58 protein-coding genes, 1 tRNA gene and 1 other RNA gene (2 of these 60 cut by a window edge) are annotated in these 56,450 nt (G+C 65.8%); 27 read left to right on the top strand and 33 right to left on the bottom strand.

The window, feature by feature from the left end; translation table 11 throughout:
- The 4 genes in view from QMF22_RS13860 to QMF22_RS13845 are tightly spaced (at most 25 nt apart) and all read left to right on the top strand, a layout consistent with a single transcriptional unit that may run on beyond the window.
- Positions 1 to 1,034 carry the 3' portion of a vWA domain-containing protein gene (locus QMF22_RS13860; protein ID WP_283454551.1) on the top strand. Its footprint begins 241 nt before the window's first position, so 1,034 of the gene's 1,275 nt are visible here — the last part of the coding sequence; its start codon lies off the left edge, out of view; the stop codon is at positions 1,032 to 1,034.
- Entirely contained in the window at positions 1,034 to 1,873 is an 840-nt protein-coding gene (locus tag QMF22_RS13855; protein WP_283454550.1) for an SRPBCC family protein, read from the top strand. The genes QMF22_RS13860 and QMF22_RS13855 overlap by 1 nt, the downstream gene beginning before the upstream one ends.
- 25 nt (positions 1,874 to 1,898) lie before the next feature.
- Positions 1,899 to 3,065, top strand: a complete 1,167-nt coding sequence (locus QMF22_RS13850; RefSeq protein ID WP_283454549.1) for an XdhC family protein — start codon at positions 1,899 to 1,901, stop codon at positions 3,063 to 3,065.
- Positions 3,062 to 3,793 carry a PIG-L family deacetylase gene (locus tag QMF22_RS13845; RefSeq protein WP_283454548.1) on the top strand — a complete coding sequence of 244 codons (732 nt, stop codon included), beginning with the start codon at positions 3,062 to 3,064 and terminating at the stop codon, positions 3,791 to 3,793. Before QMF22_RS13850 ends, QMF22_RS13845 begins: the two co-directional genes overlap by 4 nt.
- A gap of 74 nt (positions 3,794 to 3,867) precedes the next feature.
- On the opposite strand, the gene ssrA is transcribed toward QMF22_RS13845, so the two are convergent.
- The 5 genes from ssrA to prfB all read right to left on the bottom strand — a co-directional run bounded on the left by ssrA (position 3,868) and on the right by prfB (position 8,089).
- Positions 3,868 to 4,241: a transfer-messenger RNA gene (gene ssrA, locus QMF22_RS13840) on the bottom strand.
- A 117-nt stretch (positions 4,242 to 4,358) separates the two neighbouring features.
- Positions 4,359 to 4,835, bottom strand: a complete 477-nt coding sequence (gene smpB / locus QMF22_RS13835; RefSeq protein WP_092108491.1) for an SsrA-binding protein SmpB — start codon at positions 4,833 to 4,835, stop codon at positions 4,359 to 4,361.
- 77 nt (positions 4,836 to 4,912) lie between these two features.
- Positions 4,913 to 5,827 (bottom strand): permease-like cell division protein FtsX, encoded by a 915-nt coding sequence (ftsX, locus tag QMF22_RS13830; protein WP_283454547.1) that lies wholly within the window; start codon positions 5,825 to 5,827, stop codon positions 4,913 to 4,915.
- A complete protein-coding gene (ftsE, locus tag QMF22_RS13825; protein ID WP_283454546.1) occupies positions 5,824 to 6,900 on the bottom strand; it encodes a cell division ATP-binding protein FtsE in 1,077 nt (358 codons plus the stop codon). The genes ftsX and ftsE overlap by 4 nt, the downstream gene beginning before the upstream one ends.
- A 76-nt stretch (positions 6,901 to 6,976) precedes the next feature.
- Positions 6,977 to 8,089, bottom strand: a complete 1,113-nt coding sequence (gene prfB, locus QMF22_RS13820) for a peptide chain release factor 2 (protein ID WP_283454545.1) — start codon at positions 8,087 to 8,089, stop codon at positions 6,977 to 6,979.
- 66 nt (positions 8,090 to 8,155) lie between these two features.
- Here prfB and QMF22_RS13815 point away from each other — a divergent pair, with 66 nt between their 5' ends.
- The 3 genes from QMF22_RS13815 (at position 8,156) to QMF22_RS13805 (ending at position 10,714) form a co-directional block, all read left to right on the top strand.
- Entirely contained in the window at positions 8,156 to 9,445 is a 1,290-nt protein-coding gene (locus QMF22_RS13815) for an MFS transporter (RefSeq protein ID WP_283454544.1), read from the top strand.
- Between the two features lie 154 nt (positions 9,446 to 9,599).
- The gene (locus QMF22_RS13810) at positions 9,600 to 10,037 is read left to right on the top strand and encodes a nitroreductase family deazaflavin-dependent oxidoreductase (protein ID WP_283454543.1); all 438 of its coding nucleotides are present in this window, start codon (positions 9,600 to 9,602) and stop codon (positions 10,035 to 10,037) included.
- Positions 10,038 to 10,039: 2 nt separating this feature from the next.
- Positions 10,040 to 10,714 (top strand): pentapeptide repeat-containing protein, encoded by a 675-nt coding sequence (locus QMF22_RS13805; RefSeq protein ID WP_283454542.1) that lies wholly within the window; start codon positions 10,040 to 10,042, stop codon positions 10,712 to 10,714.
- A 9-nt stretch (positions 10,715 to 10,723) separates the two neighbouring features.
- Here the strand turns inward: QMF22_RS13805 and QMF22_RS13800 are convergent, their stop codons facing one another.
- From QMF22_RS13800 to QMF22_RS13750, 11 genes are all read right to left on the bottom strand, one after another.
- Complete coding sequence (locus QMF22_RS13800) at positions 10,724 to 11,608, bottom strand: EamA family transporter (protein ID WP_283454541.1); 885 nt, start codon at positions 11,606 to 11,608, stop codon at positions 10,724 to 10,726.
- 84 nt (positions 11,609 to 11,692) lie between these two features.
- On the bottom strand, positions 11,693 to 11,962 hold the full coding sequence (locus QMF22_RS13795; protein WP_283454540.1) for a hypothetical protein: 270 nt from the start codon (positions 11,960 to 11,962) through the stop codon (positions 11,693 to 11,695).
- Positions 11,963 to 12,215: 253 nt separating this feature from the next.
- Positions 12,216 to 12,662, bottom strand: a complete 447-nt coding sequence (locus QMF22_RS13790) for a pilus assembly protein TadG-related protein (protein WP_283454539.1) — start codon at positions 12,660 to 12,662, stop codon at positions 12,216 to 12,218.
- Positions 12,659 to 13,117 (bottom strand): hypothetical protein, encoded by a 459-nt coding sequence (locus QMF22_RS13785; RefSeq protein WP_283454538.1) that lies wholly within the window; start codon positions 13,115 to 13,117, stop codon positions 12,659 to 12,661. The genes QMF22_RS13790 and QMF22_RS13785 overlap by 4 nt, the downstream gene beginning before the upstream one ends.
- A complete protein-coding gene (locus QMF22_RS13780; RefSeq protein ID WP_349357096.1) occupies positions 13,092 to 13,523 on the bottom strand; it encodes a TadE/TadG family type IV pilus assembly protein in 432 nt (143 codons plus the stop codon). Before QMF22_RS13780 ends, QMF22_RS13785 begins: the two co-directional genes overlap by 26 nt.
- A 9-nt stretch (positions 13,524 to 13,532) precedes the next feature.
- Positions 13,533 to 13,709 carry a hypothetical protein gene (locus QMF22_RS13775; protein ID WP_283454537.1) on the bottom strand — a complete coding sequence of 59 codons (177 nt, stop codon included), beginning with the start codon at positions 13,707 to 13,709 and terminating at the stop codon, positions 13,533 to 13,535.
- A 42-nt stretch (positions 13,710 to 13,751) separates the two neighbouring features.
- Positions 13,752 to 14,729, bottom strand: coding sequence for a type II secretion system F family protein (locus QMF22_RS13770; protein WP_283454536.1), 978 nt, complete (start codon positions 14,727 to 14,729; stop codon positions 13,752 to 13,754).
- Between the two features lie 13 nt (positions 14,730 to 14,742).
- Positions 14,743 to 15,600, bottom strand: coding sequence for a type II secretion system F family protein (locus QMF22_RS13765; RefSeq protein WP_283454535.1), 858 nt, complete (start codon positions 15,598 to 15,600; stop codon positions 14,743 to 14,745).
- On the bottom strand, positions 15,597 to 16,829 hold the full coding sequence (locus tag QMF22_RS13760) for a TadA family conjugal transfer-associated ATPase (RefSeq protein ID WP_283454534.1): 1,233 nt from the start codon (positions 16,827 to 16,829) through the stop codon (positions 15,597 to 15,599). The genes QMF22_RS13765 and QMF22_RS13760 overlap by 4 nt, the downstream gene beginning before the upstream one ends.
- Before the next feature lie 158 nt (positions 16,830 to 16,987).
- Positions 16,988 to 17,797 (bottom strand): 3-hydroxybutyrate dehydrogenase, encoded by an 810-nt coding sequence (locus QMF22_RS13755; RefSeq protein ID WP_283454533.1) that lies wholly within the window; start codon positions 17,795 to 17,797, stop codon positions 16,988 to 16,990.
- 98 nt (positions 17,798 to 17,895) lie between these two features.
- Positions 17,896 to 19,302, bottom strand: coding sequence for an MFS transporter (locus tag QMF22_RS13750; RefSeq protein WP_283454532.1), 1,407 nt, complete (start codon positions 19,300 to 19,302; stop codon positions 17,896 to 17,898).
- Between the two features lie 160 nt (positions 19,303 to 19,462).
- On the opposite strand from QMF22_RS13750, the gene QMF22_RS13745 reads away from it, so the two are divergent.
- The 4 genes from QMF22_RS13745 to QMF22_RS13730 all read left to right on the top strand — a co-directional run bounded on the left by QMF22_RS13745 (position 19,463) and on the right by QMF22_RS13730 (position 22,026).
- Positions 19,463 to 20,395: a LysR family transcriptional regulator gene (locus QMF22_RS13745; RefSeq protein WP_283454531.1), complete on the top strand. Its 933-nt coding sequence runs from the start codon at positions 19,463 to 19,465 to the stop codon at positions 20,393 to 20,395.
- A 10-nt stretch (positions 20,396 to 20,405) separates the two neighbouring features.
- Positions 20,406 to 20,487, top strand: a tRNA-Leu gene (locus QMF22_RS13740).
- A gap of 1 nt (position 20,488) precedes the next feature.
- Positions 20,489 to 21,166 carry a DedA family protein gene (locus QMF22_RS13735; RefSeq protein WP_283454529.1) on the top strand — a complete coding sequence of 226 codons (678 nt, stop codon included), beginning with the start codon at positions 20,489 to 20,491 and terminating at the stop codon, positions 21,164 to 21,166.
- 125 nt (positions 21,167 to 21,291) lie between these two features.
- Positions 21,292 to 22,026: a DedA family protein gene (locus tag QMF22_RS13730; RefSeq protein ID WP_283454705.1), complete on the top strand. Its 735-nt coding sequence runs from the start codon at positions 21,292 to 21,294 to the stop codon at positions 22,024 to 22,026.
- Positions 22,027 to 22,048: 22 nt separating this feature from the next.
- Here the strand turns inward: QMF22_RS13730 and QMF22_RS13725 are convergent, their stop codons facing one another.
- The 4 genes from QMF22_RS13725 to murI form a co-directional block, all read right to left on the bottom strand.
- Complete coding sequence (locus tag QMF22_RS13725; RefSeq protein WP_283454527.1) at positions 22,049 to 22,957, bottom strand: cation diffusion facilitator family transporter; 909 nt, start codon at positions 22,955 to 22,957, stop codon at positions 22,049 to 22,051.
- Between the two features lie 75 nt (positions 22,958 to 23,032).
- Entirely contained in the window at positions 23,033 to 23,632 is a 600-nt protein-coding gene (rdgB, locus tag QMF22_RS13720) for an RdgB/HAM1 family non-canonical purine NTP pyrophosphatase (protein WP_283454703.1), read from the bottom strand.
- On the bottom strand, positions 23,629 to 24,363 hold the full coding sequence (rph, locus tag QMF22_RS13715) for a ribonuclease PH (RefSeq protein ID WP_283454525.1): 735 nt from the start codon (positions 24,361 to 24,363) through the stop codon (positions 23,629 to 23,631). Before rph ends, rdgB begins: the two co-directional genes overlap by 4 nt.
- Positions 24,364 to 24,372: 9 nt before the next feature.
- The gene (gene murI / locus QMF22_RS13710) at positions 24,373 to 25,230 is read right to left on the bottom strand and encodes a glutamate racemase (protein ID WP_283454523.1); all 858 of its coding nucleotides are present in this window, start codon (positions 25,228 to 25,230) and stop codon (positions 24,373 to 24,375) included.
- 42 nt (positions 25,231 to 25,272) lie between these two features.
- Between murI and QMF22_RS13705 the strand changes: the two genes are divergently transcribed.
- Positions 25,273 to 26,634, top strand: a complete 1,362-nt coding sequence (locus QMF22_RS13705; protein WP_283454521.1) for a nicotinate phosphoribosyltransferase — start codon at positions 25,273 to 25,275, stop codon at positions 26,632 to 26,634.
- 8 nt (positions 26,635 to 26,642) lie between these two features.
- Here QMF22_RS13705 and QMF22_RS13700 read toward each other — a convergent pair whose 3' ends face one another.
- The 3 genes from QMF22_RS13700 to QMF22_RS17535 are packed head-to-tail and all read right to left on the bottom strand — an operon-like array spanning position 26,643 to position 30,206.
- A complete protein-coding gene (locus QMF22_RS13700; RefSeq protein WP_283454520.1) occupies positions 26,643 to 26,927 on the bottom strand; it encodes a DUF3039 domain-containing protein in 285 nt (94 codons plus the stop codon).
- Positions 26,928 to 26,952: 25 nt separating this feature from the next.
- The gene (locus tag QMF22_RS13695) at positions 26,953 to 28,527 is read right to left on the bottom strand and encodes a hypothetical protein (RefSeq protein WP_283454517.1); all 1,575 of its coding nucleotides are present in this window, start codon (positions 28,525 to 28,527) and stop codon (positions 26,953 to 26,955) included.
- Positions 28,503 to 30,206, bottom strand: coding sequence for an ABC transporter ATP-binding protein (locus QMF22_RS17535; protein ID WP_502846960.1), 1,704 nt, complete (start codon positions 30,204 to 30,206; stop codon positions 28,503 to 28,505). Before QMF22_RS17535 ends, QMF22_RS13695 begins: the two co-directional genes overlap by 25 nt.
- 278 nt (positions 30,207 to 30,484) lie before the next feature.
- Between QMF22_RS17535 and QMF22_RS13685 the strand changes: the two genes are divergently transcribed.
- The 3 genes from QMF22_RS13685 (at position 30,485) to QMF22_RS13675 (ending at position 32,879) form a co-directional block, all read left to right on the top strand.
- Positions 30,485 to 31,186: a phosphocholine cytidylyltransferase family protein gene (locus QMF22_RS13685; RefSeq protein WP_283454698.1), complete on the top strand. Its 702-nt coding sequence runs from the start codon at positions 30,485 to 30,487 to the stop codon at positions 31,184 to 31,186.
- A gap of 119 nt (positions 31,187 to 31,305) precedes the next feature.
- Complete coding sequence (locus tag QMF22_RS13680) at positions 31,306 to 32,106, top strand: ABC transporter permease (protein ID WP_283454515.1); 801 nt, start codon at positions 31,306 to 31,308, stop codon at positions 32,104 to 32,106.
- Positions 32,106 to 32,879, top strand: a complete 774-nt coding sequence (locus QMF22_RS13675) for an ABC transporter ATP-binding protein (RefSeq protein ID WP_283454513.1) — start codon at positions 32,106 to 32,108, stop codon at positions 32,877 to 32,879. The genes QMF22_RS13680 and QMF22_RS13675 overlap by 1 nt, the downstream gene beginning before the upstream one ends.
- Positions 32,880 to 32,881: 2 nt before the next feature.
- Here QMF22_RS13675 and QMF22_RS13670 read toward each other — a convergent pair whose 3' ends face one another.
- Positions 32,882 to 33,196: a helix-turn-helix domain-containing protein gene (locus QMF22_RS13670; protein ID WP_283454511.1), complete on the bottom strand. Its 315-nt coding sequence runs from the start codon at positions 33,194 to 33,196 to the stop codon at positions 32,882 to 32,884.
- 150 nt (positions 33,197 to 33,346) lie between these two features.
- Here QMF22_RS13670 and QMF22_RS13665 point away from each other — a divergent pair, with 150 nt between their 5' ends.
- A complete protein-coding gene (locus tag QMF22_RS13665) occupies positions 33,347 to 34,192 on the top strand; it encodes a hypothetical protein (protein ID WP_502846959.1) in 846 nt (281 codons plus the stop codon).
- A 109-nt stretch (positions 34,193 to 34,301) separates the two neighbouring features.
- Here QMF22_RS13665 and QMF22_RS13660 read toward each other — a convergent pair whose 3' ends face one another.
- From QMF22_RS13660 to QMF22_RS13640, 5 genes are all read right to left on the bottom strand, one after another.
- A complete protein-coding gene (locus QMF22_RS13660) occupies positions 34,302 to 35,576 on the bottom strand; it encodes a CDP-glycerol glycerophosphotransferase family protein (protein WP_283454509.1) in 1,275 nt (424 codons plus the stop codon).
- A gap of 19 nt (positions 35,577 to 35,595) precedes the next feature.
- Positions 35,596 to 36,483 (bottom strand): glycosyltransferase family 2 protein, encoded by an 888-nt coding sequence (locus tag QMF22_RS13655; RefSeq protein ID WP_283454506.1) that lies wholly within the window; start codon positions 36,481 to 36,483, stop codon positions 35,596 to 35,598.
- Positions 36,470 to 37,294 carry a CDP-alcohol phosphatidyltransferase family protein gene (locus QMF22_RS13650; RefSeq protein WP_283454504.1) on the bottom strand — a complete coding sequence of 275 codons (825 nt, stop codon included), beginning with the start codon at positions 37,292 to 37,294 and terminating at the stop codon, positions 36,470 to 36,472. The genes QMF22_RS13655 and QMF22_RS13650 overlap by 14 nt, the downstream gene beginning before the upstream one ends.
- A 4-nt stretch (positions 37,295 to 37,298) precedes the next feature.
- Positions 37,299 to 38,354, bottom strand: a complete 1,056-nt coding sequence (locus tag QMF22_RS13645) for a glycosyltransferase family 2 protein (RefSeq protein ID WP_502846961.1) — start codon at positions 38,352 to 38,354, stop codon at positions 37,299 to 37,301.
- Between the two features lie 145 nt (positions 38,355 to 38,499).
- On the bottom strand, positions 38,500 to 40,200 hold the full coding sequence (locus QMF22_RS13640; protein WP_283454500.1) for a S1C family serine protease: 1,701 nt from the start codon (positions 40,198 to 40,200) through the stop codon (positions 38,500 to 38,502).
- A gap of 147 nt (positions 40,201 to 40,347) precedes the next feature.
- Between QMF22_RS13640 and QMF22_RS13635 the strand changes: the two genes are divergently transcribed.
- Positions 40,348 to 41,547, top strand: a complete 1,200-nt coding sequence (locus QMF22_RS13635; RefSeq protein ID WP_283454694.1) for an aminotransferase class I/II-fold pyridoxal phosphate-dependent enzyme — start codon at positions 40,348 to 40,350, stop codon at positions 41,545 to 41,547.
- 115 nt (positions 41,548 to 41,662) lie between these two features.
- On the opposite strand, the gene QMF22_RS13630 is transcribed toward QMF22_RS13635, so the two are convergent.
- A complete protein-coding gene (locus QMF22_RS13630) occupies positions 41,663 to 42,736 on the bottom strand; it encodes an alkene reductase (RefSeq protein WP_283454498.1) in 1,074 nt (357 codons plus the stop codon).
- Positions 42,737 to 42,932: 196 nt separating this feature from the next.
- On the opposite strand from QMF22_RS13630, the gene QMF22_RS13625 reads away from it, so the two are divergent.
- Positions 42,933 to 44,030, top strand: coding sequence for an alpha/beta fold hydrolase (locus QMF22_RS13625; RefSeq protein ID WP_283454496.1), 1,098 nt, complete (start codon positions 42,933 to 42,935; stop codon positions 44,028 to 44,030).
- A 142-nt stretch (positions 44,031 to 44,172) separates the two neighbouring features.
- Complete coding sequence (locus QMF22_RS13620) at positions 44,173 to 44,565, top strand: DUF7882 family protein (RefSeq protein ID WP_283454494.1); 393 nt, start codon at positions 44,173 to 44,175, stop codon at positions 44,563 to 44,565.
- 13 nt (positions 44,566 to 44,578) lie between these two features.
- On the opposite strand, the gene QMF22_RS13615 is transcribed toward QMF22_RS13620, so the two are convergent.
- On the bottom strand, positions 44,579 to 45,424 hold the full coding sequence (locus tag QMF22_RS13615; RefSeq protein ID WP_283454492.1) for a carbon-nitrogen hydrolase family protein: 846 nt from the start codon (positions 45,422 to 45,424) through the stop codon (positions 44,579 to 44,581).
- Between the two features lie 141 nt (positions 45,425 to 45,565).
- On the opposite strand from QMF22_RS13615, the gene QMF22_RS13610 reads away from it, so the two are divergent.
- The 8 genes from QMF22_RS13610 (at position 45,566) to QMF22_RS13575 (ending at position 54,564) form a co-directional block, all read left to right on the top strand.
- Positions 45,566 to 47,113, top strand: a complete 1,548-nt coding sequence (locus QMF22_RS13610) for a glycosyltransferase family 39 protein (RefSeq protein WP_283454490.1) — start codon at positions 45,566 to 45,568, stop codon at positions 47,111 to 47,113.
- Between the two features lie 4 nt (positions 47,114 to 47,117).
- Entirely contained in the window at positions 47,118 to 47,882 is a 765-nt protein-coding gene (locus QMF22_RS13605) for a polyprenol monophosphomannose synthase (protein WP_283454488.1), read from the top strand.
- Positions 47,883 to 47,970: 88 nt separating this feature from the next.
- A complete protein-coding gene (locus tag QMF22_RS13600; protein WP_283454486.1) occupies positions 47,971 to 48,690 on the top strand; it encodes an NUDIX hydrolase in 720 nt (239 codons plus the stop codon).
- A 38-nt stretch (positions 48,691 to 48,728) separates the two neighbouring features.
- Positions 48,729 to 50,039, top strand: coding sequence for a quinolinate synthase NadA (gene nadA, locus QMF22_RS13595; protein ID WP_283454485.1), 1,311 nt, complete (start codon positions 48,729 to 48,731; stop codon positions 50,037 to 50,039).
- Positions 50,039 to 51,700 carry an L-aspartate oxidase gene (gene nadB / locus QMF22_RS13590; protein ID WP_283454483.1) on the top strand — a complete coding sequence of 554 codons (1,662 nt, stop codon included), beginning with the start codon at positions 50,039 to 50,041 and terminating at the stop codon, positions 51,698 to 51,700. Before nadA ends, nadB begins: the two co-directional genes overlap by 1 nt.
- On the top strand, positions 51,694 to 52,572 hold the full coding sequence (gene nadC / locus QMF22_RS13585) for a carboxylating nicotinate-nucleotide diphosphorylase (protein WP_283454482.1): 879 nt from the start codon (positions 51,694 to 51,696) through the stop codon (positions 52,570 to 52,572). Before nadB ends, nadC begins: the two co-directional genes overlap by 7 nt.
- Positions 52,573 to 52,575: 3 nt before the next feature.
- Positions 52,576 to 53,718 (top strand): cysteine desulfurase family protein, encoded by a 1,143-nt coding sequence (locus tag QMF22_RS13580; protein ID WP_283454480.1) that lies wholly within the window; start codon positions 52,576 to 52,578, stop codon positions 53,716 to 53,718.
- 123 nt (positions 53,719 to 53,841) lie between these two features.
- A complete protein-coding gene (locus tag QMF22_RS13575) occupies positions 53,842 to 54,564 on the top strand; it encodes a GntR family transcriptional regulator (protein WP_502846958.1) in 723 nt (240 codons plus the stop codon).
- Positions 54,565 to 54,645: 81 nt separating this feature from the next.
- Here QMF22_RS13575 and QMF22_RS13570 read toward each other — a convergent pair whose 3' ends face one another.
- Together QMF22_RS13570 and QMF22_RS13565 are read right to left on the bottom strand one after the other, a co-directional pair.
- Entirely contained in the window at positions 54,646 to 55,443 is a 798-nt protein-coding gene (locus QMF22_RS13570) for an ATP-binding cassette domain-containing protein (RefSeq protein ID WP_283454478.1), read from the bottom strand.
- A protein-coding gene (locus QMF22_RS13565) for an ABC transporter permease (RefSeq protein ID WP_283454475.1) crosses the window boundary here: on the bottom strand, positions 55,440 to 56,450 show its 3' portion. Its footprint extends 30 nt past the window's final position; 1,011 of the gene's 1,041 nt are visible here — the last part of the coding sequence; the start codon falls outside the window, past its right edge — the gene reads right to left on this strand; the stop codon is at positions 55,440 to 55,442. The genes QMF22_RS13570 and QMF22_RS13565 overlap by 4 nt, the downstream gene beginning before the upstream one ends.

Raw genomic sequence — 56,450 nt, 5'->3', positions numbered from 1 at the left:
GCCGGCTCGACCCGGCCGAAAGCCGCGGCGACCCCAACGCTCCCCCGGCGATCGGCTCCGAAACCCGCACGAAGGCCGCCCCGCCGATCAACCGGCCGGTCGGCGCTCCCGAGCCTCACGCCGAGGCCAGCCCGCCCGCGCCGCTGCCCGGCTCGGACTCGAGCGACGACGATGATGACCGCCACGAACGCGACGCCACTCTCGCCATGGCATCCACTGACGAGCACCTGCACGAGATGGCCTTCGCCGATCTCGCACCCGAGGAGCTTGCCCGGTTGCGCCAGCTCGTGGCCCGCATCGTGCTGTCAACGCCGACCCGGCTCAGCCGGCGCACGAATCCGTCGCCGCAGAGCCGGGACCGGCTCGATCTGGGCCGCTCTGTTCGTGCCGCGCAACGCACCGGCGGTGACCCGATCAGTCTGCACTTCACTCGGCGCCGCCCGAAACCGCGACGGCTCGTGCTGCTCTGCGATGTGTCCGGTTCAATGGAGCCCTATACCCGGGTGTTCCTCTCGCTGTTGCAGGGCGCGGCCGCCGGAGCCCGCGCCGAAGCCTTCGTGTTCTCGACCCGCCTCACCCGGCTGACCCGGCAGCTCGCGCTGCGCGACCCGGACCAGGCGCTCGCGCAGGCGGCCGCCACCGCGACCGACTGGGCTGGCGGCACCCGGCTGGCGACCAGCATCCGTCGGTTCATCGACGACTTCGGACGCCGTGGCCTGGCCCGGGGAGCGGTGATCGTGGTGTTCTCCGACGGCTGGGCGCAGGACGACCCGGCCGACGTCGATGCCCAGATGGCGAGGCTCCGCCGGCTCGCGCACCGAATCGTCTGGGTGAATCCGCGCAAAGCCGCCGTGGACTACCGGCCACTGGTCGGGGGTATGGCCGCCGCCCTGCCCTACTGCGACGCCTTCGTCAGCGGCCACAGCTACGTCGCCCTCGCCGAGGTGGCTGCCGCGATCCGCGGCGACCCGCTGGCATCCGCTCGTCGACCAACTTCCCACCCAACCGTCATGACCCAGCAGAGGACACCCTGATGCAAATCGACACCACCTTCACCGTCGCCGCCCCCGTCGACACGGTGTGGAACACCCTGATGGACTTCGAGCGCGTCGCCGGCTGTGTGCCGGGAGCGCAGATTCTGAACAAGCTCTCCGATGACAACTATCAGGTGGGCATGAAGGTCAAACTCGGCCCGGTCACCATGCAGTACCGCGGCCAGATGAACGTCGACCAGCGCGACGCCGACGCGCACCGCGCCGTCTTCTCGGGCAAAGCCCAGGAAACCCGCGGACAGGGCACCGCCCAGGCCACGGTCACGCTCGTGCTGGTCGAAACCGACGGCTTGACCCAGGGCACGGTCAGCGCTGACCTGTCCCTGTCGGGTAAGGCTGCAGCCATGGGTAAAGGCGTCATCAGCAGCGTCACCGAGCAGATGATGGGGTTGTTTGCCGGCAATCTGCAGGAGCTGATCGAGAGCGGCGGGTCTGACGACGGCACTGCCTCAACTCCCGTCGGCGACCACGTCGACGATCCGGCCACCCTCGCGCAGGCCTCTCCGCGGGCGGTGACCGATGTGACCGATATTCCGCCGGGAGACGCGCCCGCCGCCGACACGCTGCCCGACGTCACAGCGGATGCCCCGGCCAGGCCCGGCCTGCCGCCCCGCCCGGTGCCGCCCCGCGTCGCACCCGCCGGCGGGCATCGGGCGGCCCCGCACCGTTCGACACCCGCTGCGGCGCCGAGCCTGGACGCCATGACCCTGGTCAAAGGCGTCCTCACCGACCAGCTGAGCGACCCGGTGAAACTTCTGGGGCTGCTGGCCACGGTAGCGTTCATCGCATACCAATTCGGTCGGCGCGCGTCCGGCCGCTAGAGCACGGGAATAGAAGGGACAGGCTATGCGTGAAGTACTGGATACCCTGCTCAGCGGCTGGAAGAACGGTAATACCGCCGGTCTGGCCACGGTTGTGCGCACCTTCCAGTCCGCTCCGCGCCCGGCCGGTGCCTCCATGCTGGTCAGCGCGGACGGCACAGTGGCAGGCTCGGTCTCTGGCGGCTGCGTCGAGGGCGCCGTCTACGAACTGGCCACCCAGGTCGCCGAAGACGGCGTGCCGGTGCTCGTGCGCTATGGCATCAGCGACGACGACGCGTACGCGGTGGGGCTCACCTGCGGCGGAATCCTCGATGTCTTCGTTGAACCCATCTCGCGCGACACCTTCAGCCTGCTCGAAGGGGTGCACAACGACGTGGCTGCCGGGCGTACGGTCGGCGTCGCGACGGTGATCGAGCATCCGGACGCCGCCTGGATCGGCCGCCACCTCGTGGTGCGGCCGGACGGGTGCGAGGGCAGCCTCGGCTCTGAGCGTGCCAACCGCGCGATCGGCGATGACACCCAAGGGCTGCTCGCCGCTGGCCGCAACACGACGCTGACTTACGGCCCGGATGGCGAGCGACGCGGCGAGGGACTGGAGGTGTTCTTCGCGAGTTACGCTCCCCGGCCCCGTCTGCTCGTGTTCGGGGCGATCGATTTCGCGACGGCCCTGGCTCGCCTCGGTACCTTTCTCGGCTACCGGGTCACGGTCTGCGACGCCCGCGGGGTTTTTGCGACCCATGCTCGGTTTCCCGGCGTCGACGAAGTCATCGTCAGCTGGCCAGACCGCTATCTGCGCGAGCAGATCGCTGGCGGACTCATCGACCCACGAACTGTCATTTGTGTGCTCACCCACGACCCGAAATTCGATGTTCCCCTGCTCGAAACGGCCCTGCACGGCCCCCCGGTGGCTTATATCGGCGCGATGGGGTCACGTCGCACGCACCTCGACCGCCTGGAACGCCTGCGCCAGGTCGGAGTGACCGACACTGAACTCGCCCGGCTGCGCAGCCCGATCGGGCTAGACCTCGGCTCCCGCACGCCCGAAGAGACAGCCGTCTCGATCGCCGCCGAGATCATCTCACTGCAGTGGGGTGGAAGCGGCGAGCCCCTGCACACCCTGTTCGACGCCATCCACCACGACGATCTCGTCGCCCCGAACCCTTCGTCCGACCCACGACTGATTGACGTATGAGCATCCTCGACTCCGTCACATCGGTACTGTTCGTGCACGCGCACCCCGACGACGAGACCATCAGCACCGGCGGCCTGATCGCATATCTCGCGAGCCGCGGCATGCGCATCACCCTGGTCACGGCCACGCGCGGGGAGCGCGGAGAAGTCGTCGCCGGGCCGCTCTCAGCGCTCGCCGACACCCCCGCACTGGCCGAAGAACGCGAGCGCGAACTTGAACGCGCAGCCTTCACCCTCGGCGTCAACGAAGGCTTCTGGCTCGGCGAAGCACCGGCCCGCGCGACCGGATTGCCCGAACGGCGCTATCGCGACTCCGGCATGGAGTGGATTCGCCCCGGCCTGGCCGGCCCGGCCACCGATTCGGAAGCGGATGCCCTCGCTCGCGCGTCACTCGACGAGGTCACCACTGACCTCGTCGCGGTTCTGCGACACGTAGCTCCAACCCTCGTGATCAGCTACGACGAAATTGGCGGCTACGGACATCCGGACCATGTGCGCGTACACGACGCCACGCTCGCTGCCAGCCGCGCGCTCGCACTGCCCTACGCCGAGATCCGCGACACTCCCACAGCGGATGCGGAATGGTTCGATTTTCGCAACCAGTACGACACCGTCGTGGCGGCTCTGCGCTGCCACGCGAGCCAACTCAGTGTCGACGGCGAATTCATCGTGCACTCCGGCGGCCAGCGCGACCCCATTCATACGTCAATCGGCCTGCGCCTGCGCTGAGGGGTTAACGAACTGCGGCCGCCCAGTGGGCGGCCGCAGTCGAGAAGCAACAAAACAGCGTGTGACAGAACCTACGGTGGAGATGCGGGGAATTGAACCCCGGTCCACTGCTGTGGTCATATGCCTTCTACGGGTGTATCCAGTGAAATCGCTTTCTCGGCCCCGGAATTTGCCACTGGCATCTACTCCGACAGGCCCAGCCTTCGTTTAAGTCCCTCTACACCCCGTGGCTCAGTGTAGAAGCAAGTTCTCTAGATGACGTCAGGATCCGGGTAGAGAGCATTCCCGGTCTGGCGGACTTCTCTAGTGCTTTCGCTTAGGCAGCGAGAGCGAAGTCAGTGCGGTTTGAATTAGCACTTATATTTTGCAGAGATCGTTAACGAGATAACCCTGCATCCTCGACCCGCTTCTCACAATTGCGCAAACAATGTCGAAACCGATCATCCCCATGCACATCGCACGCGTTTAAGCGCAGAGCGACGGGTTCGTGTCACACGCTGTTGAGTTACCAATCTGCACCAGTATCGGTGCAGCCCCCCATCCTACAACAGAAGGCCGGAGGCGGCTAGTCACCGAGGTGGCGCTGCGCCGACATGGCGCGATCCGATTCGCGCTTGTCGGTGCGTTCCCGCAGCGTCTGTCGCTTGTCGTACTCCTTTTTACCCTTGGCCACGGCAATCTCCACCTTCGCTCGGCCGTCGGCGAAATAGATGCGCAGCGGGATGAGCGTGTAGCCGCCCTCTTTAGTCTTATGGCTGATCTTCACGATCTCCTTCTTGTGCAGAAGGAGTTTGCGCTTGCGGCGCGGCGGGTGATTGGTCCACGATCCGCCGGAATACTCCGGAATATGTACCGCGTCCAGCCAGGCCTCGCCACCCTCGATGAAGGCGTAGCCGTCGACGAGGGTCGCTCGCCCGGCGCGCAGGGACTTCACCTCGGTGCCGCTCAAGACCATTCCGGCCTCGTAGGTGTCACTGATGAGGTAGTCATGTCGGGCTTTGCGGTTGGTCGCCACGACCTTTTCGCCACGTTCCCTGGGCATGTCTTCACCTCAATTCTTATTCTCTAAGCGGATGCCGCCGGCCGATCCGGCAGACAGCCCACCAGTCTAGCGGCGCGTCAGACCTTGAGGTAGCGGGTGATCGCGAAGTTGGCCGAGAATGCGGCCAGCACCGCGCCGACCACGAGCAGGATGGGTACCACGACGAGCGCATCGTCCATGCCGACCAGGGCGAAGCCGGTGAGCCTCGCGCCGAGATAGCCCTGCACAAAGAAGTACACGAGCGCCACGATCGCACCTCCCGCCAGCAATGAACCGAGCAGAGCCGCGAACACGCCCTCCAAAATGAACGGGGTCTGAATGAACCGGTTGCTCGCACCCACCAGCCGCATGATTCCGAGTTCCCGCCGCCGGGAGAACGCCGACAAGCGGATGGTCGTGGCAATCAGCAACGCCGCAGCGATCAGCATCAACCCGGCGATACCGATGGCCGTATAGCTGGCGACGTTGAGCACTGAGAAGATTTGATCGAGGTATTTACGCTGGTCAGCCACATTTTCAACACCGGCGACTCCCGATAGGCTCTCCACCAACACCGCTGACTGCGACGGATCCTTGAGGTTCACCCAGAAGGTCTGGTTGAGCTGGTCGGCCGTGACATAGTCGGCGACCGGGTTGCCGGCGAACTGCTTCTTGAAGTTCTCGAACGCCTGCTCGTGCGTCTCGAAATAGTAGTTGTCGATGAAAGGTGCCAGTGTCGGCGACTTCAGCTGAGCCTCGACCGCGGCGATCTGCTCCGGCGACGCGTCGCCGCCGGTGCAGGTTTCGCCGGGCGAGATGTCGGAGCACAGGTAGATGCCGACCTGAGCTTTGTCGTACCAGAAGTTCTTCATCTGGCCGATCTGCATCTGCATGAGAACGGCCGCACCGACGAAAGTGAGCGAGATAAAGGTGACGAGCACGACGGAGACGACCATAGAGGCGTTGCGCCGCAGACCGTTCGCGGCCTCGGACAGCACCAGACCGAGCCTCATCGGGTCGGCCCCACGTTCTGCTCGCCCGTTTGGTCGGGTTTCTCCCCCGGCGCCCGCAGACCGAGTTTCTCGGCGAGGGTGAGCTGCTCTGGGGCATCGTTGGGTGCAAGCGGAAGCACCGGGCGGGTCATCGGGGGCACCTCGTCATCGGCAACGAGCGCCGGGGCCACGCGGGGCACGGCAACTGGCAGCGGCTCCGCGTCCGACGCCGCAGCGACGGCAGCCGCTGCAGCCTGGTGCAGCGACACGCTGGTCTCCGGAACCGGGGCAGACGGATGCGTCAACGCTGGTTCGGGGGCGGCAGCCGACCGGGCGTAGACCGACGCGGCGGGTGCCGGGTCGCTGGCGGGGGCATCCGCTGTCGGGGAGGGAAGCACCACGGGAATGGAGGCGGTGGCGTAGCCGCCCTGGCGTTCGTCACGCACGATCTCGCCGTTGACCAGCTCAATCACGCGACGCTGCATCTTGTCGACGATGCCGGCCTCGTGAGTGGCCATGATCACGGTGGTGCCGCCGGCGTTGATGCTCGCGAGCAGCGACATGATCTCGGCACTCGTGGTGGGGTCGAGGTTTCCGGTGGGCTCGTCGGCCAGCAGAATCTGCGGCTTGTTCACGATGGCACGGGCGATGGCCACGCGCTGTTGCTCACCACCGGAGAGTTCGTGCGGCAGGCGCTGGGCTTTTTCGGCCAGCCCGACCATTTTGAGGGTGTCGGGCACGGCTTCCTGAATAAAGCCGCGGCTCTTGCCGATCACCTGCAGGCTGAAGGCGACGTTGTCGAACACGGTCTTGTTCGGCAGCAGGCGAAAGTCCTGAAAGACCACGCCCATGTTGCGGCGAAAGTAGGGCACCTTGCGGTTGGAGATCGACCGCAGGTCCTGGCCGAGCACGTGAATGCTGCCGCTCGTGGGCTTTTCCTCCTTGAGCACGAGCCGCAGGCAGCTCGACTTGCCCGATCCGGAGGCGCCGACCAGAAAGACGAATTCGCCTCGCAAAATCTCGACGTCGATCGAGTTCAGTGCCGGCCGAGTGGTGCCGGGGTACTTCTTGGTTATGTGATCAAAACGGATCATAGCTCTTAGAGCCTAAGCATCCGCGGGCGTTTTCCCTACAGCGACATACCCGAGGGGCCGAAGCCCCAGCATCCGTCTAGTCTTCGGGAGCTTTCTTACGCCAGCGGATGCCGGCCGAGATGAATCCGTCCAGGTCGCCGTCGAACACGTTGCTGGGGTTGTTGACCTCGTACTCGGTGCGCAGGTCCTTGACCATTTGGTAGGGCGCGAGCACGTAGCTGCGCATCTGGTCTCCCCAGCTCGCGGTAATGTTGCCGGCCAGCTCTTTCTTGGTTGCGGCCTCTTTCTCGCGCTCGAGCACCAGCAGACGCGACTGCAGCACGCGCATGGCGGCGGCCCGGTTCTGGATCTGGCTCTTCTCGTTCTGGCAGCTCACCACGGTGCCGGTGGGCAGGTGGGTGATACGCACGGCGGAGTCGGTGGTGTTGACCGACTGGCCGCCGGGGCCACTCGAGCGGAAGACATCCACCCGAATATCACCGTCGGGCACCTCGATCGACTCGGTCTGCTCGATCAACGGCACCACCTCGACCGCGGCGAAGGAGGTCTGGCGTTTGCCAGCCGAGTTGAACGGGCTCATCCGCACGAGGCGGTGCGTGCCGGCCTCGACGCTGAGCGTGCCGAAGGCGTAGGCAGCGTCGACCTCGAAGGTCGCGCTCTTGATGCCGGCTTCTTCGGCGTAGCTGATGTCCAGTACAGTCGTGCGGTAATCGTGCTGTTCGGCGTAGCGCAGGTACATGCGCAGTAGCATCTCGGCGAAGTCGGCGGCATCCACTCCCCCAGCACCGGCGCGAATGGTGATCACGGCGTTGCGCTCGTCGAACTCACCGTTGAGCAGGGTCTGCACCTCGAGCTCGCCGAGCAGTTTCTGCAGGCTCGCGAGCTCGAGGGTGGCCTCATCGGCCAGCTCCTGGTCGCCCTGGCCGTCGTTGGCCATCTCGACGAGAGTCTCGAGGTCGTCGAGCCTGGTAGTGATGCTCTCGATGCGGGCCAGCTGCGCCTGCCGGTGGCTGAGGTCGCTGGTCACCTTCTGGGCGTGGTCGGTGTCGTCCCACAAATCGGGCATACCGGCCTCGCCGCTGAGGTCGTCGATGTCCGCACGCAGTCGATCCATGTCGATCACCGAGCGGATGTCGCCAAACGTGGTCCGCAGCGCGGCGATCTGTACTGAGAAATCCAAGTCAATCATGTTCCGTCCAGCCTACCGGGCGAAGTTTGCGGCGGGGCCGGGTCGCCGGGAGTAGCATCGAAACCGATGAGCAACGCCGACCGCCCCTTCAGCCTGCGCTCGGTCGCCCTGGTGGCGTTTCTGCCGACCCTGCTGTTTTCGATCGGTGAGGGCTCGATCATCCCCTTGATTCCGGTGGTGGCCAGCAATCTCGGGGCGTCTCTCGCCATCGCCGGCGTCATCGCGGCGATGGTCATGCTCGGCGAACTCGTCGGTGATATACCCAGCGGCTGGATCGTCTCGCGTATCGGGGAACGCAACGCGATGGTTGGGGCATCCGCTTTGACCGTCGGTGCTCTGATCGTCTGCATTATGGCTCCCAACCCGCTCGTGCTCGGTCTCGGTATTTTTCTGGTGGGGCTGGCCACGGCGATTTTCGCCCTCGCTCGGCACGCCTTCATGACCAACTACGTGCCGCTGGTGTATCGGGCGCGGGCGCTCTCAACCCTCGGCGGTGTGTTTCGGGCCGGCTGGTTCGTGGGCCCGTTTCTCTCGGCCGGAATCATTCACCTCACCGGTGGCACCCAGGCCGTGTTCTGGGTGTTCATCATCTGTTGCGTCGGCGCGTCAGTCATGCTGCTGCTGTTGCCGGACCCGTCGGAAACCTTCGCCACTCCGTCTACTCCTGAGACTGTATTCGATGCCACCGACACGAGTACCGGCGCCATCAGCAGCACCGGAACGGCGCGGCCGGCCGCGCCCATGCAGGGACTGTTCCAGACCATTTGGAGTCACCGTGAAGTGCTCCTGCGGCTCGGCAGCGGCGCCGGTCTGATCGGGGCGATGCGAGCCAGCCGCACCGTGATGCTGCCGCTCTGGGCGGTCAGCATCGGTATCAGCGCCCCCGATACCGCACTCATCATCGGCATCGCCGGCGGAATCGACTTCGCCCTGTTCTATGTCAGCGGCCAGATCATGGACCGGTTCGGCCGCATCTGGAGTGCCCTGCCCTCGATGATCGGGCTCGGTGCGGGCCACCTGGCGCTCGCTTTCACCCACGACCTGCCCAGCAATGTGGAGTGGTTCATCGGCGTGGCCATGTTCCTGTCGCTGGCCAACGGCGTCGGAAGCGGACTGCTCATGACGCTCGGCGCCGACCTTGCTCCGCGCCCGAATCCGGCCCCGTTCCTCGGCGCCTGGCGGTTCACCGCCGACTTCGGCAGCGCCGCGGCACCACTGGCCGTGGCGGGCATGACCGCCCTCGTGTCCCTGTCGGTGGCCAGCGGGGTCATGGGGGCCATCGGCCTCTGCGGCGCCGTTCTGCTGCGCCGCTATATTCCCCGGTACGCGCCGCACCGCCCTGGCCGCCTGCTCTAGTCCCACGAAATCGGGTGGCGCTCCCGACTGATAGCGGTCCCGAGTCCTGTTTGCGAGTCACAGCGGGTCAGACCGGTGCCTACTGTGGTCAACCCGCGACTCGCCGGGACAGGCCGGGCGGAATGTTCGCGGGGGCCCGGGCGTTACGGCAGGTATGCCCCTCATCGGAGAATACGAACCAAGCACCTCCCAGTGGGTGCGCGACCAGGTCGACCAGATTGAGAAGTCCGGCGGAACCGAGGGCACGACCCTGCGCGGCATGCCCGTGATCGTGCTGACGACCGTTGGGGTGAAGAGCGGCAAGCTGCGCAAGGCGCCGCTCATGCGCGTTGAGCACGACGGCCAGTATGTCGCTGTCGCCTCGCTCGGCGGCAGCTCCAAGAACCCGGTCTGGTACGCGAACGTTGTGGCCCACCCCGAAGTGGAACTGCAGGACGGCCCGCAAAAGTGGGATATGCGCGCCCGCGAAGTCACCGGCGATGAGAAGGCCGTCTGGTGGGAGCGCGCCGTGGCGGCATTCCCCGACTATGCCGACTACCAGGTCAAGACCGACCGCGACATTCCCGTCTTCCTGCTCGAACCCATCGCCTGAGGGTGGCCAAGGCCAGCACCCGCAAAGGGCCCAGCACCCGCAAGGCGTCTATCGACCGCATCACCCTGCCCGACCTGACCGACGACGCCGGTTCACGGCTGCGCTCCGGCGACGGTCGCGAGGCCGAACGCTACACGGACGTCGACCTCGATGGCCGCGACCTGACCGGCATCTCCTTCGGCGAGTGCGAATTCAGCAAGGTGTCGTTGCACGAGGCCAAACTGCGCGGGGCATCCTTCGCGGAGTGCCTCCTGACCGACCTGCACGCACCGGTGTTCAGTGCGCCGCGCTCCAGCTGGCGGGACGTGCGCATCGAGCACGCCCGGCTTGGCTCGGTCGAGGCCTACGAGGCGACACTTCGGTCCGTGCATATTGACGGCTCGAAGCTCGATTTCGTGAACCTGCGCAACGCCTCGCTCACCGATGTACTCCTCAGCAACTGCATCATCGAGGAGCTTGACCTCGGTAGCGCCACCGCGCAGCGCCTAGAACTGCAGAACTGCCGCATCGGCACGCTCGATGTCGGCGCTGCCAAGCTCAAAGATGTCGACTTGCGTTCGAGCGATTTCTCGGCCGTGCACGGCCTCGAAGGCCTGCGCGGCGCCACCATCGACGACGCCCAGCTGAGCCTGCTGGCGCCGCTCCTCGCCGCCCATCTGGGCTTGCGCGTCGAATAGAGCTGAACTCTAGGGAATGGCGGTCGCGGTCAGCTCGAGGTCGGACGTCGGGCGGTCGCGCTGGGTCGCGATCGCCGCGCCGGCCGCAACGCATACGACGACGATGGCGAGCTGCTGCAGCAGGGTGAAGGTCTCTCCGAGCACGAGTGCGCCGAAACCGGCCGCGATGACCGGGCCGAAGCTCGTGATGATCGCGTACAGGCGGGGGCTGATCCGACGCAGAATGTAGGTGTCGAGGGTGTACGGAAAGGCCGAGGAGACCACGCCCACGAGCAGCAGCAGCCCGACGACACCCCAGGTGAAGGCCGACAGATCCACTGTGAACAGGGCGATGGGCACCACGATCAGGAGGCTGACCAGGCTGGCGATCGAGATCCCCTCGAGGCCGGCGAACTCGGTCGCCACCTTGCGGGTCAGCAGAATGTAGCAGAACCACGAGGCGGCAGCGATGAGCGCGAGCACGATGCCCAGCGGGTCGAGCGTCCCGTCCGACCAGGTCAACAGGAACACTCCCCCGGCGGCGGCCGCAGCGCAGACGAAGTCCAGGATGCGTCGGCTGGTGACGAGGGCCAGGGCAAAGGGTCCAAGAAATTCGATCGTCGCCGCAATGCCGAGTCCGAGCATGTTGACGGCCTGGTAGAAACTGAGGTTCATGACGGCCAACACGACGCCGAGGGCCAGCGCCGGCCAGATTCGAGCCCAGGTCACATTTCTCAGGCGGGGCCGGGCGAGCGGCAGTACGACGACGACCATGACGATTTGGCGGGCCGCGACCACGATGGGCGAACCGACGACCGGAATGAGCAGTCCGGCCAGTGAAGAGCCGAAATTGATGCTGACCTCGGTGGCGAGCTGAGCTCCCGCACCGCTCAGTTTGTCCCGCCTGGTACGCACACTGCTCCTGTCGGCACCGTCGGGGCACCTCTAGAGAGTACAGCTCGCGGCATCCGCTCTGAAATGCGGGGCGCGAGCTCGGGTCTACAGTTGCAGCGGAACGAACTGGTACTCGCTGGTCAGGTGCTCGTGCTGGCAAGCACCGCAGTACAGCACGCCCGACACCCGCATCGCGTCAACGCGCGAGGAACACTGGATCACCTTGGGACCGCAGCAGGGTGAAATCACCATGAAACCGCCGGACTCGGCCGGATCATGACCGCTCAATCCGCGGTCGTGGTGCACTCCCTCACAGGGGAGAAGGGACTCGAAATCGAGCTGCTCCACAATTTGCGCGTCCAGTAGTGCATCCATGATTTCACAGCCGATCTTGGTGTTGCTCAGCCGCCATCCTGGGCCACGTCACCCGGCGGCGACCAGCCCGGATGAACGACGACCCGAGATCGCCGGCACTACCAACCGGGACCAGGGCTGGCACGAGTGTCAACTTCGTGCAAAAGCGTGAAGCCCCCTACGAGGTAGGAGGCTCCCATTGTCGACTACGTGTCTGTGCATCGTACGCTTCTATTCTGAGATTACCAGTGCGACTTTCTCCACCTCAGTAGAACTAGTGGAAGACTGCCCGCGAGACCACCGTCACCTCCAGTGGCACGCCGTCGGGTACGACGAGGGTGAGTACCGGCGGGCGCCACCAAGATCGCAGCGTCACCGACGCGCTCTGCCCGTCAGCGGATACCGCGCTTGTCACGGCCAGCGCCTCGAACGAGTCGTGCGGAACGAGCCGCAGATACTCATCGACCGCCGCGGACACGTCGTCCGAGCGCAGCGATGGGCGCGGCCCCACCACCCCGACCTGAACCGCATCGAGGGTGAACGCCTCGGACCCGGCGAGCGCCGCACCGTCGGCGAGGCCGAGCAGCCGTTTGTGGCCGAGATAGAGCGATGTCGCTGACAAGGCCACGAGTACGAGGCAAAGCGACAGAAAGCCGTAGAAAATGGCGAGCAGCAGGGTCGAGCCGTCCTCGTTCGACGCGGGCGGCAGGCGTCTGGTCATCCGAGGCTGCCAAACCGGGAGACGAGTTGCGACGACTCCGCCGTCATGGGCACGCTCGCACTCTGGTTCAGGGCGAGCAGATCGGGCACGAGCGGCAGCGCTACGGCGATGCGCACGGTGACCGTGACGAGCCCCCGTGGAGTCAGGCATTGACTCGAACCACCCGTGCACTCGATCTGTACGTCGGCGTCCCCGGCCGAAAGGCCGTAGTCCTCGAGCGCGAACGCGACGGCTCGGCGGGCGCGCACCGAGGCCGTGGCCTCGTCCGGGGACTGCACGTAGACCCTGGCCGCCTGCCGGGCGGCGCCCTCCACGGCGAGAGCACCGCCCTGCAGGGCTGACAGTGCGAGCACCAGATAGACCAGAGGAACCAGCAGGATCATCCCGGCCGTGATGAACTCCAGTGAGGCAGAGCCAGCCTCAGAGTGGTTACTCCAACGATTCGACCGCAGCATGAGCGACCACCTCCAATCCGCGCGGAGCACCGAGCAGTCCCATGAGCGGCAGCGGTGCGATCACCCGCACTTCGACACTGGGAAATCCGGCACTCACTCCGTATTGGGCCACGACATCGGTGGCATAGCTCGCGCCAATGGCCGTCGTGATGAGATCGCGCGTGCGCTCAGCCCCAGCGGACAGGCTGCTGTCGGCGAGCGTCGCGTAGCGGGCGCCCTCGGCTGCAGCATCGAGCACGGTGTTGCGAATGTGCAGCGCGAGGGCCAGCTGCATGACCATGAGCGTCAGAAAGGTCAGCAGCGAGACCACCATGACAAATTCGGCCACGGCGGAACCCGCCTCATCGCGCAGCCGCTGAGGGCAGCGCCAGGCGAGGTAATGCATCCGCTTACCGACTTTGTGCACTCCGACGGGTCAGAAAGTGCTGACGCGGTCCATGGCCTGCTGGAACACCCCGCTGAGGGCGGGGCCGGCAAGTCCCCAGATGATGAGAACCAATCCGGCCGTCATCAACGTGATCAAAACCCAACCGGGCACGTCACCCGTTTCATCACGGAGCAAACCCTGGAGGCGAAGCATGATTCGGGACATGGCATTCTCTTTTCTTGTGGGAGGGAGATACGGGCGGTGCGTTTAGAAACCGGCCTGCAGAACGACCAGCCCGGGAAAGATGGCGAACAGAACGGTCATCGGTAAAATCAGAAAGACCAGCGGAACGAGCATCGCGACTTCTTTCTTGCCGGCCAGTTCGAGGAGTGTGCGTTTGGTTTGGTCGCGGGAGTCCTGAGCTTGCGCTCGCAATACCTCGGCCAGCGGCGACCCCCGGTCCAGTGCACCGGTGACCTGGTCGACAAATCGGGTCACCTCCGGCAACTGGATGCTGCGCGCCAGTGACTGCAACGCTGTCCCGATCGGCACCCCGGTGTGCACGTCGGCGACGACCCCGGCAAATTCTCGCGACAACTCCCCCGAGCTCGTACGCGACACCCGGCGGATCGAATCCAGGATGCCTTCCCCGGCCGACAGAGACAACGTGAGGAATTCCAGAATGGTCGGCAGTTCGCTGCGCATGCGCGCCAAGCGTGCGGTCGCCGCACGCTGCAGCATCCAGTCCCGCAAAATCGCCCCGCCGATCGCTGCCACGAACGGAACAACCAGACGGGCGGGTAGCAGAAGCTCGGGCAAGGCAACGATGGTTACCACCGTTCCAACAGCGAACGCGAGCAACGCCCAGACCAGTTGCACTGAGCGAAACTCCAGGACCGTTTTTGCCGACCCGGCCTGGTGCAGGCGCCGGGCAACGGTGTCGCTGCCGCCGAGAAGACTCGACAACCCCCGAGTGAGCGCGCTAAACAGTGGGGCGAACAGGCTGCCCAGCACAGGAATCGGATTCACCGTTCGCCGGGCCACAATGCGGCGTGCTTCCGGGGAAATATCGAGGATATAGGGCACCACTCGATCAAGCAGTCGGGGCCGGGTCAGGCGCGGCGTCAGGCTCACGAGCGACCACAACCCCACCCCGAGGCCGGTACCGCACAGTACGGCCCAGCCCAGTGCAGACGAACCCAGGGCAGACGAACCCAGGGCAGACGAACTCAGGGCGGCGCTCATCGGCGACACCGGCCTACGTAAACCATCGGCGTTCCTCCGGCAGACGACCGAGGGCGATCATCACACGGTAGGCGATGACCGACAGAGCCAGGCCGCTCGTGATTACCACGATGCCAGCCGGCGAGTTGTAGGCGATGGCGGCTTCGGGGCGGGAGGCGAGCAGAACCAGAATGATCCATGGAGCTGCGACGCCGAGTCGGGCCGCGTTCACCACCCACGACTGCCGGGCTTCCACCTCCAGCCGCACGGCGGCATCCTGGCGCAGCCAGGCGGCGAGGCTGCGCAGCACGAGGGTGAGGTCGCTTCCGCCGACCTCCCGGGCCATCCGCAGGGTTTCCAGAATGCGATCGGCGACCGGATCGGCGAGGGAATGTTTGAGCTCGTCAACGCAGTACGTGAAATTGCCGGTGGCGCGGTATTCACGCTCGAACTGCGCGAACGCGGTGCGCGTGGCCAGCGGTCCGGCCTGGGCCAGGCTGCTCACGCTGTCGGGCAAGGCCAGCCCGGACCGCAGCGCCGACACGAGATGGTCGACGACGTCGGGCCACACCGTGCGGTTGGCCCGGCGCCTGGCCGCCGCCCGCCACGACACGATCAGCCACGGCAGCAGCAGGCCGACCAGTCCGGCGACCGCGCTGAGCGCAAGAACGGTAAAGATTCCGTGCACCAGGGCAGCGGATGCCACCCCCACGATCGCGGACAACGCCAGGAACGCCGGCACCGGCACCGATCGCAGGCCGCCCTGAACCAGACGCACGCGCATCCGCTCCCCCACTCCCGCACGCTTGGGCACGGATCCGGCTGGCCAGAGGAACGGCGCGAGAACCAGCACCAGACCGCTGCCCAGCAGGCACCCCAGCACGAGAGTCATGCGGCCCCCTGCCGCAACACCGAGGCCGGGTCGACGCCGGCCGCACGAAACTTGGCGAGCTTCGTGGGGTGCGAACCGGTGGGTTCGAGGTGCCCGTGCGGCGAGAGAAACAGCGGACTCGCCTCGATGGTCGACCCCGCCAGCTGGCCGCTCGGGGCGATGATCTCGGTGACCCGTCTCCGGCCGTGCCGGTCGATTTCGCAGTGCACCACGATGTCTATGCAGCCCGCCACGGTCGGCAGCACGAACGAGGAGTCGATATTGCGGCCGGCCAGCAACGGCAGGGTCGAGAGCTTCGCGAGCGCGTCCCTGGCACTGTTGGCATGAATCGAACACATGCCGGGCAGCCCACTATTCAAAGCGATCAGCAGGTCGAGACTCTCAGCCTCGCGCACCTCGCCGACGACGAGCCGGTCGGGCCGCATCCGCAGCGACTCCTTGATCAAGCGCCGCAGGGTGATCTCCCCGGTGCCTTCCAAGCTCGGCTGGCGACACTGCATCGCGACCACGTCGCGGGCGGACAGGTCGAGTTCGAAGGTCTCCTCGACGGTCACGATGCGTTCGCCAGGTCGCGTCGACGAGAGCAGGGCGTTCAGCATCGTGGTCTTGCCGGTCTGCGTGGCACCGGACACCAGAATGTTCTGCCCGCCGAGCACGCAGATCCGCAGAAAATCAGCGGCTTGCTGGGTGAGCGCACCCAGCCCGACCAGTTGGTTGAGGTCACGGATGCGCCTGGTGAATTTGCGAATATTCACGGCCCAGTATTTTCGCGTTATGTCCGGGATCACCACGTGAAGACGGGAACCGTCGGGCAGGGAGGCGTCGACGAAGGGCGACGACAGGTCGACGCGGCGGCCGGATGCCTGCAGCATCCGCTCGACCAGGTCGCGCACGTCCTGCTCGGCGAGCAACAAAGTCGTGAGCTCTGGAACCCCGTCGCGCGCCACGAATACTCGGGCCGGACCGTTGATCCAAATTTCCTCGATCTCCGGATCGTCGAGAAACGGCTGCAATACCCCGAAGCCGGTGAGCGCGGCGACGACCTCGCGGGCGGCCTGATGCTCGTCAGCGATCATCGGGGCGCTACCGCCGAGCGCCCGCTCGCTGTACCGGCGCAGTTCGTCACGCACGTATTGCTCGACCAGCGCGTTGTCGGCTGCCAGGTCGACGCCCTCACGGCGTACCCGCAGTCGCACTTGCTCTGTGATGATACGAACGGCTTCGGTCATCCCCGAATGATGGCCTGTTTTAGGAATTCTCGGGCAAGTTATGCACAGGGCTTGTTTTTCCATACCCTGAACAGCAAAAATGATCGCAACGGATGCCGGGCATCCGTTGCGATCATCCGTCGGGCCAGCGTGGCGGCACCCTCCACGCAAACCCCGCGTCAGCGGGCCGACCAGCCGCCGTCCATCGTGTAGCTCGAACCGGTGACCATGGCGGCGTCGTCGGAGGCCAGCCAGGCCACAAGCGAGCCGACCTCGGCCGGTTCCACCAGCCGCTTGATCGCGCTCTCGGTGAGCATGATCTTGCTGAGCACCTCCGCCTCCGGAATACCGTGCACGAGTGCCTGGTCGGTGATCTGTTTCTCGACCAGGGGAGTGCGCACATAGCCGGGAGCCACGCAGTTGCTCGTGACCCCGTGGGCACCGCCCTCGAGCGCGGTCACCTTGGACAGGCCTTCCAGGCCGTGCTTGGCCGACACGTAGGCGCTCTTGAACGGCGAGGCGCGAATGCCGTGGACCGATGACACGTTGATGATTCGTCCGAAATTGGCTGCGTACATCTGCGGCAGCACGGCCCGAATCAGCAGGAACGGCGCCTCCAGCATGAGGGTCAGGATATTGTGAAAATCGGTCGGCGCAAAGGACTGGATCGGATTGATCCGTTGGATTCCGGCGTTGTTGACCAGGATGTCGACGCCGTTCAGTGCCGTGGCCAGGGCCTCGTCGGTGAGGGCCTCGGTGTCCATCAGATTGACGGTCCAGCTCGACCCGCCGACCTCTTCGGCCAGTGCCGTAGCACCAGCCGTATCGATATCGGCGACGACGACGTGCGCGCCACGGGCGGCGAGCGCCCGCACGACGGCGGCGCCGATGCCGCTTGCACCGCCCGTCACCAGGGCGCGACGCCCCGCGAGGGGCTGTTCGGTGGTGCGAATAGCGCTGACGCTGACGGCGTCGGTGAGATCAGTCATGATGTTCCTTTGATTGCACGATCGCTGCACGGGCGGGCCAGCGAGAGGCGGGGCACCAACGGCGCTCCGCCTCCCTGACCGGGGTTACACGAGCCGGGTCAGCTGCCGGTACCCACGGGCTCGAGCCCGTGCTTGCGGGCATCCACGGCGTCGACGTCGCGAAGCGATACTCCCTTGGTCTCCTTGAGAGTGACCACGGCGACCACCGTGATCGCGCAGGCGACCATGATGTAGATGGCAACCGGAACCCAGGTGTTGTATTGCTGCAGAAGGGCGGCCGCGATGATCGGCGCCATAGAACCGGCCAGAATCGACGTGACCTGGTAGCCGAGCGACACCCCCGAGTAACGCATGCGGGTCGGGAACATCTCGGCCATGATGGCGGGCTGGCCCGCGTACATCAGGGCGTGGAAGCACAGGCCCACCGTGACGGCGAGAATGATGAGCACGGGGTTCAGCGTGTCGAACATGGGAAAGGCGAAGAACGCCCAGGTGGCACCGAGCACAGCACCGGCCAAGTACACGGGCTTGCGGCCGATGCGGTCGGAGAGCCGTCCAACCTGCGGAATCACGATGAAGTGCACAACGTGAGCGATGAGCAGGGCGATCAGCAGCTGTCCCGTGTCGTATTCGTGCACGGTCTTCAAATAGACGATCGTGAAACTCACGATGATGTAGTACAGGATATTCTCGGCGAACCGCAGCCCCATGGCTCCGAGGATGCCCTTCGGGTACTTGCGAATGACCTCGCGCACACCGTAATTAACGGCCTTTTCTGCTTCAACCTGCGCGCGGGCCTCGAGAAAGATCGGGGCTTCGCTGACGTGGGTGCGGATGTAATAGCCGATCACGACGATGATCGCGGAGAGCCAGAACGCTACCCGCCAGCCCCAGCTCAGGAACTGCTCGGGCGGAAGAATTGAGGTCATGGTGAGAAGCACGAGAGTGGCGAGCAGGTTACCGACCGGAACGGCCGCCTGTGGCCAGCTCGACCAGAAGCCGCGCGATTTGTTCGGGCTGTGCTCGGCGACCAGAAGGACCGCGCCACCCCACTCGCCACCGACGGCGAAGCCCTGAATGAAGCGCAGGGCTACGAGCAGCGCCGGAGCCCAGTAGCCGATGGTGTCGTAGCCGGGCAGGCAACCCATCAGGAAGGTGGCGGCACCGACCATGATGATCGTGACCTGCAGGGTGTGTTTGCGACCGAGCTTGTCACCGATCTGGCCGAACACGATGCCACCGAGCGGTCGCGCGATGAATCCCACCGCATAGGTCAGAAAGGCGGCGATGATGCCGTCGAGCTCGCTGCCGGCGTTGGGAAAGAAGACCGTGCCGAAAACCAGACTGGCCGCGGTCGCGTAGAGAAAGAACTCGTACCATTCCACAACCGTGCCGACCATAGAGGCGGCGACGATCTTCTTGAGGCCGGTAGTTTCCGCCTCTGATCCAGCGCTTCGTCCGGCTTTGCCGGAACCGGCAGCCCCAACGCGTTGATTGACACTCATTGTCTGTCTCCTTTGTGTCGTCGATGACACGTACTTGGCGTGAGAGGTGTGCGGGAAGGGTTCGGTCGTCTCAACAGAAGCACGACTCGACTGAGTATTCCCGCACGACGGGTGGGCAACAAGAACCAAAACGACAGAGACCGTGTGCATAATTGCAGATATGACCTTTCCAGCGGTCGGTACCGCTCCCAATCCCGAAGATTTGCTCATCTTTCTGGCCGTGGCACGCACTGGCCGGTTCACCACCGCGGCGGAGAGCCTGGGCCTGAACCACACCACCGTGTCGCGGCGCATCGCGGCCCTCGAAAAGGCGCTCGACGGTCGTCTGCTGGCACGCGCCGTCGGCGGGTGGGAGCTGACCGAGCTCGGAGAACGCGCACGCACCGCAGCCGAGGGGGTGGAATCCGCCGTGACCCTGCTGCGTGGCTCCGACAGGGAAGCCCAACAGATCTCCGGGGTGGTGCGCATGTCGGCGACGGACGGCTTCAGCGCCTACATCGCGGCTCCGGCCGTGGCCACGCTGCAGCGACGGCATCCGCTGTTGCGGGTCGAAATTGTCACCGTCACCCGCCGCGCGCTGCAGCACCGCTCGGGGCTGGATATCGAGATCGTCGTCGGTGAACCCCAGGTGCACCGGGCGGAGTCGATTCTGCTCGGCTACTACAACCTCGGAATGTACGCCTCGCGGCAGTATCTGAATACCCACGGCACTCCGACCAGCATTGCCGAGCTGACCGAGCATCCACTGGTCTATTTCGTGGATTCGATGCTGCAGGTCGACGACCTCGACGCCCCGCGGCGGCTCGTGCCGCAGATGCGCGAGTCGCTCAGTTCTACTAACGTGTTCGTGCACGTCGAGGGAACCCGGGCGGGTGCCGGAATCGGATTTTTGCCCTGCTTCATGGCCGATCAGCACAGTGATCTGGTGCGCCTGCTGCCGGAAGATTTTCAGGAGCGGCTGCCGTACTGGATGGTGCTCCGCACCGAGTCACTGCGGCTGCCGGCGGTGGCGGCGCTCGTCGCTGCGCTTCGCGCCCAAATGGAGTCGCATGCGGCAGCGCTGCTCGGCAACGACCCCCACCGTCTAGACTAGGAACACACCCGCGGGAGTGGTGGAATTGGCAGACACGCAGGATTTAGGTTCCTGTGCTTTCGAGCGTGGGGGTTCAAGTCCCCTCTCCCGCACATGGTCCCTATTTCAGCACTCGACGGTCAGTTGAACGACGTACTCTCACACACGGGCGCCGTTCTTTTTTATCTTCTCATTTGGGGTCTGGTCTTCGCCGGAACAGCACTTTTTCTGGGCGTGTTCATTCCGTTCATCACCGGTGACTCGCTGTTGTTCGGTTCCGGCCTCGTGGCCGCGTCTACGAGCAACATCAACATCGTGATCCTGGTCTTAGGCACCGGCATCGCGGCGTTCCTCGGCGACCAGGTGGGGTTTCTGCTCGGTCGTCACTACGGGCGCGGATACCTCGAACGACACGGCGGTCGACGCACCCAGGCCGCGATCCTCAAAACCGAATCCTTCTACCGCAAGTTCGGCTGGTGGTCGGTGGTCATCGCCCGATTCATGCCGTGGGCTAGGGTTTTCGTTCCGGTAGTCGCCGGCGTCGGCCGCATGAATTACTACAAATTTCTCACCAGCAATCTGCTCGGAGCGCTGTCCTGGGGTGTGGGACTCACCCTCACCGGCTATTACGCGGCGACGATCCCCGGCGTCAAGAGTGCGGCGTACATTATCGCGGGTGTGCTCATCGCGGCCTCGATCGTGGTCGGGTATCGCACCTGGCGTATCGACCGCGCCCAGCGTAAAGCGGATGCCACGGCAAGGGACCTCGAGATCAGCCCTCCAATCGGTTGACCTACCCCCTGTTTCAGGGGGTGGCGGCCGGGCATTTTCTCACTAGGAGGCGATACCCTGTGTCTCGGCATCCGCCGTCGCTACCCGAACGTCTGCCCCCCCCGCCGACTGGAGTTCCCCGCGTGATTCACACCGCACTGATTCCCTGGCTCGACCCGACACACATCATCGAGTCGGCTGGCCCGTGGGCCCTGCTCGTCGTCTGCGCGATTGTCTTTGCCGAGACCGGCCTCCTGGTCGGGTTTCTACTGCCGGGCGATACCCTGCTGGTCATCACCGGCCTGCTCGCCTTTCCCGCCGCCAACGTCATCCGCATCGATATCTGGTGGGTCGCCCTCGCGATCGGGTTTGCCGCTTTTCTCGGTGGTGAGGTCGGCTATCTGATCGGGCATAAATTCGGTCCCCGCGTCTTTGAACGCAAGGAATCCGGGTTGTTCAGCATCAAGAACGTCGACCGCACGAACGCATTCTTCGTGCGATTCGGCGGCGTCGCCGTCATCGTCGCCCGGTTCGTACCAATCGTGCGCACGTTCGCACCGGTCGCCGCCGGCGTTGGCCACATGGACTACCGCAAATACACCCTGTATAACCTGATCGGTGCACTGCTCTGGGGCGCCGGTCTCACCTTCGGCGGATACTTCCTGGGCTACATTCCGCCGGTCGCCGAATTCGTCACGAAGTACATCGACCTGATCCTGCTCGGCGCGGTGGTCGTCACCCTCATTCCCACGGTGTATCACTACGTGCTGTCCGTCGTGAAGGCCCGCCGGCTGCGCGGCCAGCCCACGACCGAGACGGGCAGCCACCTGCTCGACCCCGAGACGTTCAAAACCAACCACAACGGACGCCACGAGGGCTGATCAGAACCTGATCGCCAGCAACTCAGCGGTGCTGGTGGTCTTCGTGCTCGGCATGCTCGGCCGGTTCCAGCTGAAAGGTCGAGTGCGCCACGTCGAAGTGTGTGCTGAGACATCCGGACAACTCATCGAGCAGAGCGCCAGTGCCCTGCGCGAGCACCGTCGCCTCCACCACAATGTGCGCGGTGAACACATGGGCTCCGCTCGTGATGGCCCAGACGTGCACATCGTGCACGGCGACCACGCCGGCCGTGCCGAGCAGATGGCGTCGAATCTCGGAAATATCCGTGTCGGCCGGCGTGGATTGGCTGAACACGCGCACCACGTCTCGGAGCAGCACGAAGGCGCGCGGCACGATCATGGCGGCGATGACCAGCGAGGCGACGGCATCCGCACCGGTGAAACCGGTCAGGAGGATGACGATGGCCGCGACGATCACGGCGACCGACCCGAGCGCGTCCCCGAGTACCTCAAGGTAGGCGCCGCGCATGTTGATCGACCCAGCGGCCGCCGGGCGCAGCAGCATTATTCCGGCGATGTTCGCCGCGAGCCCGATGATGGCGACAATTAGCATGGGGGTGGGCAGCACCGCGCTCTCGCTCGGACTAATGAGGCGCGCGATCGCGGCGACCGAAACGGCGCCGGCCACGGCGAGCAGAATCAGGCCGTTGATCAGCGCGCCGAACACCTCGGCCCTTTGAAAGCCGAAGGTGGCCCGGTCTGTCGCCGGACGTGCCGCGACCACGGTGGCGGTCAGAGCCACGATGAGCCCGAACAGGTCGGAGAGCATGTGGCCAGCATCGGCCAGCAGCGCGAGCGATCCGGTCAGAGCTGCACCGATCACTTCGAGCAACAGCACGGACGCCACGATGCCGATGGCGAGGGTCAGTCGCCGTCGGTTCGAGCCGGTGACGTGCGCGTGATCGTGGCCCATGGCTCAAGATTAGGGCCGGGAGAGGCCGGTCGCCAGCCGCTGGGCTAGTTGGGAATGAATGCCGTTCTCAGCACCCTACGGCCGGCCGAGAACCTCGCGCAGCACCGGTACGAGCCCCTCGAACGCGATCGCCCGATGGCTGACCTGGTTCTTCACGTGCGCCGACAGTTCGGCGGCCGAAATGGCGTAGCCCTCGGGCAGAAAGATCGGGTCGTAGCCGAACCCGTTGGCGCCGGCCGGTTCGAACAGAAGCTGCCCCGGCCATTCGCCGGTCACGGTCCGCTCGGTACCGTCGGGCAGGGCGAGGGCTGCCACACAGGTGAAGTGGGCGTCGCGGTGTTCCTCGGGAACGTCACTGAGCTGCCAGAGCAGCAGGCGCAGGTTTTCGCCGGCGTCCTTGGCCGGCCCAGACCAACGCGCCGAGAAGATTCCGGGTGCCCCGCCGAGAATGTCGACGCAGATGCCCGAGTCGTCAGCGATCGCCGGTAGTCCGGTGTGCGCTGCGGCGGCACGCGCCTTGATCAGGGCGTTCTCGGTGAAGCTGATGCCGTCCTCGACCGGTTCGGGGCCGTCATAGGCGAGCACCTCCACACCAGGAAGTTGCGGGGCCAGAATGCGCCGTAGTTCCTCGACCTTGTGGGCGTTGTGGGTGGCCAGAACAATCTGCACGGTCAGCTGGCCAGCGCGCTGGTCTGAAACTCGGTCAGGGTGACGGCGCCCTTCAGGGCGAGGTCGAGCAGTGTGTCGAGCTCGCTGCGGTCGAACGGTGCAGCCTCGGCGGTGCCCTGCACCTCGACGAACTTGCCACGCCCGGTGACGACGACGTTCATGTCGGTGTCGGCGCGCACGTCTTCGGTGTACGCCAGGTCGAGCATGGGCACGCCGCCGATGATGCCGACGGACACGGCCGAGACACTGTCAATGAGCGGCTGCGCCTTCTGCGAGATGAACTTCTTGGTGCGTCCCCACTCGAGGGCATCGGCGAGGGCCACGTAAGCACCGGTGATGGCTGCGGTGCGGGTACCGCCGTCGGCCTGCAGTACGTCACAGTCGAGCACCAGGGTGTTCTCGCCGAGCGCCTTCATGTCAACGACGGCACGCAGGCTGCGGCCGATCAGGCGGCTGATCTCGTGGGTGCGACCACCGATCTTGCCCTTGACCGATTCGCGATCCATACGGCTGTTGGTCGAGCGGGGCAGCATCGAATATTCGGCGGTGACCCAGCCTTTGCCCTTGCCGCTCATCCAGCGCGGAACTCCGTTGGCGAACGACGCCGTGCAGAGCACCTTGGTGCGGCCGTAGGAGATCAAGGCCGACCCTTCAGCTTGGTCGCTCCAGCCACGCTCGATTGTGATCGGGCGCAGTTCGTCGTTGGTGCGCCCGTCGGCGCGCAGGTTCTCGGTCACGGAGTACTCCTAGTGTTTCGGGTGTAGTGGGGACTGTGGGGCTGCTGCCAGTTCGGCGAGGTTGAGCGTGCCGGTCTCGATCAGGTCGACCCGGCTGACCTCCGGTCCGATCAGGCGATGGGCGAGGGCCAGAAAGTCCTCGGCGCTGTCGCCGGTGGCTTCATACCGGTAGCTGGGCGGGCTGGTGCGCGAGCGTTCCAAGCCCTGACTCACCAGAACCCGGTAGACGTCATTGGCCGTTTCGGTGTCGCTCGAGACAAGGGTGACGCCCTCCCCCATCACGTAGGAGATGGCGCCGCGCAGAAAGGGGTAGTGGGTGCAGCCGAGCACGAGAGTGTCGACGTGCGCTGCGCGGAGCGGCGCGAGGTATTCCTCGGCGACAGCGAGTACCTCGTCACCGGTCGTGACGCCCGCCTCGACGAACTCGACGAAGCGCGGGCAGGCTTGGCTGAACAGGGTGATCTGGGGCGCGGCGGCGAAGGCATCGTTGTAGGCGCGCGAGTTGACGGTGCCGAGGGTGCCGATGACCCCCACGCGCTGGTTGCGAGTGGTGGCGACAGCGCGGCGCACAGCGGGCTGAATCACCTCGATCACCGGCACGCTGTAGCGCTCACGGGCATCCCGCAGCATCGCTGCCGACGCCGTGTTGCACGCGATCACGAGCAGTTTGACGTCTTGAGCCACGAGATCGTCGAGCACGTCGAGGGCGAAACCGCGCACGTCGGCAATCTTCTTCGGCCCGTACGGCGAGTGGGCCGTGTCACCGATATACAGGATGGATTCGTTGGGTAACTGGTCCTTGATCGCCCGGGCGACGGTCAGGCCGCCCACTCCGGAATCAAAAATACCAATCGGTGCATCGGTCACGGAGATCAAGCCTAGCCCGATCAAGCGGATAAGCTGTGCCGGGTGACCCCGTCCCCCGCGTTCCTCGCTCCAGCACACCGTGGCCCAGCCGGCCGCACACCAGCACTGCGCACCGATCGGTACGAGCTCACCATGGTGGATGCGGCCATCCAGAGCGGCACCGCCGATCGTGCCTGCATGTTCGAAGCCTTCGCCCGCCGTCTGCCCGCCGGTCGCCGCTACGGCATCGTCGCCGGCACTGGTCGCCTGCTCGAACTGATTCGTGAGTTTCGCTTCGAGACCGAGGAACTGACCTGGCTCGCCGAGAACTCGGTCGTGCGCACTGCCACCCTCGACTTCCTGGCCGACTATTCCTTCAGCGGCAACGTCTGGGGCTACCAGGAGGGTGAAGCCTACTTTCCCGGTTCTCCCCTGCTGCTGGTGGAGAGTACCTTCGCCGAGGGCGTCATTCTGGAGACCCTCGTGCTCAGTGTGCTCAACTACGACATCTCCGTTGCCAGTGCCGCCGCGCGCATGGTCTCGGTGAGCCTCGGCCGCCCGATCGCCGAGATGGGATCCCGGCGCACCAACGAGCACTCGGCGGTCGCGGCCGCGCGCGCCGCTTTCATCGCCGGCTTCGCATCGACGAGCAATCTGGAGGCCGGCCGGCAGTGGGGTCTGCCGACCATGGGTACCGCGGCCCACTCGTTCATTTTGCTGCACGACAGCGAGGAAGAAGCGTTCCAGGCGCAAGTGGATGCCTTTGGTTCCGCCACGACACTTCTCGTTGACACCTACGATGTACCGGCCGGCATCGCCCTGGCAGTCAAGATCGCCGGGCCGGAGCTCGGCTCGATTCGTATCGACTCCGGAGATCTGCCCACCGTCGTTGCCGCAGCACGCGCGCAGCTCGACGCACTCGGCGCGGTCAACACGAAGATCACGGTCACCAGCGACCTCGACGAATTCGCCATCGCTGCCCTGTCCGCCAGCCCGGTGGACGCCTTTGGCGTCGGCACCTCGGTCGTCACGGGGTCGGGCGAACCCGCCGCCGGCTTGGTCTACAAGCTGGTCGCGCACAAGGGCCACGGCGACGACTGGATCTCTGTCGCGAAAACGTCGACCGCGAAGCTCTCCATCGGCGGCCGCAAGAATGCACTCCGCCGAGTGGATGCCGTCGGCACCGCCCAGGAAGAAATCGTGCTGCTCGGCGACGGCCCGGGTGCTCAGTCCGACACGGGCAGCGGACTGGAGCGGGCGCTCCTGGTTCCGCTGATCCAGGAAGGTAGGGTCGACGAACGGTATCTGGGGGCGGCCGGGACGCTACGCGCACGCGCGCACAACGCATCCGTTATGCAGGAACTGCCGATCGAGGCTTTTCGGTTGGGTCGCGGCGAAGCCGTTATTCCCACCTCGTACCGCTAGCTGCTGAGCTACTTGGCCTTCATCTTCTCGTAGATGGCCTTGCAGGTCGGGCACACCGGAAACTTTTCCGGGTCACGGCCGGGCAGCCATTTCTTGCCGCACAATGCCTTGACCGGCTTGCCCGAAATGGCCGATTCGAGAATCTTGTCTTTCGGGACGTAGTGCGAAAACCGTTCGTGATCGCCGGGCTCGATCTGCTCCTTATTCAGGAGTTCTTCGAGCTCGCGGTCGAGCGTGGACGTTCCGCCGCCGGGCTGGCCGGGTTCTGCAATGCTCGCACGAATTTCAGTCATGGGACCAGTCTAAGCAGTCAGCCGGTCAGGCGCGCTGGGCGGAGGCGAGCATCTCCGGACCGCGCCGGTCGAAGGCACGAGAGCCGACCCAGATTCCCAGGATCACGGCCACAAGGCCGAGACCGAGGCCCGCGCCGAGAGCGCGCAGGTGCCAGGCCGGATCCTCGAAGATTCCGAGGTAGGCGAAGATGAGCGCGGGCAGAGCCACCACGATCGATCCGGTGAAGGTCAGCGACTGCACCAGCGCCGAGGCGGTCTCAGAGGCCTGCGGCTGCGCGAACGGGCTGTCACCGGGTTTCGTCACCGGGTAGGGAAACCGGGTGGAGGTGTAGCCGGAGAAGCCCAAACCGGCCAAGAGGATGCACGTGCTCACGCCCAGCATCGACGGCAACACCGACCAGTCTCCGTAGAACGAAATACTGATGGCCGAGCCGATGCCGATGAGCGGGATGCCCATAGCCAGGGCGGGAACCAGCCGGCCGATGCGGTCGGCCACGCCCCGCGTTCCTGAGGCCACGTGCAGCCAGATGGCCGTGTTGTCGTAGGCAACGTCGTTGTGCATCGTCCAGCCGAGAAAAATGCACATGAGCGGCACGGGCACGAGGGCGAGGTAATGCAGCGGCACACCGACGATACTCAGCGGCAGGATCGCGATGATCGGCACGATCGGAATCATGATCAGCGACACCCAGTACCGCGAGTCGCGCGCCCAATAGGTGAACGTGCGTGCGGCGATCGCGCCAACGGAGCTGTGCGGCAGCCGGTCGAACCATCCGAGCCCGGAGTACTGCTTCGCCGCGGCCTCACGGCCGGGCGATACCAGCATGCGGGCCACGACGAGCTGCCAGATCAGCCACAGGGCGTAAGCAGAGGCCGCGGCGATGAGCAGCTTGAGGATGGCCGCGCCCCAAGCGCCCGTGGAGGCATCACCCGGGGCAGCCCACGCTGCGCCGAGCGGTGTCCAGCCCAGAATCGTGGCGAGGGTGGCCAGCAGGCCACGGCCATGGCGACCCGAGTCCGTGCTGAGTAACACCACGACGAGAGGAGAAATCAGCACCAGCAGGACGACACCGATCATGCCGGTGAATTCCCGCGAACGTCTGGTCGACAGGAGGAAGGCTGCCAGGGATGCGCTCACCCGCGACAACAGAATGCAGGTCGCGAGGATCAACGCGGCGGATACCAGGGCGAGCAGGGTCTGTCCGACGCCGCGTGACCAGGTGAAAACTGTGCCGAGCAGCACGATCGAAAGAGTGAGCGCCGGAACGCCGATCAGCGCCGAGCCGGCCAGACCGAGCGACAAGGAACGGTTGGGAATTCCGAGGAACGCAAACTTTCGCGGGTCCATGCTGTCGTCGATGCCGACCACGATGGGGATGATCAGAAAGCCCAATGCCACGGCCGATCCGGCCACGGTGAGAGAATCCCGAATGAGTGCCGGGTCACCAACGAACCGCAGCGTGATCAGTGCGACCAGAATTGTAATGGCGACACCGAGGCCGTAGAGCAGGCCCACGACGAGGCCGACGACCTGCCAGGGACTACGACGGAACAGGTTGGCGAGCAGCCGGAGTTTCAGTCCGAAAAATTGTGCAACCACTCCATACCCTCCGCGACCTTGCGCCCACCGGCGAGTTCGACGAATCGATCTTCCAGCGTCTTCTGTCCACGCACTTCGTCGACGGTTCCCGCCGCCAGGACGCGGCCCTGCACGATGATGGCAACATGGTCGCAGACGCGCTGGATCAGGTCCATGCCGTGGCTGGACAGCACGACGGTTCCCCCGGCGGCGACGTACTTCTGCAGGATCTCCGTGACGTTGACCGCGGAAACCGGGTCGACCGACTCGAACGGTTCGTCGAGAACAAGCACGCGCGGGGAATGAATCATGGCGCAGGCCAGAGCGATCTTCTTGGTCATTCCGGCGGAATAGTCGGCGACCAGACGGTTGAGGGCGTCCTCGAGGCCGAACGCGGCGGCCAGGTCGGCTGAACGGGCGCGCACGGTGTCGTTGTCGAGGCCGCGCAGAGTGCCCGCGTAGTAGAGGAGTTGTGCGCCGGTGAGGCGGTCAAACAGGCGTAGCCTGTCGGGTAGAACACCCATCACGCGCTTGGCTTCGTTGGGCCGAGCCCAGACGTCGATACCGTGGATCAGGACTTTTCCGGCGGTCGGCCGCAGCAGCCCCGTGATCATCGACAGGGTCGTGGTCTTTCCGGCCCCGTTCGGCCCGACGATGCCGTAGAACGAACCCGCTCGAACGCTGAGGTCGAGATCGGAGACCGCGACGTTGTGACCGAACCTCTTCACGAGGCCGACGGCTTCAATGACGATCGGGGCTTGCACCATCGAAGTCACATCGACTGCCGGCTGAACCGTCGACTGCACGGTCAGCGGGGCGGCTGGCTCCACGGTCGGTTGCGCTGTCGGCTTTGCAGTCGGCTGGTCGACGGGCTGGGCGACCGGATTTGCTGTCGGCGGGGCCGGCGCGGAGCCGGTGGACTTCACGGCTGGCCCTGCTGTGGCGCTGGGAGAATTCGTGGCGGGCGTGGTCGGCTCGGCGGGATCGCTCGCGGTATCCGGCAGCGGTTCAACCGGCGTAGCCTGCGACGCTGCCGTTTCGAGCGTGACGAGGGCGTCGCGGGTCACGTACGGCCGCGTGGTCTCGTCGGTGGAGTTCTCGGCGAGCGTCTGTGCGGCCGGCCTGGACGAACCGGCAACCGGAGGGGAATTCAGCGTCGTCGGTTTCTTCGGGGGCGTTGTCCGTACGGTCGGCTTGCGCACAGTTGGTTTACGCACTGCTGGCTTACGCGCGCCGGCAACCGGCGTGACAGTAGGCGGCTTAGCTGCGGCAGGCTTGACTGCGTGCTGGTCGGCAGTCGGCTTGGCCGCTATCGGCTTGGAAGTAGTCGGCTTAGCTGCGGCAGGCTTGACTGCGTGCTGGTCGGCAGTCGGCTTGGCCGCTATCGGCTTGGCAGTAGTCGGCTTGGCAGTAGTCGGCTTGGCCGCTATCGGCTTGGCAGCAGTCGGATTGGCAGTAGTCGTCTTGGCCGCAGTCGTCTTGGCCGCAGTCGTCTTGGCAGCAGTCGGCGTCGCGACAGCGGACGTGGTTGACGCCGTCGTGCGCACCGCGGGCTTACGCACAGCGGGCTTACGCGCAGCCGGCTTGCGCACGGCTGGTTTGCTGGCCGACGGCCCTGCGGCGAGCGGTGCCGTCGATTCGGCTGCGCGGTTCGCGACAGACTCATCGTCACGTTCGGGGTGGGGCGGCACAAAAGTCACTTCGCTAACCTACCAAGGACCGCTGACCCGGGGGCGCGGGAGACGTCGCAGCCACCGGTTCAACCTGTGAGTAGGCTCCACGCCGGGTCACGAAATGGACACGTGCTGAGCTGATTCTTACCTCGGAACGACCCAACAGGTTATGGTGAGATTGACATAACGGTGTGTCTTTACGTGAACATGTGGGTGAATCCTAAGCAAACTCTTCGCAACTGAGTGGGTTTTGCGGCGTAGCCCCAACCATTCTTGAGGAGATAATCGTGACGACGCAGGCAAAAATGCGCGCAGTCAAGACGCAAGTTGTCATTCTGGCGGCCGGCATGGGCAGCCGCCTTGGGCGTTCGCTGCCAAAGCCGCTCACCGAGCTGAACGACGGCCGCACGATCATGCAACAGCAGTTCGACAACATCAACCACGCCTTCGGCAACGCTGCCAAGGTCACGATCGTCGTCGGGTACAAACTCGAGCACATCATCGAAGCGTTCCCGCAGGCATCCTTCGTCTACAACGAAGAGTACGACCAGACCAACACCTCGAAGAGTCTCCTGCGCGCCCTGCAGGCGTCGAAGCCCGGCGGCGTGCTCTGGATGAACGGCGACGTCGTCTTCGACCCGGCCATCCTCGACCGCGCCGCGGCCATGATGGCCCGCGACCAGTCTTTCGTCACGGTAAACACCGACAAGGTGTCCGATGAAGAGGTCAAGTACACCACGAGCGCCGAGGGCTACATCAAGGAACTGTCCAAGACGGTCAAGAACGGCCTCGGCGAAGCTGTAGGCATCAACTTCGTGTCCAGCGCCGACAAGGCAACGCTGATCCGCCAACTGAGCAAGGTCGCTGACCAGGACTACTTTGAGCGCGGCATTGAACTGGCCATCGAACACAACCGCATGCTCGTGGAGCCGGTGAACATCTCCGACTTCTACGCCGTCGAGGTGGACTTCGCCGAAGACCTCGAGCGCGCCAACCTGTTCGTCTAGGCCTTCGTCACTGCACCACCCGAAACCCCCACGCCCCGGCGTGGGGGTTTCGTCGTGCGTGGCGCAACGGCGAGGCCACTGGCACAGAACGCTACCCGTACTCCCATACGATAGACCGCGTGAGTAGTTACGCCCAGGTGCGCCCCGAACAGCGCACACCGATCGCCCGATATCGGCATTCGCTGTGGTTGCTGACGCAGCGCGATTTGCGTGTGCGCTATTCGACGTCGGTACTCGGGTACTTCTGGTCGATTCTTGATCCGCTCGTGATGGCCGGCATCTACTGGTTCGTCTTCACCCAGGTATTTGACAAAAACGTCGGTACCGACCCCTATATCGTGTTCCTGCTGGCTGCCCTGCTGCCCTGGATGTGGTTCAACGGCGCTGTCTCGGACTGCACGCGTGCATTTCTGCGCGAGGCGAAGCTCATCCGCTCCACCCGCATCCCCCGCACCATCTGGGTGAACCGCCTGGTGCTCTCCAAGGGCATCGAGTTTCTCGCGTCGATTCCGGTGCTCGCTTTGTTTGCGATTCTGTACGGCGCCGAATTGAACGCCGACGCGCTGTTCTTTCCGCTCGCCATTCTCATTCAGGTGATCCTGACCGCCGGTGTTGGCCTGCTGGTCGCCCCGCTCGTGGTGTTCTTCCGCGACCTGGAGCGGGCCGTCAAACTGATTTTGCGTTTTCTGTTCTACGCCTCGCCCATCATCTACGGCACCACCGACCTGCCGCCCGAGCTGCATTTCTGGGCCGCTTTCAACCCGCTGACCGGTATATTCAGCCTGTATCGATCGGCATTCTTTCCGGAGCAACTCGACTGGTTCGCGGTCGCGATCAGCGCCGTCATGTCCCTCGTCTTCCTCGGGCTCGGACTGCTGGTCTTTCGCCGCACCGAGCGTGCCGTGTTGAAGGAGATCTAGTGGCCCAGGGGAAAGCGCCCACTCCGGGAACGCCGGTGATCTCGCTGCAGGATGTCGGCATCCGCTTTCGCCGGAATCGGCGTGGGCGTCGCAATTTCAAGGATCTCTTCGGCGCCAGCAAACGCCGCAGCCGGCCGGGCGAATTCTGGGCACTGCAGCACGTAACGTTCAGCGTGCAACCGGGCGAGGCCATCGGTGTCGTCGGGCGTAACGGTCAGGGCAAGTCCACCCTGCTCAAACTCGTCACCGGAGTCGTACTGCCCGATCAGGGAACCGTGCACGTCAGCGAAGGTGTGGCACCGCTGATCGAGATTACGGGAGGGTTCGTCGACGACCTCAGCGTGCGCGACAACGTCTATCTGACCGCGGGTCTGCACGGCATGACGCGCAAGCAGATCACCGAACGCTTCGACGAGATCATTGAATTCGCCGAAATCGCCGACTTCATCGACACGCCATACAAGCACCTGTCCAGCGGAATGAAGGTACGGATCGCCTTTGCGGTGATCTCCCGGCTCGAAGAACCCATTCTGCTGGTCGACGAGGTGTTGGCCGTGGGCGACAAGGCTTTTCGGGAGAAATGCTATCGCCGCATCGAAGAACTTCTCGCGGGTGGTCGCACCCTGTTCATCGTCTCGCACAATGAACGCGATCTGCGGCGCTTTTGCACCCGTGGTCTCTACCTCGACAAGGGGGATCTTGTGCTCGACGGGCCGATCACCGACGTGCTGGCACGCTACAACACCGACTACGGCGTCAAGCCGGCACCCTGACCCTAGCGCAGTCGCCGAGTCGCGAGAGGTTCCTGGGAACGACGAAAGTCGATCGCGATGTAGGCGTCGCGAGTCGGCGGTAGCTGCTCGACGGCGAGACCGGTCACGAGCTCACTCAATTCGAGTTGCAGCACGGCCGCCAGCCGAATGAGCGTGTACATCGTGGGGTTGCCGTGACCCCGGTCGATACGGGCGTAATTCGAAACGTTGAGCCCGGCGAGCAGAGCGACGGACTCCTGATTGAACCCGAGCGCCAGGCGGCGCTCCCGCAGGTGGAGGCCGAGCAGTCGGGAGGCTTCTGATTTGGGCTCAAGCATTCCTCAGTTGTAGCGGCGCAGAGGATTCTTGACTAGCGGGTGGACATTTGATGAAACATAGTATTTGTACGTCGGCGCCCGCCCGCGCGTCCAACGCGCGCCCCTCTGCACCACGTACACTCGACGAGACGCAACCGAGGAGAGCGAGCAATGGCCAGGAAGAGCACACCCATGCTGTCGTCGACCGGCGGAACTCCGCAGGGCGGCGCGCTGCCGAGCGGGTTCGTCAAGGGCTTCGATCGGGTTCTGGCCGTTCACCGACCGGTTGTGCTCGCCCATATTCGCAGCATCCGACGGCGCAATCCCTACGCCTCCCCCGAGCAGATCGTGCGCATTCTGGAGAAACGCTATCTGGCAGCCGTCACGGCCGGCGGCGCGGCTGTGGGCGCAACCGCGGTCATCCCCGGCGTCGGCACCGGCATCACGCTTGCCCTGTCGGGAGTGGAGACCGCCGGTTTTCTCGAGGCGACCGCGCTGTTCACCCAGTCGGTGAGCGAGGTACACGGCATCGCGGTCGAAGACCCGGAACGTGCCCGCGCCCTCGTCATGACCATGATGCTCGGCCGCGAGGGCAGCGATCTGGTGCGGCAGCTCGCCGGGCAGGTGACCGGCTCAGGAACCGCACGAAACACCTATTGGGGTGAGCTCATCACCAACAGCCTGCCCCGCGCAATTCTCGGCCCGCTGACCGACCGGCTCAAGAGTGCTTTTCTGCGCCAGTTCGCCACCCGCGGTAGCGCCAGCCTGCTTGGCAAAGCCCTGCCGTTTGGCATCGGAGCCGTGATCGGCGGTGCCGGCAACCATATTCTGGGGAACAAGGTCATGCAGGCCTCACGCCTCGCCTTCGGCCCGGCACCAGCCGGTTTTCAGCCGGATCTGGAACCCCGGGTGCGCGCGATCACGGTACGCGAAACGCGACGGGGCAGGTCGGTGGCCGCCGCGCCGACGGAGCCGCCGGCATCCGTTTCGTGGCCCACGGATCCCTCAGCCACGTAGCGTCGCGCGCCAGCCTGCCGCACGCGCGGTGAGCGGATGCTCGCGCTGCCGGCCTGCCACGCGCGCGCAGTAGAGGACCGCGCGGGCAGCACCTGGCCGCGTCGCGGCGCTACTCGGCGTCGGGAATCGTCGCCGAGTCGGGCACAATCGCGATATCAGCGTCGTGCACGGTCGCGAACCGATCCCACTCGTCCATCAGGTGCGCAACGGCCGCGTGCAGTCGCTCCGTCGCGACGCCCGGCGTGGTGTCGCCGAAGTAGCGCTGCACCCATCCCTGCAGCCGTTCCACCGCGGCCTCATCGTGCGTGAGCCGTTCGACGGCAACCGCGATGCCGGCGGCGTTCTCGGCGGGCAACCACTCACAGTCCGAGAGATACCCGCTGGTGTCGATCACGGCCGTCGGGTTCACCGGTCGGGTGACGATGAGCGGCTTACCGGTGGCCAGGCGGTCGTAGACCATAGCGGAGATGTCGACGATGGCGACATCCGCTGCGGCCAGCTGCCAGCCGAGGTCAGGGCCCGCGTCGTAGACGTGCTGCGCGTGCGGGTCGCGCGCGTTGGCCGAAGCGATGGCCGCGATGATGCTCTTGTTGGCGGCCCCGTAGGTGTGGTCGACGACACCGCTGCGCGGGTGTGGCCGGTAGATCACCCGGTGCGTGCCGGTGGCCAGCAGGGCGGTGACCAGGGCGACCCCGTGGGTCGCGACGGAGCCATAGGCGGCAGCTGACCGGTCACCCTCCCAGGTGGGGGCGTAGAGCACGACCTGGCGTTCATCGGGCGTGTAGGGCAGCTCACCGCTGAAGTAGTCGGCCTGGGGGCGCCCGATCTTGATGGCGCGCTTGACGAAGTCGTAGTCCCAGAGCACTCGGTCCAGCCGGGCGAGAGCGGCGTCTCCAGCGACGAAGGAATAGTCGTACGCCTTGAACTGATTCGTGATCATGTACATCTTGTCGCTCTCACCGTGGTTGATGAAAACGTGCCAGCAGCGCCCGTAGCGCATCATCTGAAAGTTGCGCGGGTTCTGGTTGACGTAGAATACGATGCGAATGTCCTGCTCGGCCACAATCTGCTCGAGCTGCGGAACCGTGCGCACGTACGCAACCGGAACCGGAGACTCATCCATGAGCTTGAGGGTGCCGCCACCGGTACGGCTGAGAACGAGCACCGGCCAGGTCTTGGCGAGCGTGGCGAGCGGCTGGTACCACTGCCGCATCTGGTACAGGTTGACCGGCCCGTCGGCAAAGTAGACGGCGATCTTGAAGTGGTCATCTTCGCGGAGCTCGCGCGCCTTCAGCGGACCCTGGAGTCTGTGTTGGGCCTTGCGGGAGGCCACAATGTCCCTGACCAGTTTGATTGCACGCCTGACGTCTTTCCGAATTACCACCGAACAAGACTACCTTCCGTCAGATGATCGGCGGGCGTCCGGCGCGGGTCATCCGCCAGACGGTACGGGCTCGGAGCGGATGCCGCGGCCCCGGGTCGCTCTGCCACCCTTCACGCCAGCCGCCGAACCACGCGCGCAGTGCCAGCCGGTTGCGCGGCGCCCAGCGCAGCACCTGGATTGCCGTCCACGAGCCCACGTACAGAGGCACCAACAGGGCGGGCAGGTTGCGGCGGGCCAGCCAGACCCGGTTGCGGGCGTTCAGCCGGTAGTAATCGGCGTGCCGGGTGGGCAGGATCACCGGGTGGTTGGCAACCAGATCGCCGGCATACCAGGCGACCCGGCCCTGGTCCCAGACGCGCCAGGCCAGTTCAATTCCTTCGTGGGCGTAGAAAAACGGTTCGGCCCAGCCGCCGGTCGCGTCGAAAACCGCGCGCGGCAGCAGTACGGCCCCCTCCCAGACCGAGAACACCGGTCCGGGTGTGGTCGCTTCACCCTTGCGGATGCGGGGAATCCACCGACGCGGCGATTCGATTCCGGCCGGGTCTTCGACACGGGGCTGCAGCAGCCCGATCGTCGGGTCGGAGCGCAGCTTGCCGATCGCCGCGATCAGAAAATTCGGGTCGGGAATGCTCGCATCGTCGTCGAGAAAAAACAGATACTCGCCGGTGACGTGCGATACCCCGCGGTTGCGGCCGGCCGGAATGCCGAGGTTGGTGGGGAGTCCGAGCGTCTGCACGCCGGCCGGCAGCTCGGTCGGCTGCCAGCCGTTGCCGACACAGACCACATCGAGCGTCACTCCCTGCTGCGCCAGCACCGAGCGGATGCCCCGGTCGAGGTCGACCGGCCGGGTTCCCTGCGTGAGTACGACGACGCCGACCGTCGGGACGGAGTCGTTAAGAACGGACACGCTTGGACGCCATGATGGCCACGAAATGGCCGATGAGCGAGAGGAACGCGAGCGGTACCAGCACGATGAGCACGGCCCGGTCCACGAGCGGCTGCCCGAGGAACAGCCCGATCACGGCCGCGGCGAAGATCACCATGGTCAGTTCGACCGAGTGGTACAGCCGGTGGAACGGCACGAAGCGGGCGAGCCGGCGCACCCGGGCGATCAGGCTCGAGGTGGGCGTCTTCTCACCGTGGGTATCGGCGAGCTTGGTCAGGCCGGCATTGGCGCGGGCGACATGCACCATGTCGTTGAGCGCCTTGTTCAGGACGATGATCAGGGCGAGCAGCAGCGCCAGGCTGGTCCAGAGAAAGTCTTCGGGCGATTCGAACGGGTAGGCGGCCGCCCGAATGCCAAGCGCGATGGGAATGAGCGACTCGGTGGAATAATGCCCGACTTTGTCGAGGAACACTCCGGCGGGCGAGGAGGTACCGCGCCACCTCGCCACCTCGCCGTCGCAGCAGTCGATGAGCATCTGCACCTGGCTGAGCGCGAGAGCGAGTACCGCCCCCCAGATTCCGGGGATCAGGAGGGCTGCCGCGGTCGACCAGCCGGCCAGGATCATGAGCGCGGTCACACCGTTGGCCGAGATGCGCGTCTTCAGCAGCATCCAGGTGAGGTACGGCGACAGGTCGCGCAGGTACAGGCTCGCCGTCCAATGCTCAGCGTTGGCGCGCAGGCGCACCTCCGGCGGCTGGGCGACGGCGCGCAGCTGTGCGATCGACTCCGGCCTGGCCGCCGGGTCGCGGGCGATATTCGGCGAACTGGTCATCCGCTCACCTTCCCGTGTGTGCCGTGATATTGCTGGTGAGTTTCAGGTATCCGAGCACGAACCCGATCCCCCAGCAGAAGTGAATGCAGGGCAAGACTACGAGAAAATTGAGGGACGCACGAAATCCGTCCGGCCGGGCCGCTGCAAGCGTCGCAGCGACCACGATGAGCAGATACCCGGCGGGAACGATCAGGCCCAGCAGCAGCCACGGCGCCGCACCGAAGACTGTCTGCACCACGCCGCCGATGCCCAGGAGCAGTCCGAGTGCCACTCCCAGCACCATGGCCGGCGGCACGAAATAGCGGATGCCGTTGGCCCCCGGATACCGCCTGGCCAGCTCACCGCGCCAAAGCCCGGTCGAGAGCATCTGCCGGGCCAGCTGGGCCAGGGTCGGCCGCGGCCGATAGAGCACGCGCAGTTTCGGGGTGAACCAGACCGTGCCGCCTGCTTCGCGGAGGCGTCGGTTCAGGTCCCAGTCCTGGCCGCGCTTGACGTCCTCGTCGAACAGGCCGACGTTCAGGATGCTCTCGGTGCGAAAGCAGCCGAGGTACACGGTTTCGGCGGCGGCTTCCGCCCCACCAACGTGATGCGGTGTGCCGCCGAGGCCGATCCGGGTGCCGTAAGCGCGGGCCACTGCGCGCTCGAAAGCACTGATGCCGCGGGCATCCATGATGCCGCCGACGTTGTCTGCTCCGGTGCGTTCGAGGGTCTCCACGGCGATGCGGGCGTACTCAGGAGGCAGTACGGAGTGCGCGTCGACGCGGATGACCACCGCGTACTGGGAGGCACGGATGGCGATATTCAAGCCCGCCGGAGTCGACCCGACCTCGTTGGCTACTACCCGAATGCGCGCGTCAACGGCGGCCATTTCCTCGACCAGTTCGGTCGTACCATCGATGCTCGGGCCGAGGGCCAGGGTGACCTCGAACGGTCCCTGATAGTCCTGAGCCAACAGACTCTCAACGGCGGCTCGCACGTGCGTCGCCTCGTTGAGAACGGGCATCACGTACGACACCCCGGGAAGAAAACCCGTACCACGTTGGTGCACCTGGCTGGCCAGCTTTCCGGTTATTGGGTAGGACGATCGAGCCTACCAGCCCACGAATTTGCCACGCACCGCGCGCCGAACGCACATGCTGACAAAAACAGATCGCGCCGCCGGACCAGCCGGCGACGCGATTGTGGGAAGGAACAGAAGCGAGCGGTTAGCTGGAGAGCTCGCCGACAGTGACCGAGACAGTGATCGACTTGCCGTCCCGGACGTAGGTGAGATCGGCGCTGCCGCCGGCCGGGAGCACCCGCACCTGCGCGGTGAGGTCGATCGAGTCCGTGATCGGCACACCGTTGAAGTTGGTGATGACGTCGTCGGCGGTCAGACCGGCCTTGGCAGCGGCGCCACCGGAGGTGACCTCGCTGATCAGCGCACCAACCGTGCTGCTGGTCGAACTGGACGCGTCCTTCACGCTCGCACCGAGCAGGCCGTGGGTGGCCGTTCCGTTGGCGATGATCTCGTCGGAGATGCGCTTGGCGAAGTTCGACGGGATGGAGAACCCGACGCCGATGCTGCCGGCGGCCGACGAGGAGGTAGTGCTGCCGGCGCTCGCTATGGCCACGTTGATGCCGATCAGTTCACCGCTGCCGTTGAGCAGCGCGCCGCCGGAGTTGCCGGGGTTGATGGCGGCATCCGTTTGAATCACCGGGAGCGCGATGCTGGCGGTGGCGGCCTGCGAGCCCTGCGACTGGGTGCCGTCCTGGTTCGGAAAGTCGAAGAAGAACGGGTTCTGGTTTTGGCCTTCGTTGGGCGTTGTGGTGTCTGGCGAAGTGGGGGCGGCCGAGCTCGCGACGGTGATGCTGCGATTCAGAGCGCTGACGATGCCGTCGGTGACGGTCCCGGAGAGGCCGAGCGGGGCGCCGATGGCGATGGCGCTGTCACCGACGTTGAGCTCGGAGGAATCGCCCCAGGCAATGGGACTGAGACCACTCGCGTCAGTCAGTTTGATCACAGCGAGGTCGGAGATGGGGTCGGTGCCGACCAGAGTCGCAGCGTAGAGCTTGCCGTCGTTGCTCTTCACCTCGATTTTCACATCGGAGGCTGCGCCGTCGAGGGTGACCACGTGGGTGTTGGTGAGCACGTAGCCGTCGTCGGTGAGAATGACGCCGGAGCCGGTTCCGCCGGCTGAGTTGCTGGAAACGTCGATCGTCACGACGCTCGGCGAGGCCTTGGCCGCGACGGCGGTGATCTGGTTGACGCTCTTGGTGTTGTTCACCACGACGTTGCTCGGGCCGGAGGCCTGGCTAACCGGTACACCGTTGTTTTGGCCGCTTATCATGAGTGCGGTAATGCCGGCACCGGACGAACCGCCAACGAGGGCACCGATGGCGAGGGCGGCGATCAGCGCGACACTACCCTTGCGGCGACCGGGTTCCTTGGACTTGGCGGCGAAGGGCTGGCCGGTATAGGCGTCCGTCGGGTAGGAGTCTGCTGTCGCATAGGCCTGGGGTGCTGCGTTCGGGGCGTAGGCGGAGGACGACGCTGTCGGGGTTTCAATCGGGCGACCGAAGGCATCCGTGGGGTACGAATCTGTGGGGTAGGCAACCGTTGGGTTGGCAGCGGGATAGGTTTCGGCGGGGTTGTTGTCTGCAGGATGGGTCTCGGCGGATGCGTTCACGACGGGCTCCGGTGAAACGGATGCTGCCGGCTGGCTCGGTGCGGCAACGACCGGCACGGCGGGCACGGCGTTGGTCGACGGCGCGGTCGGTGCGGAAGGCGCGGCCGGCGCGTCGGTCGGCGGCACCATCGGTGGTGCGATGGGCGGGGTAGCCTCGCCGGAATCGTTCACGGCAAAAGCTGCGGCATCATCGGACCTGTCAGGGGTGGTGCCGGAATCATTGGTGTTGTCAGTCATCGGGTGCTCCTTCCAAGCGTTGCCAGCTTTGCGCCCAAACCTGAACGTTCGATATGTACACACTGAGAGCATTCAATGATCAAGCCGAGACGTTGCCGGGGCGATAGTTTGGAAACCATGCAGCATTCATCACGGGCCGAACCCGCCCTGACCATTTCTGGCGCCTGGCAACGCACGGCCAGAGGTGCCGGACTACTCGCCGCGGACGGCAGCGTTGCGGCGAGCATCTTCGCCGAGATGAGCGCTCTCGCAGCGCGCACCGGTGCGATCAACCTCGGACAGGGCTTTCCTGATGAGGACGGGCCGGCCGTGGTGCTCGAGGCGGCGCGCCAGGCGATCAGCGACGGAGTCAACCAGTACCCGCCGGGCCGAGGCCAGCCGATTCTGCTCGAGGCGATCGCCCGGCACCAGCAGCGGTTCTACGGACTGACTCTCGACGCGGGCAGCGAAATCCTGGTGACTGCGGGAGCGACCGAGGCTCTCGCCGCGACGATTCTGGCACTGATCGAGCCCGGTGACGAGGTCGTCACCTTCGAGCCCTTTTACGACGCGTATGGCGGTCTGATCGGCCTGGGCGGAGGCATCCATCGCACCGTGCCGTTGCGTGCGCCCGATTTTCAGCCGGACCTGGACGCGCTGCGGGCCGCGGTCACCGACCGCACCCGACTGATCGTCGTGAACGATCCGCACAATCCCACCGGAGCGGTCTTTCCCCGCGAAACCCTCGAGCTGATCGTGGAGCTCGCCCACCAGCACAACGCCATCATCGTCACCGATGAGGTCTACGAACACCTGACCTTTGGCGCGCCGCACATCCCGATCGCGACCCTGCCGGGAGCGTGGGAACGCACGGTCACCATCTCCTCGAGCGGCAAGACGTTCAGCCTGACCGGCTGGAAGGTGGGCTGGCTGAGTGCGCCGGCCGCCATCGTCACGGCGATTCTCGCGGTCAAGCAGTTTCTCACCTACGTGAACGCGGCACCGTTCCAGCCGGCGATCGCCGTGGGGCTCGACCTGCCCGATGCCTACTTCGCCGGAATCGCCGCCGATATGAAGGCCAAACGTGATGTGCTGGCGACCGGGCTGCGGGCGGCGGGGTTTGAGATCAGTGTGCCGCAGGGCTCGTATTTCATCGTGGCGGATGCGACACCGCTCGGCTTCACCGATGGCGCTGAGCTGTGCCGAAAGCTGCCCGGGCTTGCCGGGGTCGTCGCGGTGCCGATAGCCGCGTTCTGTTCCCCCGCCAACCGAGCCGAGTACGCGCCCCTGGTGCGTTTCGCCTACTGCAAGAAGGAGCCCCTGCTCGAGCAGGCCTCGGCCCAGCTGGCGGCACTCTCCCGTGCATAACTCCTGCAAATTCTGCGACAGCGGATTCTGAACGCCGCAATGACGCGGAACTTTCGCTGACGGCGCACGAATTGCAGGAGTTATGCACCCAGCGCGTGAGGGGGGTGACGCGGGGTTACGAGGCTAGAGCGGGGTAGTCGGTGTAGCCCTCGGCACCATCGGCGTAGTAGGTGAGCGGGTTGGGCTCGTTCACCGGCAGGTCATCGCGCCAGCGGCGAAGCAGGTCTGGGTTCGCAATGGCGGCGCGCCCCACGACCACGGCGTCGGCGACGCCGTCGCTCACGAGGGCGATTGCCTCGTCGCGAGCGGTGATGGCACCGAATCCGCTGTTGATCAGGAACACGCCGCCGAAGCGGATACGCAGGTTCTGCACGAATTCTCCGCGCGGGTCGGCGTGCAGCACGCTGAGGTAGGCCAGGCCGAGCGGAGCCAGACCGTCGACGAGGGCACCATAAGTGGCCGCGAGGTCGGCGGCATGCGTTTCGAGGGCATCCTGGATATTGTGTTCCGGTGAGATGCGGAGGCCCACCTTGTCGGCGCCGATCGCCGCGGCAACAGCGGTAGCGACATCGATAACGAACCCGGCGCGTCGTTCAGGCGAGCCGCCGAAATCGTCGTCTCGCACGTTGGAGGCGGGAGACAGGAACTCGTGCAGTAGGTAACCGTTGGCGCCGTGCAGTTCGACGCCGTCGAATCCGGCCGCGATGGCGTTCTGCGAGGCGAGCACGAACTCGGCGATGATGCCGGGCAATTCCTCGGTCGTGAGCGCGTGCGGTACCGGGTATGCCTGCTTGCCGTCGTAGGTGCGGGTACTGCCGTTGATGGCAATCGCACTCGGCGCGACGACGGGGAAGCCGCCGTTTGTGGCCTCGTGGGTGACTCGACCGGCGTGCATGACCTGGGCGACGATGCGACCGCCGGCGGCATGCACCGAGTCGGTGACCGCTTTCCAGCCCGCCAGCTGCTCCGGCTCGACCAGCCCGGGCTGGCCGGGGAAGCCCTGGCCGGCGTGGCTCGGGTAGGTGCCCTCACTCACGATCAGGCCGAGCGAGGCGCGCTGCGTGTAGTGCAGGGCAACCAGGTCGCCGGGCACACCGGACTGGCCGGAGCGGATGCGGGTCAGCGGCGCCATGACGAGACGGTTGGGGAGTTCGAGGTCGCCCAGGTTCAGCGGAGAAAAGAGATTCACGGGCACTTCTTTCACAATCAGCCGGTCGGTCAGACCGGACACGTTCGTTGGGGGGTACCAGGCAGATCCTGGGTACCCGTAGTCGGCAACGGGCTGCAGGCGCGCGATATTCCTGCCTGTCAATTGGCTGGACGGCCGCGGTTAGCGAGAAGGCCAGGCGGGCAATCCGGTTGGTCTGCGGCACCGAACTACTGACATGAGCATCTTGATGTCCCGACCAGCGATCCGAAACCACGCCGCGGCACCGCTCGGCGCCCTGGACTCACCGAAGCCCGGACCACGCCCCAGCCCCCACGTTCCCGCCCGGCCAAAACCGGCACCACCGGCCACCGTGCTCGGCTACAGCCCGTTCCCGCTCGATTCGGATGCCCGCCACTTTGGCCTGACCACGAGCTCCATGCGGCTCAAGGGCGGCACCGTCACGGTTCGGCACGGACGCCGCAGCGCGAGCACGACCGCGACCATCCTGCTGCACGGCGCCGCCGGGTCATGGACCACCTGGACTCCCCTATTGCAGGCCGCCGATGCGACCGCCCGCGACCTGACCGATCTCATCATCCCCGACCTGCCGGGGTGGGGTGACTCACCACTGCCGGCCGACCATTCGACGCTCGGCGTCGAATCGATGGCTGAGCTGGTCGCCGACTTGGCGCGCTCCCTCGGCTACGAACGCTGGAACGTTGTGGGTCATTCCATGGGCGGGTTCATCGCACTGGCGCTGGCGGCGAGCGAAACGCGCGCCACGGCATCCGTCGGCCTGGTCTCGGCGACCTCGTTCTCGATCCAGGACAGTGTTCGTCACCCGCTTCGCCGGTTCTTTCCGCTGCCCGCCTTCTCGGCCCTGTTCCAGACCATGCGGATGCTGCAGCTCGCCGGCCCGCTTGGCCGCAGTCTGGTACGGGCGGTCATGCGCCTCGGCCTGCTGCGTTCCCTGGTCTCTCCGCTGTTTCGCTACGGTCAGGCCGTCGATGCCAGCGTGGTCGCCGCCCTCGGCACCGAGGTACGGCCGGCCGGTTTCGTGCTGGCAGCGACCCGTGCCGGCGCCTACGATACCGCCGCGCACTGGGCGCAGATCAGCTGCCCGGTGCGCTCCGTGCACGGCGACCGGGACGTGTTCGTCACGGCCCAGGACGACGGAAAGCTCCGTTCAGTTGTGCCGCAATGCGTGATCAGCACGATTGGCAGCGCCGGACATTTCGGTCAGGTCGAGCGCCCGCTCGAGGTGCTGCTCCGGCTCGAATTCGCGTCCCCACTCCCGATCGTTTCGACTTCGAGTCAGCTGGGCACTTTCTGAAAACCTTGCGTTTGCCCCCCAAACGGAGGACAGTGGGTAGCAGTACCCGGTTCCCCACCAAAGTGCATACTTCGCTTTCATTCGTTCCGGCTCCCGGCTCTTAGCGAGCGCATCCGATCGCAGCGAAATGGAAGTGGCAATCATGGGTTCTCTCACGTACGACCGTGTCGTCGTGGAATTCGAAGATCGCATGCTGGCACACCTGCAGCTCGTGATCATTCAAAAGCTGCGCCGCGGCGAAAGTTTTCTGTTGTCGTGGCGTGATGCCGCCGTCGTCGGAGACGGCCGGAGCTCAGCCTGGCTGCACCCGGCCATTCCGCTCTATTTCAAGTTTGCCGGCGGGCACGCACCGAGCATCAACCCGAACTGGGTCGCCCAGCTCACCCGCTCAGCCAACAGCTCGCAGGGGCTAGTGGTGACCGCAGAAGAAGGCGCCGCCGTTGACGCCAATGCCAGCCCCAAGGTGGAACCGGCCATCGGCATTCGAGCGGCCGCCCAGACCCGCGCGACCAAGGCCAGCGTCACCGAACGCTGATTCTCGGTGCCGCTCAGCGCGGCACGACGGTGAACCGTCGGAGCGCGAGGGCCGGGTTTATCGCGCGCACGGCGGTCACTCTGGCCGGTGTGAGGAACGCGACGGCGACATCCGCTACCTCGCCGAGGCTGGCCAGCGCAACGCCCATCGGGTCGATGATGAGGCTGCTACCAACGCCGATCGGCGGGGCGTGATCGGCGGCGGCCACAAAAACGGTGTTCTCCAGCGCCCGGGCCGTCAGCAGCGTGCGCCAGTGGTGTTCCTTGAGGGGGCCGCGCACCCACTCGGACGGCACGAGCACGAGGGTGACTCCCGCGTCGACCAGACGACGCGTGACCTCGGGAAAGCGGATGTCGTAGCAGGTCTGCAGCCCCACCCGCAGGCCACCGACGTCGAAGGTCTCGGGGTCGGTCACGGTGCCAGGCAACACCCACTCCGATTCGCGGTCGCCGAAGGCGTCGTACAGGTGCAGCTTGCGGTAGGTCGCCACGCGGTGCCCGGTGTTATCGAGAGCGACGAGGGTGTTCGAGAACCGGGCCGGGTCCACGGTCGTTTCGAGCATGCCGGCCACGACGTGGATGCCGAGTTCGGCGGCGAGCGCGGCCAGTGCGGCCACGAATTCTCCGTCGAGCGGTTCCGCGGCCGACACGAACGACGGACCGAGTTTCGGTTCGAAGAATGCCGAGTACTCGGGAAAAACGACGAGCCGCGCGCCACGACCGGCAGCCGTTTCGGCCAGCTGCCGCATCGTGGCGAGGTTGAGCGCCCGATCTGGCCCCGGGGCGAACTGGGCAACGGCAACGCCGACCGCGTCGGAATCGATCGTTGCGGATTCATACGTTGCGGCGCCTGGAGTCATGGCGAAAGCCTAGCTGGCCGCTCGATCAGGACGCCGATCACGATGCCGATACCGGGGCCGACCCGCGAAAGGTTTGGTCTTCGCAGGCAACTGAGGGGTTTTCGAAGGCTCCCGTTAACTTTTGCTGGGTAGATTCATGGGGTGACCTCTGTTATCGCACCCCACCTCGTGGCCCCCATGGTGCCCGAACGACGCCGGTGGCGACGGCTTTCACCGGTCTGGTCGGCCGGTCTCGTGGGCCTCGTGGCCTTCTTGGTGTCGTTCGCCTGGTCCTGGAAGCCATCGTATTGGGGTGATGAGGCGGCCAGCGTCATGTCGGCCGAACGATCGTTCCCCTCGCTGTTCGGCATGCTCGAGAACGTCGATGCCGTGCACGGCCTGTACTACGTCTTTCTGCACGGCTGGATCGACCTGTTCGGTGCATCCGAGCTCGCCACCAGGCTGCCGAGCGCGATCGCGATCGGCGTCGCGGCGGCGGGAACGGTCGTTCTGGCGCGATTCTTCATGGGGCCTCGGACTGCCATCGCCGGCGGACTGGTCTTTGCGATCATTCCGCGGGTGACCTATATGGGCTCCGAGGCGAGATCCACCGCCATCGCCACGGCTATCGGGGTATGGCTGACCGTGCTTCTCGTGCACGCTGTGCGAAGCAGCTCCGGGAGTCGGCTCCGGCAGCTCCTGCTCTGGGGTTGCTATTCCCTGCTGCTCGCGCTCGGCATCTATGTCTTCCTGTTCCTGGCGCTGCTACTGCCGGTACACGCGGTGGCGGTCCTCGTTCTGGGCCGCCGGCATCCGCTGTGGCAGAGCGTTTTCTTCTGGGTCGGCGCGAGCGCGATCGGGCTGCTGCTGGCCGCTCCGATTGCGCTGGCGGGCTCGGCGCAGCGGGAACAAATCGCATTCATCGGCCGACGCCCCCAGGTCAGCGTGAGCGAAGCGGCCGTGATGCAGTGGTTCGACACCATTCCGGTGGCGATCATGGCCTGGTCGCTCATTATCGTGGCCATGGTCGCGGTATTCCTGCGCCGCCCAGGCACCCGCCGGCCGGCCGGCCGGCCGGGCCGCGCCGGACTCACGATTTTTCTGGCCTGGATGCTGGTGCCGAGCGCGACTCTGCTCATCGGCACGCACCTGATCGCGCCGATGTATTCACTGCGCTACCTCTCGCTCTGCGCCCCGGCGGTGGGCATTGTGATCGCCGTGGGCCTGGCGGCACTGGCCAGCAATTGGTTGCGCGTCGCGAGCGTCCTGGCCCTCGTGGCCGTGATCGTGCCCGCCTATGCGGTGCAGCGCGGTGACTTCGGCAAGAATGAGGGCAGCGACTGGCGCCAGGCAGCCGACATCATCGCCGCCCGGGCAACGCCGGGCGACGGCGTGGTCTTCGACCAGAGCGTGCGCCCGTCACGCCTGCCCCGGCTGGCGATGCATCTCTACCCCGACGCCTTCGCCGGACTGCGCGACGTGACCCTGACCCGCCCGTACGATGACACGACCTGGCTGTGGGACGAGGTCGCACCACTGATCGACGTGCTGCCGGCCGTAGCGAACCTCGACACGGTGTGGCTGCTGCAATACTCGGGGAGTGCAGATTCGCGGAAAGAAACGGATGTCCACACGCTTCAAATCCAGGGTTTCCGCGTCGCCCAGACGACACTGGTCAACCGCACCCGCATCATCGAAATGACGAGGTAACGTCGTGCCAACCAACTCCACCACGCTGGTACTCGTGCCGACCTACAACGAGGCCGAAAACATCGCCTCGATCGTGGATCGACTGCGCTCCAGTGTGCCCGAGGTACACATTTTGGTCGTCGACGACGATTCGCCCGACGGCACCGGCACCCTCGCCGACGCGATCGCGGCGCGGGATTCCAGCGTTCACGTGCTGCACCGCACTGAGAAGACCGGTCTCGGCGCGGCGTACCTCGATGGCTTCGGCTGGGGCCTCGGCCGCGGCTATACCCGGTTGGTGCAGCTCGACGCGGATGGCTCCCACCTGCCGGAGCAGCTCGCCACACTGCTCGATGCCGCCGTCACGGCCGATGTCGTGATGGGCTCACGCTGGGTTCCGGGCGGGGCCATCGAGAATTGGCCGTGGCACCGGCGCGCACTCTCCCGCGGCGGCTCCTGGTATTCCCGTCTGCTGCTGCGGCTACCGCAGCGCGACGCCACCGGCGGTTACCGGGTGTACTCGGCCAGGGCGCTCGAGCGCATGGACCTCTCGAGCGTCGACAGCCTCGGCTATTGCTTTCAGATTGAGATGCTGCTGCACGCGGTGCGTGCCAACCTGCGCGTCGTCGAGGTGCCGATCACCTTCGTCGAGCGGGTGCGCGGCTCGTCGAAGATGAGTCCACGCATCGCCATCGAGGCGATGGCCCGGGTCACTCTGTGGGGCGTGACCGGAATGGGCATCAGCCGGTCCGGCGCGCGGGAGGCCGCCGCGGCCGCACGCGGAGCCTGAATCTGAAACATTTCGGGTGTTTGAGTCAATTTGACTATATGATGGATCCAGCAGTTAAAGTCACACCGACCTTTACGACTGGATCCCCGTGCTGGAGCACCACCTGACCGAGCAGAGTCCGCTCGAACGCGGCAGCGCTCAGGCGACCGTGGCGGTTTCGACCGTGATCTTCGCCCTGCGCACCGACGACGAGTCGGGCCTGAAGACGCTCTGGCTGCCGCTCGTGCGTCGTACCCGCGACCCGCACCGGAATCTCTGGGCGTTGCCCGGCGGATGGCTGCCGGCCGACGAAGAGCTCGCCGCCGCCGCCGGCCGTACCCTGCGCGAAACCACGGACCTGTCCCCGCGCTACCTGGAGCAGTTGTACACGTTCGGCGATATCGACCGCTCCCCCGGCCTTCGCGTGGTCTCGGTCGTGTACTGGGCGCTGGTGCGTTCGGAGGTAGCGGAGCGAGCATCCGTTGGGGAGAACGTGCGCTGGTTTGCCGCCGACCAGTTGCCGCCGTTGGCGTTCGACCACAACCGCATCGTGGAATACGCCCTCTGGCGGCTGCGCACCAAAGTCGAATACGCCCGCATTGCGCACGCCTTTCTCGGTGACACGTTCACCCTCGCCCAGTTGCGCGACGTGCACGAGGCCGTGCTGCAGAAGGCGCTCGACCCGGCCAACTTTCGTCGCTCGATGGAGTCGAGCGGCACCCTGATCAGCACCGATCAGCACGTGGCGGGTGCGCGCCACCGACCCGCGCGGCTCTACCGCTACGACGATCGGGCCAACGAGCACGACCCGCCGGGACCGACCCGCTAACTCCCCCTCACCCCTCTTCATTCTCAAGGAGCACGACCATGACTATTCCCTCGGTCGAGACCACAATTCGTCTCATCGGCACCGGCAAAGCCGCCGGCAGCACGTGCAGTCCCGATCTGGCGACCTCGCCGTGGGAATTCGACGCCGGCACCCCCGGTTACGGCCCCGGCTCGTCGATGGGCGACGTGATTCCAGCCGGATCTCCCCGTCAGGGCGCCCTGCCGGAGCGCTACCGTACGGCCTCGGCCGAAGAGCTCAGTGCCCGCATCGTCGAGGCCAAGAACGTGCTCGGTGACTCGGTCGTGATTCTGGGCCACTTCTACCAGCGCGATGAGGTACTGCGGCACGCCGATTTCGTGGGCGACAGCTTTCAGCTGGCCCAGGCCACGCAGAGCCGCCCCGACGCGGCCGCGATCGTGTTCTGCGGCGTGCACTTCATGGCTGAAACCGCCGACCTGCTCTCCGGCCCCGACCAGGCCGTCATTCTGCCGAACCTGGCCGCCGGCTGCTCGATGGCCGACATGGCCGACATCGACTCGGTCACCGAATGCTGGGAACAGCTCGAAGAGCTCTACGGCACCGAGACGGATGCCTCCGGCCGGGTTCCGGTGATTCCGGTCACCTACATGAATTCCTCCGCCGCGCTCAAGGGCTTCTGCGGCGAGCACGGCGGCATCGTGTGCACCTCGTCGAACGCCAAGGCCGTGCTGGAGTGGGCGTTCGAGCGCGGCCGACGCGTTTTGTTCTTCCCCGACCAGCACCTCGGCCGCAACACCGCCAAGGCTATGGGCGTGCCCCTGGAGCAGATGCCGATGTGGAACCCGACCAAACCGCTCGGCGGCAACACTGCCGATGCGCTTGAGGACGCCCAGGTCGTGCTCTGGCACGGATTCTGCAGCGTACACCGCCGCTTCACCGTGCCGCAGATCGACGCCGCCCGCGCCGAACACCCCGGCGTGCGGGTCTTGGTGCACCCGGAATGCCCGATGGCGGTCGTCGACGCCGCCGACTCGGCCGGATCCACCGACTTCATCGCGAAAGCCATCGCCGCGGCCCCGGCCGGCTCGACCTTTGCCATCGGCACCGAGATCAACCTCGTGAACCGGCTCGCCGCCCAGCACCCCGAACACGAGATTTTCTGCCTCGACCCGGTGATCTGCCCCTGCTCGACCATGTATCGCATCCACGCCGGCTACCTGGCCTGGGTGCTCGAAGCCCTCGTTGGCGGCGGCGAGGCGCCGTCGCAGGTGCTCAATCAGATCACGGTCTCTGCCGATGTCGCCAGTCACGCCCGAGTTGCCCTCGAGCGGATGCTGGCGTCCCGGCCGCCGGTTCTGGTCGGCGCCTGATGTCATCCGTTCTCGTTATCGGCAGCGGACTCGGCGGCCTGCTGGCCGCGGTGCGGGCAACAGATGCCGGGCACCGCGTGGTGCTCGTCACCAAATCCGTACTGCCGGAAAGTAACACCCGGTACGCGCAGGGCGGCATCGCCGCTGCCCTGTTTCGTGACGACTCGGTCGACGCGCACGTGCTCGACACGCTGCGCGCCGGTGCCGGACTGTGCGACCCGGGCGCGGTGCGGGTGCTCTGCGAGGAGGGCCCGGCGCGGGTGCGCGACCTCATCCGGTTCGGCGTGGACTTCGACCGGGACGAATCCGGGGTGGCGCGCGGACTCGAAGCTGCCCACTCGCGCTCCCGGGTCGTGCACGCCGGCGGCGACGCCACCGGCGCTGCCGTTGAGGCTGCGCTCGTCGCGACCGTGCGGCGCCGGGCGGCGATCGAGGTACGGGAACACACCATGCTGGTCGACCTACTGGTCGAAGACAGCGGCGCGGTGAGCGGCGCACGGATATTCGACCCCGACGGCGTGCAGCGCTCACTCGAAGCCGACGCTGTGATTCTCGCCACGGGCGGTGCCGGCGCCCTCTACACGCACACCACCAACCCGCCGGTCGCCACCGGCGACGGTGTGGCGGCGGCGTGGCGGGCCGGGGCATCCGTTACTGATCTGGAGTTCTACCAGTTTCACCCGACCGCCCTCGCCGTGCCGGGCACGCCGCTCGTCTCGGAAGCAGTGCGCGGTGAGGGCGCCGTGCTCAGAAATCAGCTCGGCGAGCGCTTCATGCTGGCCGAGCACCCCGACGCCGAACTCGCCCCACGCGACGTCGTCGCCCGGGCCATCGCCCGCCAGATGGAATGGCAGGGCGGCGCCCCGGTGCTGCTCGACGCCACCGGCCTTGGCCGTGAAAAGCTCGAAACCCGATTCCCCACCATCACGGCCGCCTGCCGTGCCGCCGGCCTGGACTGGGCGGTCGAAGCAATTCCGGTGGCCCCGGCCGCGCACTACTGGATGGGCGGTGTCGAAACGGATGCCTGGGCTCGCACCACCCTGCCCGGCCTGTTCGCCGTCGGCGAGGTCGCCCGAACCGGTGCGCACGGCGCTAACCGGCTTGCCTCCAACTCGTTGCTGGAGGCCGCCGTCTTCGCCGACCGTTCGGTGCGGGCCCTCGACCAGCCCTGGCCCACGCGCACGGAAGGTCACGCCCGCTCGCCGGTCTCTCCCTTCTCACACCATTTCGACCAGGCGACTCGCTCGGCAGATCTCTCCTACGCGTTGGTCGAGCTGGTCGAGACCGCCACAGGATCGTCGTCAGCCGATCCGGCAACTCTGGTCGACCGCCGAACACTCCAGCAACTCCTCTGGGACTACGCCGGAGTACACCGCTCCGGCGCGGGCCTGGCCGCAGCCGCCGCCAACCTTGCCGAGTGGACAGCCCCCGACCCCGCCAGCACCGCGGTCGCCGCCCTCGAAGACCGCAACCTGCTCGACCTCGCCCGCCTGCTCGTGACCGCAGCCCTCGCGCGCGAGGAATCGCGCGGCGCACACTACCGCTCAGACTTCGCCGAGACCCGGCCCGAATTGGCCCGCTCAGTCTCGCAAGCACGCAGCTCCCAGCCACGCCCGCAATCACTCGAACTCGTTCCGGCCCAGGAGGCCATCGCATGCTGAGCAATCACTCCATCAACGTTGTCGTGCAGGCCGCTCTCGACGAAGACGCTCCCTGGGGCGACCTCACTTCGGCCGTGCTCATCCCCGAGGATGCCGTCGCGACTGCCAGGCTCGAAGCCCGCGAGCCCGGCGTGTACAGCGGCAGTGCCGTGTTCGCCGCCGCTTTCGCCCTCACCGACCCCCGTATCGAGGTGCGCCACTTCGTCGCCGACGGTGACCGCTTCTCCCAGGGCGAAACACTGGCCGAGGTGACCGGCCCGGCCCGGGGTATCCTGCAGGCTGAACGTATCGGTCTCAACTTCGTGCAGCGGATGAGCGGAATCGCCACGCTGACCGCCCGGTACGTCGCCGAGACGGCCGGCACCACGGCTCGCATTGTCGACACCCGCAAGACCACGCCGGGCCTCCGCGCAGTGGAACGCGCGGCCGTGCGAGATGGCGGCGGCCACAACCACCGGTTCAGCCTGTCCGACACGGTGATGGCCAAGGACAACCACCTCGCTATCCTCGCCGCCGGGCCGCTCGGTCTCACCGAAGCGCTGCGCGAGGTGCGCGCAAAGCTTTCGCACACCACCCACTTCGAGGTGGAAGTCGACCGCCTCGACCAGATCGAAGACGTATTGGTGGCCGGCATCGACACGATCATGCTCGACAACTTCAGCCCGGAGGACCTGCGTACCGGTGTCACGCAGGTCGCCGGTCGCGCCATCGTCGAGGCCAGTGGCGGCGTGTCGCTGGAGACCGTGCGTGACATTGCGGAATCCGGCGTCGATGTCATCTCGGTCGGAGCGCTCACGCACAGCGTGCACTCGCTCGACCTCGGCCTCGACGTGGCCATTCGGGTGAACACGCCGGCTGGGTTTGCTCTCTGACCCATGATTTACCTGGATAACGCCGCGACGACCCCGGTGCGCCGAGAGGCCCTCGAGGCCATGTGGCCGCATCTCACAAGCGGTTTCGGCAACCCGTCGAGCCACCACCAGGTCGGTGAGGCGGCCGCTGCCGCGCTGCTGGACGCGCGCCGCAGCATCGCCCGCTCGCTGGGCTGCCGGCCCGGCGAGGTCGTGTTCACGAGCGGCGGCACCGAAGGCGGCAATCTCGCGATCAAGGGGATTGCCCTCGGCAACCCGCGCGGCCGCCACGTGGTGACCACCCCGATCGAGCACGAGGCCGTGCTCGACTCCTGCGACTACCTGCGGCGGCTGCACGGTTTCGAAATCACGCTGCTGCCAGTAGATGCCGCGGGCCGCGTCGACCCCGCCGACCTGGCCCGCACGCTCCGCCCCGACACGACCCTGGTCTCGGTGCACTACGCCAACAACGAGGTCGGTACCGTGCAGCCTCTCAAGGAGCTGGCTGCAGTGGCCCACGCGCAGGGTGTGCCCTTTCACACCGACGCCGTGCAGGCCGGCGGTTGGCTCGACCTCAACGTGACCGGACTCGGCGTGGACGCACTGAGTCTCTCCGGCCATAAACTCGGCGCTCCCCCCGGCATCGGCGCGGTGTTTCTACGCGGTCGCCTGGCGATTGAACCGCTGCTGCACGGTGGCGGCCAGGAGCGCGGCAAACGCAGCGGCACCGAGAACGTCGCCGGAGCGGTCGCCCTCGCCGTCGCGCTGCGGCTCGCCGTCGCGGACCGCGCCGAAGCCGCCGCCCGCACCAGCACTCTTCGCGACGAGTTCATCAGCACCGTGCTGCGCGATACCCCCTCCGCCCGGCTCACCGGCCATCCCACGGAACGCCTGCCGGGCACGGCGTCGTTCGTATTCCCGGGCACGAGCGGCGAGGCTGTGTTGCTCGAGCTCGAACAGCGCGGCATTGTCTGTTCGAGTGGGTCCGCCTGCGCGGCCGGCAGCAGCGAGCCCTCGCACGTTCTCACCGCCATGGGCTTCGCGGGCGACGTGGCGTTAACCGCGGTCCGTTTCACGCTGGGCGCTGGCACGAGCGCGGCGGAGGCGGAAGAGGCGGCGGCATCCGTTCGCGGCTCGATTTCAGCGGTCGCCAGCCTCGGTGCTTGACCGGACCCTGACATACGTCGCTATGACCTGATAATGTCATGACAACTAGCCAAAGCTCTTGGCTTGTCAGTGAGGTGTCAGGTGAGCGCGCAGGAAGAAAACGTCCTCCCTATGGGAATGTTCATGGATTTGCAACGATCCGGGCCGATTCCCCTGTACTTTCAGGTTTCACAGCGCATCGAAAAGGCCATCCTGAGCGGTGAACTGCCCGCCGGGTCACGGCTCGAGAACGAGGTCGCGCTCGGCCAGCGACTGGGCCTCAGTCGGCCCACCGTGCGCCGCGCCATCCAGGAAATCGTCGACAAGGGTCTGCTCGTGCGTCGCCGCGGCATCGGTACCCAGGTCGTGCACGGCCAGGTCACCCGCAAAGTCGAACTGACCAGCCTCTACGACGACCTCACCAACACGCACAAAGTGCCGTCCACCCACCTGCTCACCTTGGAAACCCAGGGAGCGGATGCCAAGACCGCCGAACGCCTCGGGGTGCAGGAAGACAGCCCGACCCTGCACATTCGTCGCGTTCGACTCGCGGACGACGTGCCGGTAGCCGTCATGGAGAACTGGCTTCCCGCGGAGTTCATCGGCATCGAACCCAATGAACTCGTCGCCCACGGCCTGTACCAGGTGCTGCGTTCACGCGGCGTGACGATGCGGGTGGCCCGCCAGCACATCGGCGCCCGCAAGTCCACCGCCGACGAGTCAGCCCTACTGGAGATCGAGAAGAACTCGGCACTGCTCACGATGGACCGCACGGCCTTCGACAATTCGGGCCGTGCCGTCGAGTTCGGGCAGCACTGCTACCGCCCAGACCTCTACTCCTTCGAAGTGACTCTGGTCGAAAAGTAGCAATCCTGCCAAGACCACTACAAAAGTCTGGCCGCCTGCCCCGAGGGGGCGGACGGCCAGACTTTTTCCTGCGCCGGACAGTCAGGCGCGAGCGAGCTCGTGCGCCAGAGCGTCGAGCTCTGCTCCCCCGGCCATAAGCTTGGTCATCTCTTCAATCGTGATCTCGCTCTTCTTGAAGTCCCCCAGGCTGGTTCCGCGTTTGAGCAGCAGAAACCGGTCGCCGACGGGATAGGCGTGGTGCGGGTTGTGCGTGATGAAGACCACGCCGAGACCACGATCGCGCGCCTGGGCGATGTATTTCAGCACAACGCCGGCCTGCTTGACGCCCAGAGCCGAGGTCGGCTCGTCGAGGATAACGACCTTCGCGCCAAAGTACACGGCTCGGGCGATGGCCACCGACTGGCGCTCACCACCCGACAGGGTACCGATGGGCTGGTCCACGTCGCGCAGGTCGATGCCCATCTTGGCCAGCTCTTCCTTGGTTATCCGGCGCATCCCCTTGACGTCCAGCTGCCTGAACGGGCCGAACCCGCGGGTCAGCTCGGAGCCGAGAAAGAAGTTGCGCCAGACCGGCATCAGCGGAACGACGGCCAGGTCCTGATAGACCGTCGCGATGCCCAGATCCAGGGCTTCACGCGGGCTGCCGAAGGTGCGCTCGACCCCGTAAGCGAGGAGCTTGCCGTGGGTGTGCGCGTGGGCCCCGGACAGAATCTTGATGAACGTGGATTTGCCGGCACCGTTGTCCCCCAGAACGCAGAGGACCTCACCGACACCGACCGAGGCCGACACACCCTGCAGCGCCAGAATGGAACCATAGGTCTTGCCGATGTCCCGAACTTCAAGAATGGGCGGGGCTGCGGATGCCTGTGCGTCTGTCATGAGCGAACTCCTGCCTGGCGGCGTACATAAAGGTTGACGAGCACGGCCAGCAGCAGCATGCCACCGAGGAACGCTTTGAGCCAGTTGTTGTCCCACTGCGCGAACACGATTCCCTGCAAGGTCATGCCGTAGATCAGGGCGCCCAGAGCGGCACCGATTGCCGATCCGTAGCCGCCGGTCAGCAGACATCCGCCGACGACAGCGCAGATGATGTAGATGAACTCCTGTCCGATGCCGGTCGTGGCCTGCACCGTTGACACGTCGAACAGCTGAAGCATGCCGACGAGCCAGCCAGCGCCAGCGGTGGTCATGAACAGGCCCATTTTGACCTTCATGACCGGCACGCCCACCTGGCGCGAGCTGGTGATCTGCCCGCCGACCGCGAAGATCCAGTTTCCCGAGCGGGTCCGAAGCAGAATCCAGGTGGCCAGTGCGGTTATGGCGATCCACCAGACGATGGAGATTTTCACGTCCATGCCAAACAGTGCGAACGAGGAACCGAAGAAGACCTTGACGGCATCGAAGCCGGGCACGGCACTCATGCCCTGAATGGACACCGTACCGGTGATGATCTTGGTGACCGCCAGGTTCACCCCCTGCAGAATGAAGAAGGTGGCGAGGGTGACGATGAAGCTCGGCAGCCCGGTCTTCATGACCACGAAGGCGTTCGCCGCACCGATTGCCAGTGCAATCGCCAGGGCGATCACGAGGGCGAGCCAGATGTTGACGCCCCACTCGGTCGTGACGATTCCGACGATGAGTCCGGTTGTACCGACCATGGCCCCGGCGGAGAGGTCGAACTCCCCGCCGATCATGAGCAGGGCCACGGCGACGGCCATGATGCCGAACAGTGATGCCGAGTAGAGCCAGGTGGCCACACCGGCCGGCGTCAGAAACGCCGTCGTCGAGACCGAGAAGAAGATGAAGATGGCGAGGGCGGCCACCGCCGCGCCGACCTCGGGTCGACGCAGCAGCGTTATGATCAGACCGGCTGGCTTGATCCTTTC

The sequence above is a fragment of the Cryobacterium sp. PH31-L1 genome, assembly GCF_030063145.1.
Lineage (GTDB): Bacteria > Actinomycetota > Actinomycetes > Actinomycetales > Microbacteriaceae > Cryobacterium.
This window is presented reverse-complemented; position numbering and strand designations above follow the sequence as displayed.

Coding starts and splice junctions, on each gene's coding strand:
- QMF22_RS13855 (WP_283454550.1), top strand. CDS start 1,034: ATGCAAATCGACACCACCTTCACCGTCGCCGCCCCCGTCGACACGGTG.
- QMF22_RS13850 (WP_283454549.1), top strand. CDS start 1,899: ATGCGTGAAGTACTGGATACCCTGCTCAGCGGCTGGAAGAACGGTAAT.
- QMF22_RS13845 (WP_283454548.1), top strand. CDS start 3,062: ATGAGCATCCTCGACTCCGTCACATCGGTACTGTTCGTGCACGCGCAC.
- smpB (WP_092108491.1), bottom strand. CDS start 4,835: ATGCCCAGGGAACGTGGCGAAAAGGTCGTGGCGACCAACCGCAAAGCC.
- ftsX (WP_283454547.1), bottom strand. CDS start 5,827: ATGAGGCTCGGTCTGGTGCTGTCCGAGGCCGCGAACGGTCTGCGGCGC.
- ftsE (WP_283454546.1), bottom strand. CDS start 6,900: ATGATCCGTTTTGATCACATAACCAAGAAGTACCCCGGCACCACTCGG.
- prfB (WP_283454545.1), bottom strand. CDS start 8,089: ATGATTGACTTGGATTTCTCAGTACAGATCGCCGCGCTGCGGACCACG.
- QMF22_RS13815 (WP_283454544.1), top strand. CDS start 8,156: ATGAGCAACGCCGACCGCCCCTTCAGCCTGCGCTCGGTCGCCCTGGTG.
- QMF22_RS13810 (WP_283454543.1), top strand. CDS start 9,600: ATGCCCCTCATCGGAGAATACGAACCAAGCACCTCCCAGTGGGTGCGC.
- QMF22_RS13795 (WP_283454540.1), bottom strand. CDS start 11,962: ATGGATGCACTACTGGACGCGCAAATTGTGGAGCAGCTCGATTTCGAG.
- QMF22_RS13790 (WP_283454539.1), bottom strand. CDS start 12,662: ATGACCAGACGCCTGCCGCCCGCGTCGAACGAGGACGGCTCGACCCTG.
- QMF22_RS13785 (WP_283454538.1), bottom strand. CDS start 13,117: ATGCTGCGGTCGAATCGTTGGAGTAACCACTCTGAGGCTGGCTCTGCC.
- QMF22_RS13775 (WP_283454537.1), bottom strand. CDS start 13,709: ATGTCCCGAATCATGCTTCGCCTCCAGGGTTTGCTCCGTGATGAAACG.
- QMF22_RS13770 (WP_283454536.1), bottom strand. CDS start 14,729: ATGAGCGCCGCCCTGAGTTCGTCTGCCCTGGGTTCGTCTGCCCTGGGT.
- QMF22_RS13765 (WP_283454535.1), bottom strand. CDS start 15,600: ATGACTCTCGTGCTGGGGTGCCTGCTGGGCAGCGGTCTGGTGCTGGTT.
- QMF22_RS13760 (WP_283454534.1), bottom strand. CDS start 16,829: ATGACCGAAGCCGTTCGTATCATCACAGAGCAAGTGCGACTGCGGGTA.
- QMF22_RS13755 (WP_283454533.1), bottom strand. CDS start 17,797: ATGACTGATCTCACCGACGCCGTCAGCGTCAGCGCTATTCGCACCACC.
- QMF22_RS13750 (WP_283454532.1), bottom strand. CDS start 19,302: ATGAGTGTCAATCAACGCGTTGGGGCTGCCGGTTCCGGCAAAGCCGGA.
- QMF22_RS13745 (WP_283454531.1), top strand. CDS start 19,463: ATGACCTTTCCAGCGGTCGGTACCGCTCCCAATCCCGAAGATTTGCTC.
- QMF22_RS13735 (WP_283454529.1), top strand. CDS start 20,489: ATGGTCCCTATTTCAGCACTCGACGGTCAGTTGAACGACGTACTCTCA.
- QMF22_RS13725 (WP_283454527.1), bottom strand. CDS start 22,957: ATGGGCCACGATCACGCGCACGTCACCGGCTCGAACCGACGGCGACTG.
- QMF22_RS13700 (WP_283454520.1), bottom strand. CDS start 26,927: ATGACTGAAATTCGTGCGAGCATTGCAGAACCCGGCCAGCCCGGCGGC.
- QMF22_RS13685 (WP_283454698.1), top strand. CDS start 30,485: ATGCGCGCAGTCAAGACGCAAGTTGTCATTCTGGCGGCCGGCATGGGC.
- QMF22_RS13670 (WP_283454511.1), bottom strand. CDS start 33,196: ATGCTTGAGCCCAAATCAGAAGCCTCCCGACTGCTCGGCCTCCACCTG.
- QMF22_RS13665 (WP_502846959.1), top strand. CDS start 33,347: ATGGCCAGGAAGAGCACACCCATGCTGTCGTCGACCGGCGGAACTCCG.
- QMF22_RS13650 (WP_283454504.1), bottom strand. CDS start 37,294: ATGACCAGTTCGCCGAATATCGCCCGCGACCCGGCGGCCAGGCCGGAG.
- QMF22_RS13640 (WP_283454500.1), bottom strand. CDS start 40,200: ATGACTGACAACACCAATGATTCCGGCACCACCCCTGACAGGTCCGAT.
- QMF22_RS13625 (WP_283454496.1), top strand. CDS start 42,933: ATGAGCATCTTGATGTCCCGACCAGCGATCCGAAACCACGCCGCGGCA.
- QMF22_RS13620 (WP_283454494.1), top strand. CDS start 44,173: ATGGGTTCTCTCACGTACGACCGTGTCGTCGTGGAATTCGAAGATCGC.
- QMF22_RS13615 (WP_283454492.1), bottom strand. CDS start 45,424: ATGACTCCAGGCGCCGCAACGTATGAATCCGCAACGATCGATTCCGAC.
- nadA (WP_283454485.1), top strand. CDS start 48,729: ATGACTATTCCCTCGGTCGAGACCACAATTCGTCTCATCGGCACCGGC.
- nadB (WP_283454483.1), top strand. CDS start 50,039: ATGTCATCCGTTCTCGTTATCGGCAGCGGACTCGGCGGCCTGCTGGCC.
- nadC (WP_283454482.1), top strand. CDS start 51,694: ATGCTGAGCAATCACTCCATCAACGTTGTCGTGCAGGCCGCTCTCGAC.
- QMF22_RS13580 (WP_283454480.1), top strand. CDS start 52,576: ATGATTTACCTGGATAACGCCGCGACGACCCCGGTGCGCCGAGAGGCC.
- QMF22_RS13575 (WP_502846958.1), top strand. CDS start 53,842: ATGGATTTGCAACGATCCGGGCCGATTCCCCTGTACTTTCAGGTTTCA.
- QMF22_RS13570 (WP_283454478.1), bottom strand. CDS start 55,443: ATGACAGACGCACAGGCATCCGCAGCCCCGCCCATTCTTGAAGTTCGG.